The organism is Rhizobium bangladeshense (assembly GCF_001662075.1).
In the GTDB taxonomy this organism is placed as follows: Bacteria; Pseudomonadota; Alphaproteobacteria; order Rhizobiales; family Rhizobiaceae; genus Rhizobium; species Rhizobium bangladeshense_B.
Genome location: NZ_LYPL01000003.1, coordinates 221786 through 279456 on the forward strand (window position 1 = coordinate 221786; position 57671 = coordinate 279456).

Annotated in this window: 50 protein-coding genes and 2 pseudogenes (2 of these 52 running past the window's edge); 25 read left to right on the forward strand and 27 right to left on the reverse strand. The window is 61.9% G+C overall.

The features are described from left to right. From A7X77_RS08665 to A7X77_RS08705, 8 genes are all read left to right on the forward strand, one after another. Window positions 1–1602 carry the 3' portion of a putative bifunctional diguanylate cyclase/phosphodiesterase gene (locus A7X77_RS08665; protein WP_064682544.1) on the forward strand. Its footprint begins 48 nt before the window's first position, so 1602 of the gene's 1650 nt are visible here — the last part of the coding sequence; its start codon lies beyond the left edge, outside the window; it ends in the stop codon at window positions 1600–1602. A 75-nt stretch (window positions 1603–1677) separates the two neighbouring features. Beyond that, entirely contained in the window at window positions 1678–2184 is a 507-nt protein-coding gene (locus A7X77_RS08670; RefSeq protein ID WP_064682545.1) for a hypothetical protein, read from the forward strand. Then, a complete protein-coding gene (locus A7X77_RS08675; RefSeq protein ID WP_064682546.1) occupies window positions 2181–3353 on the forward strand; it encodes a class I SAM-dependent methyltransferase in 1173 nt (390 codons plus the stop codon). Before A7X77_RS08670 ends, A7X77_RS08675 begins: the two co-directional genes overlap by 4 nt. Next, window positions 3350–5710 (forward strand): SpoIIE family protein phosphatase, encoded by a 2361-nt coding sequence (locus tag A7X77_RS08680; RefSeq protein WP_064682547.1) that lies wholly within the window; start codon window positions 3350–3352, stop codon window positions 5708–5710. Before A7X77_RS08675 ends, A7X77_RS08680 begins: the two co-directional genes overlap by 4 nt. 4 nt (window positions 5711–5714) lie before the next feature. Beyond that, on the forward strand, window positions 5715–6275 hold the full coding sequence (locus A7X77_RS08685; protein WP_064682548.1) for a slr1658 superfamily regulator: 561 nt from the start codon (window positions 5715–5717) through the stop codon (window positions 6273–6275). A gap of 7 nt (window positions 6276–6282) precedes the next feature. Further along, on the forward strand, window positions 6283–6621 hold the full coding sequence (locus A7X77_RS08690; protein WP_010030401.1) for a slr1659 superfamily regulator: 339 nt from the start codon (window positions 6283–6285) through the stop codon (window positions 6619–6621). A 723-nt stretch (window positions 6622–7344) separates the two neighbouring features. After that, window positions 7345–8283, forward strand: coding sequence for a sialate O-acetylesterase (locus tag A7X77_RS08700; RefSeq protein ID WP_064682550.1), 939 nt, complete (start codon window positions 7345–7347; stop codon window positions 8281–8283). A gap of 200 nt (window positions 8284–8483) precedes the next feature. Then, window positions 8484–9122 (forward strand): hypothetical protein, encoded by a 639-nt coding sequence (locus A7X77_RS08705; protein WP_064682551.1) that lies wholly within the window; start codon window positions 8484–8486, stop codon window positions 9120–9122. Between the two features lie 191 nt (window positions 9123–9313). Here the strand turns inward: A7X77_RS08705 and A7X77_RS08710 are convergent. After that, a pseudogene (locus A7X77_RS08710) lies at window positions 9314–10270 on the reverse strand (EamA/RhaT family transporter); the annotation flags it as partial. Window positions 10271–10532: 262 nt separating this feature from the next. Here A7X77_RS08710 and A7X77_RS08715 point away from each other — a divergent pair. Continuing rightward, a complete protein-coding gene (locus tag A7X77_RS08715; protein ID WP_064682552.1) occupies window positions 10533–11447 on the forward strand; it encodes a LysR family transcriptional regulator in 915 nt (304 codons plus the stop codon). A 93-nt stretch (window positions 11448–11540) separates the two neighbouring features. Here the strand turns inward: A7X77_RS08715 and A7X77_RS08720 are convergent, their stop codons facing one another. Beyond that, window positions 11541–11762, reverse strand: coding sequence for a DUF2798 domain-containing protein (locus A7X77_RS08720; RefSeq protein ID WP_064682553.1), 222 nt, complete (start codon window positions 11760–11762; stop codon window positions 11541–11543). Between the two features lie 388 nt (window positions 11763–12150). On the opposite strand from A7X77_RS08720, the gene A7X77_RS08725 reads away from it, so the two are divergent. The 5 genes from A7X77_RS08725 (at window position 12151) to A7X77_RS08750 (ending at window position 17171) form a co-directional block, all read left to right on the forward strand. After that, window positions 12151–12561 carry an organic hydroperoxide resistance protein gene (locus tag A7X77_RS08725; protein WP_064682554.1) on the forward strand — a complete coding sequence of 137 codons (411 nt, stop codon included), beginning with the start codon at window positions 12151–12153 and terminating at the stop codon, window positions 12559–12561. A 75-nt stretch (window positions 12562–12636) separates the two neighbouring features. Continuing rightward, entirely contained in the window at window positions 12637–13086 is a 450-nt protein-coding gene (locus A7X77_RS08730; protein ID WP_064682555.1) for a DUF6130 family protein, read from the forward strand. Between the two features lie 72 nt (window positions 13087–13158). Beyond that, window positions 13159–13761 carry a hypothetical protein gene (locus A7X77_RS08735; protein ID WP_064682745.1) on the forward strand — a complete coding sequence of 201 codons (603 nt, stop codon included), beginning with the start codon at window positions 13159–13161 and terminating at the stop codon, window positions 13759–13761. Between the two features lie 642 nt (window positions 13762–14403). Further along, window positions 14404–15342, forward strand: a complete 939-nt coding sequence (locus A7X77_RS08745) for an SIR2 family protein (RefSeq protein ID WP_197486813.1) — start codon at window positions 14404–14406, stop codon at window positions 15340–15342. Beyond that, window positions 15339–17171 (forward strand): ATP-binding protein, encoded by a 1833-nt coding sequence (locus A7X77_RS08750; protein ID WP_064682557.1) that lies wholly within the window; start codon window positions 15339–15341, stop codon window positions 17169–17171. The genes A7X77_RS08745 and A7X77_RS08750 overlap by 4 nt, the downstream gene beginning before the upstream one ends. 83 nt (window positions 17172–17254) lie before the next feature. Here A7X77_RS08750 and A7X77_RS08755 read toward each other — a convergent pair whose 3' ends face one another. From A7X77_RS08755 to A7X77_RS08775, 5 genes are all read right to left on the reverse strand, one after another. After that, the gene (locus A7X77_RS08755; protein WP_064682558.1) at window positions 17255–19387 is read right to left on the reverse strand and encodes a beta-galactosidase; all 2133 of its coding nucleotides are present in this window, start codon (window positions 19385–19387) and stop codon (window positions 17255–17257) included. Between the two features lie 13 nt (window positions 19388–19400). After that, entirely contained in the window at window positions 19401–20546 is a 1146-nt protein-coding gene (locus A7X77_RS08760) for an ABC transporter ATP-binding protein (RefSeq protein WP_064682559.1), read from the reverse strand. 37 nt (window positions 20547–20583) lie between these two features. Next, entirely contained in the window at window positions 20584–21435 is an 852-nt protein-coding gene (locus A7X77_RS08765) for a carbohydrate ABC transporter permease (RefSeq protein WP_064682560.1), read from the reverse strand. Then, window positions 21435–22319 (reverse strand): carbohydrate ABC transporter permease, encoded by an 885-nt coding sequence (locus A7X77_RS08770; RefSeq protein WP_064682561.1) that lies wholly within the window; start codon window positions 22317–22319, stop codon window positions 21435–21437. Before A7X77_RS08770 ends, A7X77_RS08765 begins: the two co-directional genes overlap by 1 nt. Before the next feature lie 662 nt (window positions 22320–22981). Continuing rightward, window positions 22982–24256 (reverse strand): ABC transporter substrate-binding protein, encoded by a 1275-nt coding sequence (locus A7X77_RS08775; protein WP_064682562.1) that lies wholly within the window; start codon window positions 24254–24256, stop codon window positions 22982–22984. Between the two features lie 201 nt (window positions 24257–24457). On the opposite strand from A7X77_RS08775, the gene A7X77_RS08780 reads away from it, so the two are divergent. After that, window positions 24458–25666, forward strand: a complete 1209-nt coding sequence (locus A7X77_RS08780) for an ROK family protein (RefSeq protein WP_064682563.1) — start codon at window positions 24458–24460, stop codon at window positions 25664–25666. A gap of 171 nt (window positions 25667–25837) precedes the next feature. Here A7X77_RS08780 and A7X77_RS08785 read toward each other — a convergent pair whose 3' ends face one another. Then, window positions 25838–26284, reverse strand: coding sequence for a DUF4168 domain-containing protein (locus A7X77_RS08785; protein WP_064682747.1), 447 nt, complete (start codon window positions 26282–26284; stop codon window positions 25838–25840). 160 nt (window positions 26285–26444) lie between these two features. After that, the gene (locus A7X77_RS08790; RefSeq protein WP_064682748.1) at window positions 26445–27308 is read right to left on the reverse strand and encodes a DMT family transporter; all 864 of its coding nucleotides are present in this window, start codon (window positions 27306–27308) and stop codon (window positions 26445–26447) included. Window positions 27309–27489: 181 nt separating this feature from the next. Between A7X77_RS08790 and A7X77_RS08795 the strand changes: the two genes are divergently transcribed. After that, a complete protein-coding gene (locus tag A7X77_RS08795; protein WP_064682564.1) occupies window positions 27490–28911 on the forward strand; it encodes a PLP-dependent aminotransferase family protein in 1422 nt (473 codons plus the stop codon). Between the two features lie 291 nt (window positions 28912–29202). Here the strand turns inward: A7X77_RS08795 and A7X77_RS08800 are convergent, their stop codons facing one another. Together A7X77_RS08800 and A7X77_RS08805 are read right to left on the reverse strand one after the other, a co-directional pair. Next, entirely contained in the window at window positions 29203–29604 is a 402-nt protein-coding gene (locus A7X77_RS08800; protein ID WP_064682565.1) for a response regulator, read from the reverse strand. A gap of 10 nt (window positions 29605–29614) precedes the next feature. Next, complete coding sequence (locus A7X77_RS08805; RefSeq protein ID WP_064682566.1) at window positions 29615–31354, reverse strand: sensor histidine kinase; 1740 nt, start codon at window positions 31352–31354, stop codon at window positions 29615–29617. An 85-nt stretch (window positions 31355–31439) separates the two neighbouring features. On the opposite strand from A7X77_RS08805, the gene A7X77_RS08810 reads away from it, so the two are divergent. Next, on the forward strand, window positions 31440–31976 hold the full coding sequence (locus A7X77_RS08810; RefSeq protein WP_064682567.1) for a GNAT family N-acetyltransferase: 537 nt from the start codon (window positions 31440–31442) through the stop codon (window positions 31974–31976). Between the two features lie 96 nt (window positions 31977–32072). Here the strand turns inward: A7X77_RS08810 and A7X77_RS08815 are convergent, their stop codons facing one another. The 3 genes from A7X77_RS08815 to A7X77_RS08825 all read right to left on the reverse strand — a co-directional run bounded on the left by A7X77_RS08815 (window position 32073) and on the right by A7X77_RS08825 (window position 35030). Continuing rightward, a complete protein-coding gene (locus tag A7X77_RS08815; protein WP_064682568.1) occupies window positions 32073–32987 on the reverse strand; it encodes a phosphotriesterase family protein in 915 nt (304 codons plus the stop codon). A 161-nt stretch (window positions 32988–33148) separates the two neighbouring features. Continuing rightward, on the reverse strand, window positions 33149–33781 hold the full coding sequence (locus tag A7X77_RS08820; RefSeq protein ID WP_064682569.1) for a Vgb family protein: 633 nt from the start codon (window positions 33779–33781) through the stop codon (window positions 33149–33151). Window positions 33782–33809: 28 nt separating this feature from the next. After that, window positions 33810–35030: a hypothetical protein gene (locus A7X77_RS08825; protein WP_064682570.1), complete on the reverse strand. Its 1221-nt coding sequence runs from the start codon at window positions 35028–35030 to the stop codon at window positions 33810–33812. A gap of 117 nt (window positions 35031–35147) precedes the next feature. Here A7X77_RS08825 and A7X77_RS08830 point away from each other — a divergent pair, with 117 nt between their 5' ends. Both A7X77_RS08830 and A7X77_RS08835 read left to right on the forward strand, forming a co-directional pair. Further along, the gene (locus A7X77_RS08830) at window positions 35148–35945 is read left to right on the forward strand and encodes a DUF899 domain-containing protein (protein WP_064682571.1); all 798 of its coding nucleotides are present in this window, start codon (window positions 35148–35150) and stop codon (window positions 35943–35945) included. 5 nt (window positions 35946–35950) lie between these two features. Then, on the forward strand, window positions 35951–36313 hold the full coding sequence (locus A7X77_RS08835; RefSeq protein WP_064682572.1) for a hypothetical protein: 363 nt from the start codon (window positions 35951–35953) through the stop codon (window positions 36311–36313). 69 nt (window positions 36314–36382) lie between these two features. On the opposite strand, the gene A7X77_RS08840 is transcribed toward A7X77_RS08835, so the two are convergent. The 6 genes from A7X77_RS08840 to A7X77_RS08865 form a co-directional block, all read right to left on the reverse strand. Further along, on the reverse strand, window positions 36383–37213 hold the full coding sequence (locus tag A7X77_RS08840; protein WP_064682573.1) for an inositol monophosphatase family protein: 831 nt from the start codon (window positions 37211–37213) through the stop codon (window positions 36383–36385). Then, window positions 37210–38040, reverse strand: coding sequence for a glycerophosphodiester phosphodiesterase family protein (locus A7X77_RS08845; protein ID WP_064682574.1), 831 nt, complete (start codon window positions 38038–38040; stop codon window positions 37210–37212). Before A7X77_RS08845 ends, A7X77_RS08840 begins: the two co-directional genes overlap by 4 nt. 10 nt (window positions 38041–38050) lie before the next feature. Further along, window positions 38051–39157, reverse strand: a complete 1107-nt coding sequence (locus A7X77_RS08850) for an ABC transporter ATP-binding protein (protein ID WP_064682575.1) — start codon at window positions 39155–39157, stop codon at window positions 38051–38053. Between the two features lie 2 nt (window positions 39158–39159). Further along, the gene (locus A7X77_RS08855) at window positions 39160–40077 is read right to left on the reverse strand and encodes an ABC transporter permease subunit (RefSeq protein ID WP_064682576.1); all 918 of its coding nucleotides are present in this window, start codon (window positions 40075–40077) and stop codon (window positions 39160–39162) included. A 3-nt stretch (window positions 40078–40080) separates the two neighbouring features. Further along, window positions 40081–40971 carry a carbohydrate ABC transporter permease gene (locus tag A7X77_RS08860; protein WP_064682577.1) on the reverse strand — a complete coding sequence of 297 codons (891 nt, stop codon included), beginning with the start codon at window positions 40969–40971 and terminating at the stop codon, window positions 40081–40083. 71 nt (window positions 40972–41042) lie between these two features. Continuing rightward, window positions 41043–42350: an extracellular solute-binding protein gene (locus A7X77_RS08865; protein WP_064682578.1), complete on the reverse strand. Its 1308-nt coding sequence runs from the start codon at window positions 42348–42350 to the stop codon at window positions 41043–41045. A gap of 209 nt (window positions 42351–42559) precedes the next feature. Here A7X77_RS08865 and A7X77_RS08870 point away from each other — a divergent pair, with 209 nt between their 5' ends. From A7X77_RS08870 to A7X77_RS08885, 4 genes are all read left to right on the forward strand, one after another. Further along, on the forward strand, window positions 42560–43711 hold the full coding sequence (locus A7X77_RS08870) for an ROK family transcriptional regulator (protein ID WP_064682579.1): 1152 nt from the start codon (window positions 42560–42562) through the stop codon (window positions 43709–43711). 264 nt (window positions 43712–43975) lie between these two features. Further along, window positions 43976–44689, forward strand: coding sequence for a DNA helicase (locus tag A7X77_RS08875; RefSeq protein WP_064682580.1), 714 nt, complete (start codon window positions 43976–43978; stop codon window positions 44687–44689). A 366-nt stretch (window positions 44690–45055) separates the two neighbouring features. After that, window positions 45056–46078: an LLM class flavin-dependent oxidoreductase gene (locus tag A7X77_RS08880; RefSeq protein ID WP_064682581.1), complete on the forward strand. Its 1023-nt coding sequence runs from the start codon at window positions 45056–45058 to the stop codon at window positions 46076–46078. A gap of 221 nt (window positions 46079–46299) precedes the next feature. Further along, window positions 46300–47205 (forward strand): LysR family transcriptional regulator, encoded by a 906-nt coding sequence (locus A7X77_RS08885; RefSeq protein ID WP_064682582.1) that lies wholly within the window; start codon window positions 46300–46302, stop codon window positions 47203–47205. Here the strand turns inward: A7X77_RS08885 and A7X77_RS08890 are convergent. Next, complete coding sequence (locus A7X77_RS08890; RefSeq protein WP_064682583.1) at window positions 47168–48433, reverse strand: MFS transporter; 1266 nt, start codon at window positions 48431–48433, stop codon at window positions 47168–47170. The genes A7X77_RS08885 and A7X77_RS08890 overlap by 38 nt on opposite strands. After that, the gene (locus tag A7X77_RS08895; protein ID WP_064682749.1) at window positions 48430–49071 is read right to left on the reverse strand and encodes a winged helix-turn-helix domain-containing protein; all 642 of its coding nucleotides are present in this window, start codon (window positions 49069–49071) and stop codon (window positions 48430–48432) included. Before A7X77_RS08895 ends, A7X77_RS08890 begins: the two co-directional genes overlap by 4 nt. Window positions 49072–49230: 159 nt before the next feature. Here A7X77_RS08895 and A7X77_RS08900 point away from each other — a divergent pair, with 159 nt between their 5' ends. Together A7X77_RS08900 and A7X77_RS32100 are read left to right on the forward strand one after the other, a co-directional pair. Next, window positions 49231–49914, forward strand: coding sequence for a class I SAM-dependent methyltransferase (locus A7X77_RS08900; protein WP_064682584.1), 684 nt, complete (start codon window positions 49231–49233; stop codon window positions 49912–49914). Window positions 49915–49972: 58 nt separating this feature from the next. Next, a pseudogene (locus A7X77_RS32100) lies at window positions 49973–50264 on the forward strand (transposase); the annotation flags it as partial. Window positions 50265–50428: 164 nt separating this feature from the next. Here A7X77_RS32100 and A7X77_RS08905 read toward each other — a convergent pair. The 5 genes from A7X77_RS08905 to A7X77_RS08925 form a co-directional block, all read right to left on the reverse strand. Beyond that, window positions 50429–51757, reverse strand: a complete 1329-nt coding sequence (locus tag A7X77_RS08905; RefSeq protein ID WP_064682585.1) for a sigma-54-dependent transcriptional regulator — start codon at window positions 51755–51757, stop codon at window positions 50429–50431. Continuing rightward, window positions 51754–53553: a sensor histidine kinase gene (locus A7X77_RS08910; RefSeq protein ID WP_064682586.1), complete on the reverse strand. Its 1800-nt coding sequence runs from the start codon at window positions 53551–53553 to the stop codon at window positions 51754–51756. The genes A7X77_RS08905 and A7X77_RS08910 overlap by 4 nt, the downstream gene beginning before the upstream one ends. 138 nt (window positions 53554–53691) lie before the next feature. Further along, window positions 53692–54972, reverse strand: coding sequence for a dicarboxylate/amino acid:cation symporter (locus A7X77_RS08915; protein ID WP_064682587.1), 1281 nt, complete (start codon window positions 54970–54972; stop codon window positions 53692–53694). A 63-nt stretch (window positions 54973–55035) separates the two neighbouring features. Next, window positions 55036–56454: an aspartate ammonia-lyase gene (aspA, locus tag A7X77_RS08920; RefSeq protein ID WP_064682588.1), complete on the reverse strand. Its 1419-nt coding sequence runs from the start codon at window positions 56452–56454 to the stop codon at window positions 55036–55038. A gap of 463 nt (window positions 56455–56917) precedes the next feature. Next, window positions 56918–57671, reverse strand: partial view of an ABC transporter ATP-binding protein gene (locus tag A7X77_RS08925; protein ID WP_064682589.1) — the 3' portion only. Its footprint extends 50 nt past the window's final position; the window shows 754 of its 804 coding nt (coding positions 51–804); its start codon lies off the right edge, out of view; its stop codon occupies window positions 56918–56920.

The following is a 57671-nucleotide window of genomic DNA, read 5'->3' on the forward strand; positions in this document are numbered from 1 at the left end:
GCTTCGAGCTTGATCGACCGGCTTCTGTTCTTTGACCGCGATCTCAATCCCGTCGAGGATCTGCACGGCAATGCGCTGCCCCCGTCCGTTAAACCGGCCGCCTCCTTCTGGGAGCATTTTCCGGAGCTGGACAAATCAGCAGTTACACTCGCGTTCCGTTCACTGGATGATAGCGGCAAGCCGCTGCGAATATCGGGCCATCTCGGCGCCCCTGACTCACACGGCCTGACGATCTACCGAATCGGCGACCTGTTCGCCGTGGTCCGATCCGAGGGATCGGTTGACGATGAACGCGCAACGCTTTTGCATCTCGCAACCCATGATCCGCTGACTGGACTGCCGAACCGGCGCCAGTTCAGCGAAGATCTGGCCACTCTGTTGCAGGAAAACGCGGGCTCCAACGAGACTCTGTCGTTGATGCAGCTCGACCTTGACGATTTCAAACCCGTCAACGACACGCTCGGGCATGCCGCCGGCGACAAGCTTCTTCAATCGGCGGGAAGGCGTATTCTTGCCTGCCTTTCCAGCGATGACAGAGCCTATCGGCTGGCCGGCGATGAATTCACGGTGATATCAGTGGGCTCGGGACAACCGGCCAAAGCGCACCGTTTGGCGGAGGATCTGGTTGCTGCGTTCAAAAAGCCCTTTACGATAAACGGCATCGCAGTCTTTGTCGGCACCAGCATCGGCATATCCACGGCTCCAACGGACGGGACAACTCCGGAGGAGCTTATGAAAGCGTCCGACCTCGCACTCTACACCGCCAAGAAAGACGGGCGCGGGCGAGCAAGAGCCTTCGACCCGGCAATGCTCGAATTGCTGGAGCAACGGGAACTGCTGCGCCGCAGTCTGCGCATGGCCCTGGTCCAACAGCAATTCTATGTCGAATACCAGCCTATCGCCGAGGGCGGCTGCATCGTCGGCTTCGAAGCATTGCTGAGATGGCATCATCCCCTGCTCGGAAAGATTCCGCCTGCGTCGTTCATTCCGATGGCCGAGGCGGATGGAATGATGCCGGAGATCGGCGCGTGGGTTTTGCAGCAGGCATGCCATGAGGCGATGAAGTGGCCGGAAAACTACCTCGTCGCCGTCAATCTGTCCGCGGCGGAATTCCTGACAAGCGGCCTCACCGACCGGATTTCCCAGACGCTGGACCTGGTCGGACTTCCGCCCGAGCGTCTGGAGCTCGAAATAACCGAGAGCGTGCTGCTCGAGCGCACCGTCAACAACATCGACACCCTGAACACTCTCAACGTGCTGGGCATTCGCATTTCGCTGGATGATTTCGGGACGGAATATTCGTCCCTGAGCTATCTGAAAACATTTCCTTTCGATACGATCAAAATCGACAAATACTTTATCACCGATCTCGAAACCGATCTGAAGAGCCAGGCAATCGTCCGCTGCGTCGTCAACCTTGCACATGACCTCGACATGCAAGTGACAGCCGAGGGGGTCGAGACGCCGGGTCAGGCGGAATGGTTGCACAGCGTCGGCTGCGACAGGCTGCAGGGCTATCTGGTGAGCAGGCCGCTTGGCGTGGAGGCAATTGACGACTTCATTACCCGGGCGGATGCATCGAAGATCCACGCTCGACAATAGTGCTTTACCGATTTTTCGCCGTGCTTTTAAATTGCATGCAAATCTGACGCTCCAGACCGACGAACGGAGGGTGTATTGGAAGAGGAAGCATCCCGCTTCGACGACCACGCATTTGTGCCAATGGTATCGCTGGAAATGAACGTTGCGGTGTTCAAATCTCAATGGCGGTATTGCGACGAGATTACCGAATATCTCTCCGATATTCTCGGCCAGGGTCACAGCGATCCCGCTCGGTACGCCAACTTTCTTTCAGTCGCGGCAAACGAGCTGATCGAACTCGCTTTTCGCGCGACGAACGGACGGGGCATGATAAGTTTCAGCCTCGCCCGCAGCGCGACGTACAATCGGCTGCGAATTACGTTTCCTTGCGATGAGGAGTTTCGCCGCAAACACGTGAAGGCAGGATCAGGCAAAATCCAGCCTGGCCCCAACGGCAGGCCCGATCACCCGGTCACGAAGTCCGATGAGGCTTTGCTCAACAATTTGGCGACAATATTCGGCGCCGCCATCCACATCGAGAAAGACGGCGCGGACAGGATCGGCATCATTGCCGATTTCCCCTCGACCGAGGATTTTCAATGAGCCTGCTTTCCATGCCCTTCACCGTGCGGTTTGATGCGACAAATCAGGAGCTCGTGCTGTCCGGCAAGATGCGGCCCGAAAGTGCCGCAGAGATTGCCGATGCGCTCGAGCTGGTGCGGCAGAGTTTGGAAAAATACAGCGGCATCGTTTACCTCAACGTCAAACGTCTGACGCACATCAACATGACGGCCTTCACCGCACTGTGCGATATCCTCGCCGCCGGCTGCCGAACGAGGCCGGAACGGAAGATCAAGATCGTTACCTCGAGCGTGATGGCATGGTCTGCTTCGCTGTTCGAAATGCTGGCGGCATCGCTGCCGAACCTGTCGGTCGAGGTCTATGACTCGGCGTTTTATCCCGGCCAGAGCTTTGTCGAGGACGAGTCTTTCATTCCCATCCTGCGCACGCAGACGAAAATGACCTGGAGGCACGAACGCGAACTCTTGCCGCGCCACGGTCTGCGCAGCGGTGTCGCCATGGCGGATATCTGCTGCGGCATCGGTGATTTCGCGGGTTTGGTTCAGCGGGAATTCAAACCGGCGCGCCTTGTCGCGCTCGATCATTCCGTGCGCAGTCTCGACTATGCCCGCAAGGTCGCTGCCGACTTCGATCTGCAAGGGATCGAATACACCTATGGCGACGCTTCCCAGATGCTGCTTCGAGACGATCAGTTCGACTTTGTCACCTGCCGGCACTCGCTACAGATTTTCGACCGCCCCGAAATGCTGCTGCGAGAGCTTTATCGCATCTGCAGGCCCGGCGGCCGGGTCTACATCACCAACGAAAAGAATTCGCATTGCCTCGGCGAGCCGCATGCCGACTCAATAAAATGGACTTACGAGGAAGTCGCCAAGCTGTTCAGCCACTTCGACATGGATGTCGAGATGGGACCGAAAAGCCGCCATCTCCTGCTCAATGCCGGCTTCGAGGACATCAAGGTCGACTGCTTCATGGTGACGAATCTTGACGGCGATCCGCAGGACTTCGCCGACATCATCGAAGCCTGGGAAAACGTCTATGCCGGCGAGATGGCGGTGCGCCGCGGCGACTCGGCGGATTTCATTCGCCGGTTCCGGCAGGGATTCAGAGATCACGTCTTTGCCGCTCTTCACCCCAAGGGTTATGCAGGCTGGCCGATCTGGGCAGCCTCTGGTCGAAAGCCGCTGTGATGGACGGACACGTATCGAAGAGACCGATGGGACTGCGCTCGTTTCGAGCAAAGTTCATCCTGGTCGTCGGTGGCGCCGTTCTTTTCGACTTGCTGGTCAGCGGTGGCCTGGCACTTTGGAACGTCCAGAGGCTGTCGCGCGATGCAACGCTCGAAGTCGGCCAGGGTCTTGAAGCCGCAAGCCAGGAATACATCCGCACCTATGCCGACTCGACCGCAGCCCAGGTGAATTTGCTGCTGCGCCAGGTTCACAACGACGTCGACACGCTGGCGGGCGTGCTGCAGGCGCAGATCGACAATCCCGCCCGCAATTCCGACGTCGGCACGGCGATGGCCCGCACGTCGCCCGGCAGCGTCACCGTGTCCTACGACGAGAAGGGGAAATGGTCGCAGAACGCGCCCGGCTCCACCTCGGTCGTCAGCGTCTGGGGTTACCTGCTCGGACAGGACCACCAGCCGACAGCCGATATCAAGCGTGATCTAGAGGCAAGCGCGGTTCTCGATCTGGTTGCCCCGAGCCTGCTGCAGCACGGCGCTTCAAAGCTGCAGATGTATTACATCGGACCGAAGGAACGACCGATCTTCAGGACGGCGCCCTACACCGACCAGGCCCAGACCTTCGATCGCCTCTACCCCGGGCACAATGAGGCCGATTTCTGGGACTTCTTTTTCCCCGGCCTCTATGAGTCCTGGCAAAGCTGGGCCAGGGATGCGAAAACGCGGCCGGTCGCCGACGACATCACCCAGACGGCGCCCTATACCGATGCCATCACCGGCAAGCTGATCGTCAGTTTCTTTCACCCGCTCTGGACCGCCGACCGGAAGGATGTCGCCGGGACGGCCGGCGCCGATATTACGCTCGACCAGCTCGCCCAGACGGTGGAAAATGTGAAAGTCGCCCAGTCCGGCTTCGGATTCCTGGCAATGTCCGACGGCAATGTGGTCGCAATCAACAGTACAGGCGAAAAGACGCTCGGCCTGGTTTCGGCGAGCGGCGCGAGCGGGACCGGCGTCACCGGGCTGGAGCGTTCGCTGAAAGGAAGCTCACAGCCTGCGATCGCGAAACTGGCGCTCGACCGCGAACAGGGCATCCAGCACCTGCTGTTGCAGCGGGACGGCAACGAAGTTCCCTATATCGTCATCGTCAAAAAGCTGCCGGCAACCAATCTCTGGTCCAGCGGCCCGGTTCGGCACGAGGCGATGCTGCTTGGGGTGGTTGTGCCGGAACGGGAAATCGACGCCTCCCTCTATGCCGCCCAGGCCAAGATTTCCGAGGCCACCAACCGGATCGTGATCTACCAAATCCTCGCAATCCTGATGTCGCTGCTGATCGTGGCGATCGCCGTGTTTGCGGCTTCGAAACGCATCACGAGCGGAATCAGCGCCCTTGCCGGTGCCGCCAAACGGATTCAGGCGCAAGACTATTCGGTCAGGGTGGCGATATCGAGCAAGGATGAGGTTGGTGCGGCCGGCGAAGCGTTCAACCGGATGGCCGAACAGATCAGCTATCACACCGAAAATCTCGAGCAGCTGGTCGAGGAACGAACGGCCCAGATCGAAGATGCGAAGGAAGAGATTTCGGCGCTGAACGCCCAGCTCCAGCGAGAAAACCGCCGTCTCGGAACGGAGCTCGCCGTCGCCGAGAGAATCCAGATGATGGTTCTTCCACTGCAACAGGAGCTCGAGGAATTTCAGGACATTGAGATCGCAGCCTATATGCGGCCCGCCGAAGAAGTCGGCGGTGATTATTACGACGTCCTGAAGAACGGCAAGCGGTTGAAAATCGGCATTGGCGACGTCACCGGCCATGGGCTCGAAAGCGGCGTGCTGATGCTGATGGTCCAATCCGTCGCCCGCGCCCTGCAGGAAGCAGGAAATACTGACGCCGTCGAGTTTCTGGCGAACTTGAACAGCGCCCTGTTCAAGAACATCGTCAGGACCAGGATCGACAAGCATCTGACCCTCGCCTTCCTCGACTATGATGGCAAAGAGATGATTCTGTCGGGCCAGCACGAGGAAGTCGTCATCGTGCGGGCGAACGGCGAGATTCAACGCATCGACACGATGGAACTCGGCATACCGATCGGGTTGGAAGCCGATATTTCCGCCTTCATCAAAACCCGTGAAATAGCATTCGAGAAAGGCGACCTGATACTCCTGCATACCGACGGGGTGACGGAAGCCGAAAACGATGCGGGAGAACTGTTCGGCATGGAGCGCCTGTGCAGGGAAGCGCTCCGCTTGAAGGATCAGAGCGCTGAGAAAGTCATTTCGGAAATTGTCGCGACATTAATGCTCTTCATCGGATCCCAGAAGATTTACGACGACATCACGCTTCTCGCAGTGCGGCATAGGTGAGATCATGACGGCCAAAATATACGGTCTCGAATCTCTGGTGGACATCAGGCTGGATTCAGGCGCTCGCCTCACCTTGAGGGACGGGCCGCTTCAGCTTGGATGGAGGCATTCGGGAATGACGTCGGACTTCATCGCCGAGATCATGGCCCTGCCCTATGCCCGTTCGAAGAAGGATTACCTGCAGGCGCATCACGACATCGGATATCTCAGCAACGAGCTGATCGAAAATGCCGTCAAATTTCGACAGCCCGGCGAGATCCTGATCGAAGCCGGAGTGGTCGAGGGAAGCTTTTTGATCAGGGTGCAGAACGCCATCGACAGCGCGACGGCATCTCGCTTTCAGCAGCTCCTGCAACGCCTGCAATCGAGGGAACCCGGCCTTCTGCTTCTTGAGCAAATCGAAACCAATGCCATATCGTCAGCAGGCGGTTCCGGCCTGGGTTTGCTCACCCTCCTGAGCGATTACGATGCAAGAATGGCATGGACATTCGAAGAAAATGACGACGAGCACATCATACTGACGACGACGGCAGCCGTGGCGATGCCCCCCTCCTCCAATTTGTGAGCCAAGAATGGAAATCAGCGACGAAAACTTCCGCGTATGGGCGGAAAAGAATGAAGTCTTTTTCGACGGCGTGTTCCGCCTGGCGGGACCCGATGCCTATGCACCGATTTATTCATTGATAACAACCCTCCTTCACGAGGGGCACAAACAGGTAACCTTCGACCTCACCGGCCTCGAGTTCCTCAATTCCTCGGGGATCAATCTCCTGGCGAAATTGACGATCGAAGCCAGAAAAATGGGCGATCTCCTCCTCATTGTGAAGGGCACCAACCAACATCCCTGGCAAGCGAAATCCCTTCCGAATCTGAAGAAGTTGCACCCGCTTCTGGATTTGCGCCTGGCGTGAGTTGGGGTGAGGAACCTCTCCTTGCTCAATCCTGTGCCTGTCACGGGAACGTGGTGCATTCACGGCGCAGAGGCGCCGTGGCTGGATTCCTGTGATAGGCACAGAACGAGGAGAAGATGTTGGCGCAGCGAACGGCCTGCGGCAATGCCCCAGCACAGCGCCCCCTGACGCTCCGCTATGCCCGCCCCACCCTCCGTCATGCTCGGCCTTGAGCCGAGCACCCACGCGGCACCCACCAGCGCCAGCGGCATAGGTCCTCGGGTCAAGCCCGAGGACGACGGAAATTGGGGTTGGCCTCGCGCCAAACTCCAGCGTTCTATAAGGCACGCGGGGTTGCGCAAGCGTCGTCAGGCCAGCCTATGGGTTTCCCAGGCCGGCACCACCCTCATCTTGTCCTCGTGTCGTGACCCTGGGAATGCCGGGGTGCGCCGCCCCAATCTGCGGCAACGGGTTATCTCCATGGAACTGCATGTTGCATAGCAGGCACGGTCTCTCACCCAACCGGATGATTGCAATCACCGGTCCGGACTATAGTTTAGAACAGGTTTCCGGCGACTCCGCGCAAGTAGTCGTCGATGGGGCTCGATCTTCGCGACGAACTCTTTTTGAAAGAGCATGCCCGAAAAAGCAAATGTGGCTGCTGTCAGGAACCCTCGTGGTCGAAGCAGCGTTGATCGGTCCAATAGGCTCCACGTTATCGGATGATGCTTAGAAGATAACGACATGCGCAGTACAATCGCAGTCGGCCTGGCCGCCTTGATCGCCATGTACTTTCTGGGCGGCATGAGCGCGAGACATGAGATCTTTCCTTGGCCGCAACTTTCCGCGCTGAGGACAATGGTCGGCGGCGAGAAGGCGGCGGCTCCAAGCCGTTATACTTTCGACGGCAAGGAACGACTCATCGGGGATGAATCAAAAACGCCTGTGACCTGCCCGACGCAAACCGAGCGAACTGCTGTCTTACTGCTTCTTGGCCAATCGAACGCGGCCAACGACGGTGGACAGCGGCACCGGTCAAATTATGGCGCTCGCGTTGTAAACGCCTTTGACAACCGGTGCTTCATCGCGGCGTCGCCGCTGCTTGGAGCGACCGATACCAAGGGAGAGTACTGGACGCTCCTCGGGAACCAGCTGATCGCATCGGGACAGAATGACAACGTCATCCTCGCACCTCTCGCATATTCCGGATCCGAGGTCGCACGATGGGCGGCAGGCGGTGACCTCAATCCGGTGCTGGTCGATACGATGAAACAGCTTGAGGATTCCGGCTATCGGATAACGAGCGTCCTCTGGGTGCAAGGAGAGGCAGACCTTGTTTTGGGCACCACTGCGGAGGACTATCAGGCACGTTTCCTGTCGATGGTCGACACATTGCGCCAGCACGGCGTCGAAGCACCCGTTTACATTTCAATCACATCGAAATGCCTCGAACCGAGCAACGGCGGCTTCAAGGAGCATATTCCGGACAATGCGATCGTACGGGCGCAACTGGCCCTCTCAAAAAGCGGCCAGGGTATCCGAGAGGGCGTAAATACCGACGCGTTGCTCGATGGAGACGACCGCTACGACGATTGCCATATCGGGGCCTCAGGCGCGGAGAAAGTGTCGCAAGCCTGGCTGGACCTTCTGCGCACCGATCGCCGCCTGGAAACCTCGCGATAGTCTTCCCTGAATCAGTTTCGCGCCTTCGCGAGCTTCGGCCATGACCGCCGGCTCGGCGCCGCTGTGCCTCATCTAAGACCATAGCCGCTACCCTGAACCGGACCTCAGTCCGATGTGCAACGCGCGATAGCAATCTATCTTTCAAGTCTGTTCACGTCGTGCAGTGCACGGCATCTGATGGTCTCATTCGGAGGAAAACGATGCGGATAGCAACCTTAGCGTCCCTGGCCGTGCTTTCGCTGGCGGTTGCAGCAAGCCCGGCAACGATTGTCGGGCTCGACATGGCTGCACTTGCAAAGGACGGCGGAAACGGCGGCGGCAATGGTGGCGGGGGCGGCAATGGCGGCGGCAATGGTGGCGGCAACGGAAATGGTGGCGGCCAGAACAGCGGTTCAAATCATGGCAGCTCCAAGTCGCAATCCGTGAGAGGCAAATCGTCAGAGGCAGCCGGCAAGAACAAGTCCGGGAAGACAGACACCGCAGCCAAAAGCACGAAAGAGAAGAACCTGTCGGCGCAGCTTAAGGGCCTGAATTCCCTGAAACGGAATTACCGGGCGCTGATGAACACATCGGACCCGCGCATGGCTGCCATTTCGGCCTACGCCGTGGCCTACGCCCAGTATGAGCTCGACAACGGAATCGAGCCCGCAGCCGACGACCCCGTGCTGGGCGATGCGGCGTTGGAGGATGCCTTGGCTTCCGCCACCAAAACCGGCGAGGTCAGCCCGGCGGTTCTGGACGAAGCCAAGACCATTCTCGGCGTTGGCGAAGCCGACGGCAAGATTGATCAGATCCGCACCTCGCTCGAGAACGCCGCGTCGACGACGTCAGATGAATAGCCACGAGTGAGTTGCGAGCGGTGCGAAGCCACCGGAATGGCTTCGCACGAACTATAAGAGCATTTCCGATTTTGTTTGAGTTCGGAAATGCTCCTTTTTTTGCAAATTTTTCGACCTCCTCCCGGAACCGGCCGAGCGCGAGGCTTGGCCATGACAATCAACTGTCTTGCGTTCGGCAGATCACTCCCGCGCAAGTATGATCTTCCCGGCGCAAATCGGAGCTCATAGAAAATCCGCACGGACAGAACGACGCCGGCGATCAGTACAACAATCCCAGCACCCTCGATCGGGGTCGGCCAACGAGCATGCACGACAAGTCCACCGATCACACCGAAGGCCGTTTCCGAGACGATCAATTGCGCGGCCAAGGCAACCGGCAGGCTCCGCGACGCAATGTTCCAGGCCCAGACGCCGCCAACGGTTGCGAGCAGCGCGAAAGAAGCGCCCCAAATATACAAGCTGCCGGCGGCACTCCAACCGAACCCCAATGTCGGAAGCCGGAAGAGGTCCAGCGCGGCACCGGCGGGGTAGAAGGCCAGCATCAGGACGCCACCACCGACCAGTATCAGCGCAGCCCACACGCCGGAGGGCATTTCCGGCCGGGCGGCCAGTGCAGCCTGATTGGCAAGAGCGAACCAGACCCAAAGTCCGACGGCGGCAAGGGCCAGCGGCACGCCAACCCACAATGATCGCACGGAATCCAATCCTTCGGCCGTGAATGCCGTGCCGTTGACGAGAACGAGGCCGGCCAGCACCAGTGCCAGCGGTATCATGAGGGATCGCCACGGCAATGATCCCTGACGCTGGTTACCAACCACCATCAATACGATTGGCACCAGGCCGAGAAAGGCGGGAGCGATGACCGGGCCGGCAAAGACGGCCGCTCCCGTCACGGTCAGGAAGTAGCCGACATATCCGATGAAAGCGAGCCAGATGACATTCAGGCAGTTGCGAAGTGTGAGGTGGCGCAGGACACCCTTTTCGGAAAACAGCATGTAAAGGCCGACGAGCGCCGAAACAACATGACGGATGAGGGCAAAATCAAAGGTGGAATAGTCGCCGATGATGAAGGGCACGATAAAGTTGAGCGAAAAGGCAAAGGCCGCAAACAGAGCGGCCGACACGCCAACATAGAAGAACCTGTCCATGACGATTACCCCTTTTGAGTTGCGTCTCCTTGATCGGATGGGAGAAATGTACCGGCCGGGAGCCCTGGCCGGCAGCCGGTTAAATTGAGAACCACCCTCTCAATGCTCATCCACCGGATCGTGAGCGGTTCAGCATCATCGAGGCCGTTTGAACGACAAGAGGCTAGCCCGGTGATGATGAGGCGACGCCCGCGGCCATTGCTGTTCATCAGAACCGATTTCTCATATCCTCAAGATCGAAGCTTTCAGTCGTCGGGGTGTCATGGATCGGCTTGATGCAATGCGGGTTCTGCTTGCGGTGGTTGACGCCGGCAGCTTGTCGGCGGGCAGCCGGAAGCTGAACGCGCCGCTGCCGAGCGTCAGCCGCAAGGTTGCCGATCTGGAGCGATATCTCGGCGCAAACCTCATCATCCGGACAAGCCGCAACCTGCAGCTCACCGATGCCGGCCGCGACTATGTCGACGCGGCACGCAGGATTATTGCCGATCTCGAGGAGGTCGAACGCAGGGCGTCAGGCGAATATCAGACGCCACGGGGACTGCTGACCATCACGATGCCGATCGAATTTGGCCACCGCTACGTTCTGCCGATCGCGCTCGATTTCATGAACAAGCATCCCGAAGTGACATTGAACCTCCTGTCCCTCGACCGCTCTGTTCATCTGGTCAACGAACAGGTCGACGTCGCCATCCGACTTGGGGAGTTGGCCGACAGTTCGCTGTATGCAGTCAAGGCCGGCGAGTTCCGCCTCTTGACCTGCGCAAGCCCGGCCTATTTGGAGCGGCATGGCACTCCCCAGCATCCGACCGAGCTCGCCGATCACGACGGGATCATGTTCAACGACCGGTCCTTCTTCTGGAGCTTCGAGATCGACGGGAAGCCGGTCGAGGCGATGCCGCGGAGCCGGATCGAGGTGAACACCGCGGCCAACTGCGTCGCCGCCGCGTGCAATGGAGCCGGGATCGCCCGCCTCTTCGACTATCAAGTTCCGGAGGAGCTGTCTTCGGGCATGCTCGTGCAGATCTTGAAGGATTATGACGGCGGGCCCAAGCCCATCCACATCGTTTATTCCCGTCAGGGCCTGCTTGCCCTCAAGCTGCGCGCCTTCATCGATTGGATTCTGCCGCGGCTTCGCGCGGCCTGCAGCAATTATGGCGATGCGCCATCACCGGAATGAAACGCGCGCTTCCCTGACCGTCCGCGCCCAATCCTGGTGATGCCGATAATCGCCAAGCATGGTCATTGTCATCGGCCACCGAGATTCGGTTCGTCAGCGGACGATGCGGTCGACCTGCGCCTGAAGCTGTGGGCCAATCAGCAGGATGGCGGGAATGACGATGAGATAGGCGATGCTCCACGAGCGCAGCCACGTCAGCACGAATCCCTTGGAAAAACCCAGATTGAGCGCGAGCAGCGTGAAAGAGATGAGCCCTGTCGTTACGATGCCCATCGACAGGGCGAAAGCGATCTTGCGTTTGAAATGCGTGTTCATATCCGTCTCCTGACTGGATGAGAGATCAAGACCGCCTCGGCAGGTCGATCCCGGTTAGCGCTTCGAAGATCGCGCAATGCCGGCACCGGCGGTAGCGGGAAAACCTGAGAGGCAGCCTCTTGAGTTCGGCAAGTTCCGAACGGCAGGGAATCCTCGGCGGTTGGGAGCCATATGCCCCGCAACGCGCTACTTTTTTCGACATCCTCCACAGCGCTCCGGCCTCTCGCAACCTGATGCAAGACTGAGCGAAAACGAGAGGCTTGCTCTCACTCCTGCTCGCTACCGGGACGGTCTGGCCGAGCTCATATTCCCGTCATCGCCGCGTGGCGGCGCCTGAAAAACCAGCAGCCCGCTATGTCGCCGGCTGAAATCGAACAAGGAATATCAAATGTCGAAAGTCATCTATACCGGCACCACCCACACCACCGGCGGACGCGACGGCGCGTCTCGCACGTCCGACGGTCGCCTCGACGTGAAACTCTCCCCGCCCGGTTCCTCGGCCCCGGGCACCAATCCCGAACAGCTCTTCGCCGCCGCCTGGTCTGCCTGTTTCCTCGGTGCGATCGGACGAGCGGCTGCCGAACGCCAGCTTCGCGTGCCCGCCGATGCTGCCGTCAATGCCGAGATCGACCTCGTCTCCAACGATGACGGCGGCTATGTCCTGCAGGCGCGGCTGAATGCGAAGCTGCCGGGCATCGAGGCTGACCTCGCCAAGTCCCTGGTCGAGCGCGCTCACCAGCTCTGCCCCTACTCCAAGGCCACGCGCGGCAACATCGCCGTCGAACTCAACGCCGCCTGATCGGCTCCAACTCAACGTCGCGCCGGTGCCCCGGCAATGCCGGTCACGACTGGCGCGACCACAAGGGATTATGTCATGACCAAGACCGCAAGAGCCCTCGCAACGGCAGCTTTCCTGCTCGCCGGCACATCCCTCCACGCGCAGACGCCGCATCAGGCGGCGACGCAGTTCCTTCCGATCAAGAACGAAGCCGCACCCGAGCTCTTCGTGGATCAGCCCCTTCCCGAACCGCTGGCCACCAGAGGCGTGGCGATCATTCCCTATCGAACCGAGAACTTCCGCATCCTGCCCATTTTCGGCGCCAGCGCGACCGATGTCTCGCCTCGGGCCGGGCACCTTCATGTCAGCATCGACGACCTGCCATGGCGGTGGGCCGATGCGGGCGGCACCGGCGCCATCGTGCTGACCGGCCTGCCGCCCGGCGAACACAAGGTGCTCATCGAACTCGCCACACCAGCGCACGAAGTGCTGGGCGGAAAGCTTGTGAAATTCACAGTACCGTCAATCGGCGGTGCGCAACATTAGAGGTCTGTTTTCCGATCTCCCCAATTTGACCCAAGCACCATGGTAGTGAACTTGGATGAAGGAAATCCGGGGATATCGATCTTGCTAAGAAGTCTGTCGCTGCTGGTTGGAATAACATTGGCGGTGCCAGCCTTTGGCAATTGCTTAACCGCCAATGAGACCAAACAGGGCGTGCTGCTGACCAGAGAAGCGCCTTTCTATTCCGTATTCTACAAGCCGGACGGCCCGGGTCTCACCGAACAACGGCTGATGGAGCGCGACGGTTCATTGCAGCCGGTGTCGGCGGTCTATTTGCACCCCTTGCTCGTCGAAAAGAGAGTGAGCGCCAGCGGGACGCATGAGCTGAAATACGCGAATGCGATTGCGTTAGACGATCTACCGCAGAAGAAGAACTGGCAATCCGACACCACGCTTTTCATCAATGGCAAAAAATCCGTGTCGGGCACGACTTTTATCAGGTTCGACGGCTTGGGAGAGGAAACGATTGCATCTTGTTCCTACAATGTCTGGGTCATCAACAGCCGTCTGAAACTGACGGAATTGCCTCCGATCATTTTCGAACAATACTATTCCCCCGAGCTCAATCTCGTTCTTCGTTCGGTAAGGCTGAGCGCCGCCAACCAGCCGTTGAGCGAGGTTCGATTTGATCGGTTCCAAATCGGCTGGGGCAACTAGGGGGACACCCCTCTATCATCCCAGTCGATGCAGAAGGGCTAAGATGGATGGAACTGGCCGGTTTCAGGCCTGCCGCCCTGCGGCCGCCCCGAAATTCCCGTCCGCGCTTTTGATCCGGATGACGAAACCGCGATGGCCTCATTTCTTGCGGAGGATGAGGACGCGATAGCGCTCGCCCGCTTCAAACTGTTGTTGAAGAGGCAGCAAAGGATGCTTGAAGACAATGTAAATGGACCATGTCAGTTCACGCGAGAGCAAATTCCGGAGATCAATCGCCATCTGAAAAGGCGGGTCGATATCCTGCTCCGGAATCAGAGATCGTGATTGCTTCGCTCGGACGGTAAGCCACAGAAAGATCATGCTGCTCGGTGACGCGTGTGAGAATGGTGAACATGGAAGAGGCTCTCTATTTGCGGGTACAGCGGTTGGACAACACTCGGATTTATCATCGCCGGCCCAAACATTTTGGTTCACAGAACCCCACGAGCGTCTGCGCAAGTTGCTCGCAAAAAGGGAATGCGCTTTACTTGCCTAATGGCGCGCACACTGATTCTCTCGGAACAATCTGAAGAAGTAAGAAAGCTTACTGAGTCGTATATTCAGTCTGGAAACCTGAACTTCCTTGTCGGGTCGGGAGCGTCGATGCCCGCGATGAAGGTTGCGGGGAACATCGAAGCAGAAATAAACAACCTCTTGATTGGCGGCAATCCTGCCGACGCCGATCTGATGGCACTTGAGTTCATCGAAGAGCTGGCGGAGACGAACATCGACCTCCTCGCAGATATTGACCAGGAGTCTATAAAAGACACTCTCGCGAATTATACAGACTTCCTTTCGGCGGTCGACGGAATACTCTTCGAAAGAAAGAATATACTGCTACCCCGACAGGCGAACATTTTCACGACTAACTATGATCTCTTCATCGAGAAGGCCGCTTCGAAACTTCCTAATGTGACATTGAACGACGGCTTCGACCGGACTTCTACGGTCGGCAGCAGATATCTGTTCTCACCCGAGAAGTACTTCGACAGGACCTACCGGTCAGGTAGCACCAACGGCCGGATTGCGGAACTGCCGGTCCTCAACTTGATCAAGGTACACGGCTCATTGAGTTGGCACAGGGATGCCGACAAGGAGATTCGTTTCTCGTCAAACGGTGTATCGCTATCAGGCCATGTGCAGAAGAACGATCCAGCCGCGGTCTCCAACGCTTTGGCTAATCGCGCGCTGATTCTTCCCAATCTTCGCAAGTTCGAGTCCACAATGCTAGAAAGGGTTTACTTCGACCTGCTCCGGCTATTCTCTAACTGCATGGACAGGGACAATGCACTCCTCATCGCGTTCGGCTTTTCGTTCGCGGACGAGCATATTCTGGACATCACCAGGCGCGCTTTACGCAACCCGACCGCCCAGTTGCTCATATTCGCTTATTCCAGCGCGAACGTCGCTGCATTCTCAGATAAATTTTCCCAGAACCGAAATGTAGTTATCGTCGACCCGGGGACAGGAGCTCCTACAGACTTCAAGGTCTTCAACTCCATCCTGCGCGAAGTCGTTCCCGACGGCGGTAAACCACTATGAGCGACATCCGTCTCCAAAAAGAGGCAGTCCTCCGGGTTGGGGAAGTTTCCGGCGTCACCGGGCGGCGGGTTCTTGTCACCGTCGACAAAGACAAGAACTTGTCCGAATTGTTTTACGATGGAGACCTCCTAAGGAACATCGCGGTCGGCAGCTACGTCGACATCAGGAAGGGCTTTGTCAGCCTCATCGGCAAAGTTGACGGTGAGAACGCGAATCCGGACTCCTCCAGATCGGAAGACCCCGATCCGATAATGCGTGGTCGGCGCGTGCTCTCGGTGTCCCTAGTCGGCTTCATCGACAGGAAGGGACATTTCTACGGCGGTACAAAGGAGCTTCCACTTGTCGGAAACGAAGCATATCTTCTCACCCGTGAGCGGGTGCTCCAGGTACACAACCTCATCGCGGAGGACGGGATCGCACTCCACATCGCGACCTCCGAATATGAAGGCTACGAGATCGCCCTTCCGGTAGACGGGCTGATGAACAGTCATATTGCTATCTTCGGCAATACCGGGAGCGGCAAGTCAAACACGCTCGCGACGCTATACCAGCACTTCGTCGCAAAGATGAGGTCGATGAACGCAGCGATGTTCAACGAAAATTGTCGCATTTTGCTGTTCGACTTCAACGGCGAATATGCGCACGCCGACTGCATTACCGACGACAAGATAGTCTACAACCTTTCCACGCGAAACGACCAAGGCGATAAGCTGCCGTTGGGCAACGCCGGCCTCCTAGACATTGAAATGCTGTCCATTGTCTCGGACGCGACGGAGAAGACCCAAAAACCCTTCCTGCGCCGAGTCCTTACGCAATACGAACGGGTAACGGAAGGAAATGATCCAACCGAGCATCTCAGGAACATAATCCGGCAGCAGGTTTCGCAGGTGCTTCAGATGTCGGACAAGATACGGATCGACCTACTCTTCGATTACCTGCGGCAAGTCCTTCCTGAGCAGGACGAAAACGGAAATCCCGTAGAGATAGCGTCAGACCTCGAATGGTATAGCAACTCGGCTCAGTTCAAATGCGGCCAAGACTGGCTACGCGGCAATCAAGGAGCGATTTTCAATACCATCGTCTACCAACACGTCGCCCGGTTCACCTTCGCCAATGACATCATCGCCGATTTCATCACATTCTCATACGTCCAGCTCATTTATGATGTCCTTGCGAATCGTGCCCAGAACGAGCATATCGCCCCTGTCATAAACAAATTGCGCAGCAAGCAGAAAGACATCCGGAAGGTATTCGACCCGGCGTTTCAAGGAGAGCTTTTCGGTAGCAATGTCGTCGTGGTCAATCTGAACGACGTCAATCTGGAAATGAAGAAAACGATCCCGCTGCTGCTGTGCCGCCGCATCTACCAGGAGCACAAGACTTCGTCTCAGGGTAAGGCGCTCAACATCGTGATCGATGAGGCTCACAACATTCTTTCGACTGAGTCCTCTAGGGAGACGGAGAGCTGGAAGGACTATCGCCTAGAAACGTTCGAGGAAATAATAAAGGAAGGACGCAAGTTCGGTGTCTTTGTGACCATCGCTAGTCAGCGGCCCAACGACATTTCCCCAACGATAACTTCTCAGGCGCACAATTACTTCATCCATCGACTGATCAATCAGAAGGACCTGCAGTCGATCGCAAGCGCCGTATCTTACATCGACAAGCTGACGGAAGAGTCGATTCCTACCCTTCCGACGGGAACTTGCATTTTTAGCGGGATGGCCGGCCAGATGCCTCTCAAACTAAACATCAAGGCTCTTGAACACAGCCTGCAGCCCAAGAGCAACACCTTGCGATTTGCCTCTTTGCTTGCCGGTAACAATTAACGGCGTCGAAGAAGGTTTCGTTACGCTTCTACGCCTGGATTGACGAGGCTGCGATTTGATTGGATCGAAATCCATTCCTAGCCTCATTCCTCCAACTCCACAATCGAACATCCATACCCCTGAAGCTCCAGCCTCCCCGCCACCCTCTTCTCCCCATCCAGCAAATCCCGCCCGGCCGGCACCCCGCCCACCGTCACGGCTTGATCCATATAATTCTGCACAAACAGCAGCCGCCTCACCTCATTCATCCGCATCGTCACCTCCACACCCTCGGGCAGCCCGCCCACCAGCGGTTTGATGCCGGCCGGCGCAAACAGCCGTTCCGTCAGCGCCTCGGTCAGCTCCGGCGTGAGATAGGTGCCGAGATAGACCACCTGCCCCTTGCCGACCTTGCGGGAGGTCGCCATCGGTTGGCCTTCGGCGTAGCGGTTGGACCAGGCGGCGATGATCTCGACGTCGGGGGCGATGGTGAGGTTTTCGTAGAAATGGCCGGCGGCCAGTTCGCGGTTGCCGATCTTGAAGCGGCGGACGCGGCGGTGGCTTTCGGCGGGTTTGTTCGGCGGGATGACGAGGCCGCCGGAGCGCTCCATCACGTCAAAGAGGCCGTTGGCGCCCGGGGCTGCGAGACGGCCGAAATCTTCGACCCGGACACCGGTCAGCCTGGAAAGCGCAGTACCCGGCGCGGTTTCGCGGATGACGTGGTTGTCCTCATTGCGGGTGCCGGTGCGCGCGCCGATGACGACGGTGCCGCCGGCTGCGGCGAAGGTTTCGAGCCTCGCCGTCCATTCGTCCTTCCACATCACCCAATGGGGGACATAGAAGAGCTTCAGCCTGGAAAGATCGTCCTCCGGATGGATGAAGCCGCAGGCGATGCCGCGGTCGTAGCAATATTGATGCAGCAGGATCGCGTCGTCCTGCGGGCTCGGCAGGCCGATCGGATAGGTCTTGTGGGCTTCCTGATTGTCGAAATCGGAGCCGGCGATGCCGACATCCATGCGGACATAGGTGCCGAGGATCTTGTCTTTCAGCGCCGTCATCTCGGTCGCGAAGCGCGTCGCCTCCTCATAGCGGTGGCGGCCGATATCGTCATGGTCGATGATGCCCATCCAATAGATCTCGGCGCCGAAATGGGCCGGCCGCCAGCGGAAGAACATCAGGCCGTCCGCACCGTGCGCGACCGAGGAGAGCGCCATGCGGCGCAGCTCGCCCGGCTCCGGCGTCAGCGTGCAGAAGCCCGGCTGGCTGCCGAAACCCGATTGCTGCTCGGGCACGATGTAATTGCCGGAAAAGCCGCGGCAGATATCGAGGTGCAGCGCCTGCACCTTGGCGTGGTTGCCGAGCCGCATGAACTCGTCATAGAGCATGGGATAGATGTCGTAGCCGACGAAATCGAGATCCTTGCTGAACTGGCCGCGGAAATCGATATCCCGGAGGCCGCCGAGATTGTGGAAGACGAACCAGGAAGATTTCACCTCCCTGAGGATCTCGACCTGGTCGTGCTGGAAGCGTGCCGTGGAGAAGGCGAGGAAGCGGTGGTAATCCTGCAGATGGCCGGGGCTCGGGAAGGTCGGGCCGAATTCGATCGGCAGCACCACCTGATCGAAGCTGTCATAGGCCGTCGCCCAGAAATCCCCGCCCCAGGCGGCGTTGAGCTTCGATATCTCGCGATATTTATCGGCGAGGAAGGGCTGGAATTCGCTGAGCGTCGCCTGGGAAAAGCTCTCCGGCATGCTGGTGTTCAGTTCGTTATCGGTCTGCCAGCCGATGACATGGGGATTGCCGCGATAATGCTCGGCCATCGCCCGGGTGATGCGCTTGCTGTGCTCGCGGAAGACCGGACTTGCCGTGTCGCAATGCTGGCGCGAGCCGTGGCTCATCGGCCGGCCCTTGCCGTCGACCCTTAAAATTTCAGGGTGGGCAGCCGTCAGCCAGCGCGGCGGTGTCGCCGTCGGCGTGCACATGATCGTATCGATGCCATGGCGCCCGAGGATTGCTATGGCGCGGTCGAAGAGATCGAAATCATAGGTGCCGAGCTTCGGCTCCAGAATGTGCCAGGCGAATTCGGCCATGCGCACGACATTGAAGCCGGCTTTGGCCATGCGCTCGGCATCGCGCTCCCAGTAGCTTTCATCGACATGTTCGGGATAATGCGGGACACCGACGAGGAAGCGGTCGGTCTGGACGGTGTTCCATACGGAGAGGGTCTTGTCGGACACGGGCGGTCTTTCCTTATTTGTCGAGAGTGGTCTTGCGGGCGCTGATCGTGCGGCCGCCATCGGGGGAGAAGAGATAGAGCTCGTTCGCATCGAGCTTCAGCGCCACCTTCTGCCCGGCGGCGAAGGGCGCGACATAGGAGAGCTGCGCGGTGATGTTGCCGGTGCCGCTTTCCGACGCGATGGTGCGGAGATTGCCGGCATCGACATAGAGAATGGTCTCGCGGCCGAGATGCTCGATGAGGCGGACTTCGCCATGCACGGCCCCGCCCTCGCTGCCCTCGGCGACCACAGAAATCGCTTCCGGCCGCACGCCGAGCGTCAGGCCGGTGCCCTTCGCAAGCGACGTCGGCTGCGAGAGCTCCACCGTGAGCGGCGCAAGGCCGGGCGCGGAAACGGTGACGCTGCGGCCGGAGACGGCGTCGAGGGTGACGCCGAGGAAATTCATTCTGGGCGCGCCGAGGAAGCCGGCGACGAAGAGATTGTCGGGGTTGCGGTAAAGCTCCAGCGGCGAGCCGACCTGCTCGATGATGCCCTTGTTCAACACGACGATGCGGCTTGCCATGGTCATCGCCTCCACCTGGTCATGGGTGACGTAGACCATGGTGGCGCCGAGCTCGGCATGCAGGCTGCTGAGTTCGACGCGCATCTGGGTTCTGAGCGCCGCATCGAGGTTCGACAGCGGCTCGTCGAACAGGAAAACCTCCGGCGAGCGGGTGATCGCCCGGCCGATCGCCACGCGCTGGCGCTGGCCGCCGGAAAGCTGCTTCGGCCGCTTGTCCAGCTGGTCGTCGATGCGCAGGATCCTGGCGGCGCGGGCGACCGCCGCATCGATCTCGGCCTTCGGGCGCTTGGCCATCCTGAGACCGAAGCCCATATTCTCCGCCACCGTCATGTGGGGATAGAGCGCATAGGATTGGAAGACCATGGCGATGCCGCGATCGCCCGGTTCCTGCCGGCTGACATCGCGCCCGTTGATCAGGATCTGGCCCGAGGAGATCGCCTCCAGGCCGGCGATGCTCTTCAACAGCGTGGACTTGCCGCAGCCGGACGGGCCGACCATCACGATGAACTCGCCCTGCGCCACGGAAAGATCGATGCCGCGCAGCGCATGATAGGAACCGTAATTCTTGTTGATCGCACGAAGTTCGAGACTGGTCATATCCTGGCCCTCTCTTGTTGAAACGGAAGACGCCGGCTCATCCCTTCACCGCGCCCATGGTGAGGCCGGCGATGAAATGCCGCTGCATCAGGAAGAACATCACGACGGGCGGCACGGCGACGACGATGGTGCCCGCCGAAACCAGGTTCCAGGCCGAGACCCATTCGCCGCGCAGATTGGCAAGGCCTGCCGTCACCGGCTTGACGCTGTCGCTGACGGTCAGCACCACGGCCCAGAAATAATCGTTCCAGACGAAGGTGAAGATCAGGATGGCGAGCGCCGCGAGCGCCGGCCGCACCAGCGGGATCACCACATGGATGAGCGTCTGGAACGGAGAAGCGCCTTCGGCGCGGGCCGCCTGGAACAACTCGTCCGGCAGGGCCGCGATGAAATTGCGCATGAAGAGTGTGGCGAACCCCGTCTGGAAGGCGACGTGGAAGATGATCAGCGCCACCGTCGTATCGATCAGGTCGAGCCGCACCATCAGGTCGCGCACCGGGATCATCATGATCTGGTGCGGCAGGAAATTGCCGCCGACGAAGAGCGCGAAGATCAGCATGTTGCCGCGAAAGCGGTAGCGCGACAGCACGAAGCCGGCGAGCGTCGACATGATAAGCACGCCGATGACGGAGGGAATGGTGATGATCAGGCTGTTGAGGAAATAGCGCGCCATCGGCGTGTCGGTGAAGACGGCCCGGTAATTGTCGATGACGCCGATCTCGGTCGGCCAGCCCCAGAGATTGCCGCCCATCACATCAGCCGTCGAGCGGAAGGAGGTCAGCACGATCGCGAAGAGCGGGCAGAGCCAGAGGATGAGCACGATGATGACGGCGAACACATAGAAGCGGCGCTGCCAGGTCGCGGTTTCGGGTATCGGACGAGGATACATCAGCCTCCCCTCTCTTCGCTGCGGATGATGTGGGTGAGATACCAGGCGATGAAGACGGCCATGATCACGAAGAGCACCGAGGCGATCGCCGCGCCGTAGCCGAAGCGGTAGGAGAAGATCGACTGCTCGTACATCTGGTAGGCGAGCACCGAGGACGAGCCGAACGGCCCGCCCGCGGTCATGACGGAGATCATGTCGAAGGAGCGCAGCGCGCCGACGACCGTGACCGCGATGGCGATGAAGGTGACCTGGGTCAGCTGCGGCAGCACGATGTGGCGCAGCATGTTCCAGCCCCGAGCGCCATCGACGCGGCCGGCGCCGATCAGCTCTTCGCTCAGATTGTTGAGGCCGGCGAGATAGAGCACCATGCAGAAGGTGATCTGCGGCCAGAGCGCGGCGATGACGATCGCGAAGGTGACGAAATGCTCGTCGGAAAGCACGGCCGGCGCCACCGCGCCGAAGGCCTTGAAGATCAGCGCCAGCAGCCCGAATTCCGGCGTATAGACCCAGGTGAAGACGACGCCGACCGTGACCGAGGCGAGCACCAGCGGAATGAAGAACAGCGATTTCAGAAAGCGCATGCCTGCGATTTTCTGGTTGACCAGCAGCGCGATGGCGAGCCCGATCGGCGGCGCTGCCATGAACATGACGAGCCAGATCAGATTGTTCTTCAGCGACACGTAGAATTGCGGATCGTTATAGAGCTCGACGTAATTGCCGAGCCCGATCCAGACCATGTCGCCGAAACCGTCCCACTCGTGAAAGCTGATCCAGACGCTGCGCACCGCCGACAGCAGGATGACGGTGAAGAACAGCGCGATCGCCGGCGCGATGAGCAAAACCGGAGTCAGCCACCACCGCTGGCGGCGCCATAATGTCTGCATGTCAGGAGCCCTCATGTTATTCGTATGAGCTTTTCTGCCCTCAGATCGCTGTTAAAGCCCGCCAACCCCTCCTTTCGTCATGCTCGGGCTTGTCCCGAGCATCTGCCCCCGGATCGATAGGGCAGCAGATCCTCGGCACAAGGCCGAGGATGACGCCGAGTGGAAGGCGGGCGTCGCCGGGAGTAAAGCGACGTCCTCAGCCTGCTGACAAAGCCCGCCACCCCTCCTTCGTCATGCTCGGGCTTGTCCCGAGCATCTAACCCCGAACCGATAGGGCAGCAGATCCTCGGCACAAGGCCGAGGATGACGTCGAGTGGAAGGCGGGCGTCGCCGGGATTAAAGCGACGCCCTCGGCCTGCCGGCAAAGCCCGCCAGCCTCTCTTTCGTCATGCTCGGGCTTGTCCCGAGCATCTGACCACGTCGATGCGCAGCAGATCCGCGGCACAAGGCCGAGGATGACGTCGAGTGGAGGCGGGCGTCGTCGGGAGTAAGGCGACGCCCCGGTATGCTGGCAAAACCCGCCACCCTTCCTTCGTCATGCTCGGGCTTGTGCCCCGAGCATCTAACCCCGAACCGATAGGGCAGCAGATCCTCGGCACAGGGCCGAGGATGACGTCGAGTGGAGGGCGGCTTGCCAACAGACTGGGCTGCGGCACCCAGCCTCAGATCTTGTAAATCCGCTTCCGCGTGCCCTCGAGCCGCGTCAGGATCGCCTTGCGCCGATCGGGTTTGGCCATGAACTCCTGGAAGCCGACGAGGCCGGCCTGGGCCATGTCGGGGTCGCTGTCGCGGTCGTAATATTGCGAGGCGCCCTGCACCGTCTTCATCGTTTCGACGGCGACATTGACGAGCGGGTCCTTGCTCGCCGGCAGGTCGTTGCGCGGCGGCACGTTGCCGCCCGGCTCCAGATAGGCCGCCAGGTTCTCCGGCTTGTAGAAATGGGCGAGAAAATCGCGGGCGCCCTGCTTGTTCTTCGCCTTGGCGGGAATATGGACCGAATTGACCGAGAACTCCTCGAAATGGCCGATCTTCGGATCGAGCACCGGGAAGGTCGCGTAGGCAAGCTGCGGCAGATCCGCTTCGGTGAAGGCCGAGCGCAGGAAGGCGCCGAGGTTCATCATGCCGGCTTTCTTCTGCGCCAGAAGTGCTGCGGCCTCCTGCCAGCCGAAGGAGGTGTGGTTCGGGGTGAAGAAGCCCTTTGAAATCATCGCTTCCCACTGGTCGAAGACCGGCGTCAGCGCCGGATCGAGATAGCTCATCTCGCCGTTCATCAGCGCCATGTGCCTGTCGAGGCCGTTGATGCGGAGGTTCATCTGGTCGAACCAGCCGGCCGCCGGCCACAATTCCTTGGTGCCGATCGCAACCGGGGTGATGCCGGCTGCCTTGCACTTGTCGCCATAGGCCAGGAACTCTTCCGCAGTCTTCGGCACGGTCAGGCCGTATTGATCGAACACGTCCTTGCGATAGAACATGCCCCAGAGCGTGCCGCCGGTGGGCAGGCCGTATTGCTTGCCGTCTTCGGTGACGGCGCTGGCCGTCGCACCCAGCACGTCCTTGTATTTTTCCTTCTCGAAAAGGTCGGAAATATCGTCGAACAACCCGCGCTTGACGAAGGCGCGCATGCGGTTGCCCGAGAACCAGAAGCAGATGTCGGGCGCGCCGGCGACGAGGTAGTTGCGGATCGCCGTCTTGTGGGCCTCGTGGTCCATATTGTTGACGACGACGTTGACGCCGGCTTCCTTGGTAAAGCCCGCCGCGATCGACTTCAGCGCATCGAGGGCGGCGCCGTTATTCTCCGACGAGATGATGGTGACGTCCTGCGCCTGCGCGATCGCAGGCATCGGAAAGCTGCCCGTCACCGCCGCCGCCGAAACCACGCCCGCCCCCTTCAGGAAGCTTCTGCGGGTGGTTGAGGGAAAATGCTTTAAGAATACCATTGAATTCCTCCCGGTTGATCGACAACACCGCCTGGCCGAGCCGCCTCCTCCTTGGAGCGCGCTCACCCAGGCCTTCAACGCGCCGATCCCGCCTCCTGAACTCGACCGTACAATCCGGCTGCCTCAGTTGATCGGCGGCCGAACTTATGCATAGATTGTGCGAGCCCGCAATAATTAATTTACAAAATTAAGGAATGCATCGTGAAGCTGAAAGGCGACCAGACCACGGCGAGAGCCATGAACCGACGCCTCATCCTCAACCTTCTCCGCCGCGAAGGGCCGAGGAGCCGCGCCGATATCGCCACCGTCATCGGCTTGAGCCCCGCTGCCGTCACCTTCGTCGTGGCGGACCTGCTGGAAGAGGGCATTGTCACCGAGGGCAAGGCCGTGCCCGGCCCCGCCGGCCGCCGGCCGATCCCGGTCGAGATCAATTACGAGCACTCGCTCGCGCTCGGCTTCAAGCTGATGGTGGATTCGGTGGAATGCGTGGCGACCGATCTCGCCACCAATCCTCTCGCCGCCACGCGCGTCGATCTGAAGGGCCACGATCCGGATTATGTCGCCGATCTCCTGGCGGCGACCGTCCCCGAACTGGTGAAGCTCGCCGGCCGGCCGAAAGCCAAGCTCGCCGGCATCGGCATCTCCATGCCCGGCGTCATCAACCACGAGCAGACGGCCTGCGTGCGCAGCCACCGCTTCAAATGGGACAATGTTCCCCTCGCCGCGCTGGTCGCAAGCCGCGTCCATGTGCCGGTCTGGCTGGAGGACGATACCAATGCCTATGCCATCGCCCAGCAGCTCTTCGGCCTCGGCCGCCAGCACCGCAACATGGCGGTGCTCGCCGTCGGCGTCGGCATCAGCTGCGCGCTGGTCATCGACGGCAAGCTCTATCGCGGCGCCAATGGTGCCGCCGGCAAATTCGGCCACACGCTGTTCGAGGAAGGCGGCCGGCTCTGCGAATGCGGCAAGCGCGGCTGCCTGATGGCCTATCACTCGGAGCTCTCGATGCTGCGCCGCTGGCGCGAAACGACCGGCCGCGAGGACCTCGGCCTCCCCGAACTCCGCGAAGCCCTCGCTTCGGGCGATGCCACCGCCACCGCCCTCGTCGCCGCTTCCGGCCGCGGCATCGGCACCGCACTCGCCAACCTCGTCAACATCACCGACCCCGAAGTCATCGTCGCCGGCGGCGAAGCCGTCTCCCTCGGCGATGCCTTCCTCACGCCGCTGCGCGAAGCCCTCACCGTCCGCACCTTCCGCACCGCCCCGCCGCTTTTGCCCGATTGGGAAGACAATTCCTGGGCGCGGGGTGCGGCAGCGCTGGTGACGCAAAAGATCTTCGACTTCGAATCGTCAGGCGGGGTGACGGATGTGACGCTGGCGGGCGTCACAGGCTCGACGTCGGCGGCTTGACGTGCGGTAGAAGGCGGATTGCCTTATCGGACGGTGTGTGGCCCCTCTGGCCTGCCCGGCATCTCCCCACAAGGGGAGATCGGCAAGTGGGATTTCGCGCCCACTCGCCGCATGGACTTTCAGCTCGACCTTCCCTTCGTCCGACTTAGGGATGTTACAGGGCCGCGCTGCCTATTGCTGCTGTTGCGACTGCGCCGGCGGCGGTGCTCCGATCTTGTCCAGGACCTTCTTGGCGAGAGCCGGGTCGCTCTGCGCCGCCGTCAGGATCGAGGAATATTCCTCGACCGAGATGTCGTTGGAGGACTGGACGGTTTCGACCATCTCCTTCTTGGCCTCCTCCTGCAGCTTTTGCTTTGCTGCCTGATCCTTCGTTGCGTCGATCTTGGCCGAATATTGCTGCCGGACCTTATCGACCTGCAGGTAGGCGACGGCAAAGGCTTCGAGTTTCTGATCGCTGACGGGCGCGCTCGTACCCCCGCCCTGTCCCTGCATCGGCGCCTGGCCTTGTTCGGGCTGCTGTTGCGCCTGGGCCATCTCCACAGCGGATGCCGGGCTGAGAGCCAGCAGGCTGAAGACCGCAGCGGTCATCGTTGCAAGGGATGTGTAACGAGTGATCATTTTCATTCCTTTTCCGGTGATTTCGGTCGATCGCTCAGCCACGCAAAAGGCTGGCGAGGTCGCGACGATGAAGCCTGAAAAGGGCAGGATGCGGCGGTAACAGGGCTATTTGCTGACGATTGAGCGGCGGCTTTGTGACCGGCAGAGGCCGGCGCAAGCCCTACCGCGCAAACTTCCTCGCCCCCGCCACGCACAGAATAACGGCGACCGTCACCCCAAGCATGCTCCATGTCACCGTCTCACGCAGCAGGGTGGCGGCGAGCGCCAGGCCGAAAAAGGGCTGGAGCAGCTGCAGCTGGCCGACGGCGGCGATGCCGCCCTGGGAAAGACCGCGATACCAGAAGATGAAGCCGATTAGCATGGAGAACAGCGAGACATAGGCAAGGCCGACGAGCGCCGGCATTTCGATGCCGGCAAAACTCACTGGCCGGTATAGAAAGGCGACCGTGACCATCAGCGGCAGCGACAGCACCAGCGCCCAGGAAATCACCTGCCAGCCGCCGAGGGTGCGCGACAGCCTGCCGCCTTCGGCGTAACCGAGACCGCAGACAAGGACCGCCGCCAGCATCAGGACGTCGCCGACCGGCGATGCGGTGCCCCCTTGCGCCAAGGCAAAGCCCGCCACCAGCGCACTGCCGAGAATGGAAAAGAACCAGAAGGCCGGCTTTGGCCGCTCGCCGGCGCGGACGACGCCGAAGGTCGCGGTTGCCAGCGGCAGAAGACCGATGAAGACGATGGAATGGGCCGAGGTGACATGCTGCAGGGCGATCGCCGTCAGCAGCGGAAAGCCCACCACGACGCCGAGCGCGACGACGACGAGCGAGACGATATCACGCCCTGACGGCCGTTTTTCACGAAAGACGATCAGCAGGCAGAGCGCCAATACCCCGGCGATCGCCGCGCGCGCGACGGTCAGGAACACGGGATCGAACTGCGCTACCGCGACGCGCGTCGCCGGCAGCGAGCCGCTGAAGATCACCACGCCGACCAAGCCGTTGATCCATCCTGCCGTCATGCGTTCCATCATGCACTCTTCCTTCCCGATGCATGCCGTCCAAGGCGCCCTCAGGTTGGACAGCATGTATGAAAACAACGACCTAAGGCGCCTCACTTGAATCAAATTCGAAAGCGACGCGCTTCAGCCTTTATCGATCAGGACGGATGGTCAGGACAGTGACAGTCTGATACGATTTCGACAAACTGTTATGGTTCGGAAAGCAGTACAGATGAACGAAGAACTGGCAGGACGCACACGCGTCGAGATGGTGATCGCAACGATCCGGCAGCGCATTGCCGGCCGCAGCCTGACGCCCGGCGCAAGGCTGCCCTCGGTCCGGGGATTGGCGGCGACGTTGAAGCTGTCGACCTCGACCGTGGTCGATGCCTATGAGCGCCTGGTCGCCGAAGGCGCGATCCTGGCGAGACCAGGCTCCGGCTTCTATGTCGCCAACCAGGCAGCACCCTTTGCGCTTGCCGAGGCCGGGCCGAAACTCGATCGCGCCGTCGATCCGTTCTGGATATCACGGCAATCGCTGGAGGCCGGCGAGAGTGACTTGAAGCCCGGCTGCGGCTGGCTGCCGCCCTCCTGGCTGCCCGGCGAAGCCATGCGCCGCGGGCTCAGAACACTGTCCCGCGCCGACGGGCCGGCGCTTGCCGACTACGGTTCGCCGCTCGGCCTGCCGCCGCTGCGCCAGCTGATTTCGCGGCGCATGGGCGAACGCGGCATCGAAGCTTCCCCCGACCAGATCATGCTGGCCGATTCCGGCACCCAGGCAATCGATCTGCTCTGCCGTTTCCTGCTGGAGCCCGGCGACACGGTGCTGGTCGACGACCCCTGCTACTTCAATTTCCACGCGCTGCTGCGCGCCCATCGGGCAAAGATCGTCGGCGTGCCCTATACGCCGTCCGGCCCCGATATCGAGCTGTTTGCCCAGGTCGTCGCCGAACACCGGCCGCGGCTCTACATCACCAACTCCGCCATCCACAACCCGACTGGCGCAACGCTTTCGCCGGTGACGGCCCACCGGCTTCTGAAGCTCGCCGATCAGTTCGATCTCACCATCATCGAGGACGATATTTTCGCCGATTTCGAATATATGCCGGCGCCCCGCCTTGCCGCCTTCGACGGGCTCGAGCGGGTCATCCACATCGGCAGCTTTTCGAAGACGCTCTCAGCCTCGGCCCGCTGCGGCTTCATCGCCGCCAAACCGGAATGGGTCGACGGACTGACCGATCTCAAGATCGCCACCTCCTTCGGCGGCGGCCGGCTGACGGCGGAACTGGTGCTGAACGTCTTGAGCGACGGCAGCTACCGCAAACACATGGAGACGCTGAGACAGCGGCTTTCCCGGGCGATGGGCGAGGTCTCGGCCCGGCTGAAAGGCCTTGATATAACGCCCTGGCTGGAGCCGCCGGCCGGGATGTTCCTCTGGTGCCGGCTGCCCGACGGCATCGATGCGGCCGACGTGGCGCGGGCCGCGCTGGAAAGGAAGATCGTGCTTGCCCCCGGCAATGCTTTCAGCCTGTCCCAGTCGGCGACGAACTTCATGCGGTTCAACGTGTCACAGATGCTGGATCGGCGGGTGTTCGAGGTGCTGGGGGAGGTATTGGGGAGGCTGAGGAAGTGAGGCGGGGATTGGGCCGAGACGCTGCGACAGCATCTTGCGACGGCCGTGGTCACCTCGCGCCAACCCTTCCTCCGTCATTCCTGTGCTTGTCACAGGAATCCAGCGCGCCCAAGTCCTTGGGCGCGGGAGACTCTTTTTCAAAGGTCGGATTAAGTCATTCACGGCGCAGACGCGCCGTGGCTGGATTCCTGTGACAAGCACAGGAATGACGGCGGAGAGGTTAGGCTAATCGATGCCAGGCCCGGGGCCGCACGGCACGGCCTTCATCCTCATCTCGTTCAACGCCACACCTCAAAACGACCGATTGACCGCCTTGTCGTTCTCCAGCCGCGTCACGCAGCCTTCGAGCTTGGCGAGCAGCAGGTCGAAATCGAGCGGCTTCGTCAGGTAGTCGGCCGCCCCGGCGCGCAGGCCGGCGAGCGTATTCTCCCGGTCGGTCAGCGCCGTCAGCAGGATGAAGGGGATGTTGGAGAGCTCGGGGTGGTTGATCTGGATTTCCGCCAGAAGCTGGTGTCCGTCCATGACGGGCATGGAAATATCGCTGATGACGATGTCTGGCCATTTCGACAGGATCATTTCCAGGCCTTCGGCGCCGTTCGAGGCCTCGAGCGTCTTGTAGCCGGCTTCGCTCAACTCTTCGACGAGGAGATTCCGGATCTCGACTTCGTCTTCTATGCACAGGACGGTAACCATGAGCTCTTCCTTAAGCTGCGACTTGTTGACCCGACAATAGAGACTCTATTGGCAGAGAAATGGTAAATGTTGTGCCCTTGCCAAGCTCGCTCGTCACCTCGACGCTGCCGCCATGCAGCTCGATAACCTGCTTGACGACATTCAGGCCGATGCCGGTTCCGGCAATGCCCGTGGCGCTGCGGGCCCGGTAATAGGGTTGAAACAGTTTCGGCAGGTCATCCGCATCCATGCCAATGCCGCTATCGGCGATGGCGATTTCCACCTTCTTTTCATCAACCCGGGCGCGAACATGAATGTCAGGCGCATTGGGCGAATATTTGACGGCATTGGAAATCAGGTTGGTGAAGACCTGTTCCATCGCGCTTCGATCGAAGGGCAATCGGTCAGGCATCAGCTCGAGATCGAGATGGAAGACATGCGAGCGGCTGAGCTTGCGCTGTCTGTCGCAGCAGGCGACGAGCAGGGCTTTCAGATCGCCTTCGCTCCGCTTCAATATGATCTGTCCGGTTTCGAGCCGGCCGCTGGCAAGGATGCTCTCCATCAGATCGACCATGCGCACGACCGCGCTTCGGATCACTCCGGCTTTTTCGTGAACGTACTCGCCGCTGACATTGGTCGTCGAGCGGCAGAGCCGCTGGGCGGCGGCGTCGATGATCGCAAGCGGGGTTCGAAATTCGTGCGAGGCCATGGCGACGAACTGGCGCTGGAGCGCATTCACCTGGCGCTCGTGTACCAGCAGGCGGTCCAGCTCCTCCCTCTGTCTTTCGATTTCTGCGGTTCGATCCGCCACCATCTCTTCCAGGTGGTTGCGATGGTGGGTGAGCTCAGCCTGATTGTCCAGAAGGGTCAGCGAGGTGCGATGCAGCCCTCGTCCGAGCCAGAACACCGCGGCGATCAGCAGGGCCAGGCAGCCGAGCCCCGCCGGCGCGATCTGCTGAAGCAGCATGAAACCCGGCCGGATCGGCTGCCAGACGAGATAGCCGATCGTGCCGCCGTCATGCGACGATACAGGCACCTGCGCCCGTGCGTCACTCTTCGATGCGGTAAAATGCAATCCTTCGAGCCGCGCATAATGGGCGATGCTTTCGACCGCCTTTCCGTCGAGGAACTTGACCGAGACGGCGATGAACTCCTGGCCGGCCTCGATCTGCATCCTTGTCGAGCTCGGCAGAATGGGGCGCGCGCTTATTATCGCCGGCCGGTTGCCGATCATGATCGTGCGGACCCTGGCGAGCTGACCAAGCGGTTCGGCGCCCGGCTTTGTGCTCTCGAGGAGAGCAGCCCGCATCTCGCCCGCCAGCGCCGTCATCTCCTGGCCGTCGTCGCTGCCGAGACGCGGCGGCATGGTGTCCGTTCCATCGCGGAACGCAAACATCAGGTGATTGGTGTCGTCGAAGACGTAGGTTCTGTCGTGCCCGAAATATTGGCTCGTCCAGCGGCCGACATTGTCAAGCAGCCATTCATGGTTCCGCTGCTTGGCCGAAAGGAAGGCGTCGTCCCATTTGGTGACGCTTTCCTGTTCCCGCGGAAGCGCATTGATCTGCTCTTCCAATCCTTGGGTAACGAAGTCGGCCTGCCGGCGCAAATAGAGATCATCGACCTTCACCGCGGCGAGCCACGCAAATCCGCACAGCAACACGGCCGCCGCGCAGGTGAGCGTCACGAGGACAAGCGTGATGCGCGATGTGAGCCCGACCTTCAATACTCGCAACCTTTTGATGGCGCCCGTTAGCTGAAAATTAACACGCAAAAGTTGACGGACGGTGAATTATGCGCTCCCGTGCGGGTCGGCGAGATGGCGATTACGGCATCTCGCGATCTTCGAAGGAGCGCTTATGGACGCCGCAACATCGCCCAATATGTCAGGCATCGGGATCGAACCGATCGCTGCCGCGCACATCGACAGCTTTCATCGCGCCCTCGATCTCGTCGCGCGGGAGAAAAAATACCTGTCCATGCTGGAAGCAACACCCCTGCCGCAGACGCGGGAGTTCGTGATGGGCATGATTGCAAACGGCAATCCGCAATTCGTTGCCGTGAGCGGCGAAGAGGTGGTCGGCTGGTGCGACATCAGCCGGCATTTTTTCCCGTCACACGCCCACCGCGGAAAGCTCGGCATGGGAATCCTGCGCGCCTATCGCGGCCAGGGTCTCGGACGAAGGCTCATCGAGACGACATTGAGAGCGGCGCAGGACGCCGATTTTGCGCGGGTGGAACTCGATGTTTACGAAGACAACGCCCGTGCTATCGCCCTCTACGAAAAGGTGGGATTTGCCCGCGAAGGCATGGTCCGGCGTGCGGCACGCATTGACGGCCGGTTCATCGACGCGATCAGCATGGCGCTTTTGTTCGACGAGCGCGGCTCGGCATAGATCCTGGTATCGCCGTCATTTTTAGAACAAGCTCTCTTTTGAGCAATTCCAACTATCGCGACACGATTGTGCAGACCTCCGCCGGCCAGGCACTCCCTATCGGGCGAAAGCCTCGAACGGATTCACGTGGGTCAGGTGCATCAGGGTCCCATCGTCTATGCCTCGCCGTCTTAGCTCGGGCAGCAAGACCGTGGAAAGATGGGTGTACGGTTTCGGGGTCCCGCCCATCGGCAGCGCCGGATCGAACCAGCCGCGGTCATGGCTCAACAACAGGCGGTCGCCGCAACCGGCCTCCAGCGCCCTGATCACCAGGTCCGCCACCTCGTTATCTTCAGCCCGGCCGACATGGTCATACTCGATCCAGGCGCCGCGCTCGGCGACGGCGACGTTATAGCCGAAGTCCTTTTCTTCCTGCGTATGAATCGAGATAAATCTGTCGGCCCGATAGCCCTCCCCCTCGATGACGTCGAGCTGATCCATGACGACCCGCCCCCTGATCGTATGGCTGCCGATGACCGCGTCTGTCTGCACCGCGGCGCGCGCCGCTGCCCGCAGGATTTTCGTCTCGAGCGGCGTCATGCCGTCATCGCCGGCGCTGAGCTTGATCCAGCCGGCCTGAAACCCGGTCTCGTCGATCTGCTCCGTCAGTTCGCGAAGCATCCACGCCTCCAGTGCCTTTTCGGAAGCATGGCGGACCCATTCGGGTATCCAGGGTTCACGGTAATTGCCGGTGGGAACGACGATCGGAAAATTCGTTGCAAGTGACACGGCAAGATCGATGTCCGCACGCCGTCCGACGCCGCCCGTCGAGCATTCGACGAGTGCCGTCACCCCGAGCTTCTTGATCCGCTCGATTTCAGGCGCCATCAGCCGAACGACGTCTTCGGTCTCCGCTTCGGCATAACCGGGCTGGTCCGGCGTCCTGAGATCGACGAAAACGTGCTCGTGCGGGAGGATCATCCCAAGCTCGGATTTGCTCTTAGGCCCGAGCGTCGTGCGCAGGTATTTCAAAGTCTCTCCTCGCGGTTGGATCGGCTTGCGTGGAGCCCCCTCGACCGGCGCCGAAGCCTCGCCACTGCCGCGAAAGTAGATCGTCAGGTGACGAAATCAATCACCCGCTCGATCGAGATTCGCGTTGCGGGGACCGGGCTCCACCGCGTGGCGCATCGCGGTCACCCCGGCCGGCGCACGGCGCGGATCTTGCCACTGCCGCCGCCACCGCAGAAGAAGCGGTCGGCGCCGTCGGATTCGAGGCCGGAGACGCCGATCCCTTCAGGCATTTCAAGCCGCTCCAGCACCTCTCCCGTTTCCGGATCGATGCGCCTGACGTCGCTGTCGTCGCCCTCCCAGGTGCCATGCCAGAGCTGGCCGTCGATCCAGGTGACGCCCGTGACGACACGGTTCGACTCGATGGTGCGCAGGATCTTGCCGGTCTCGGGATCGATCTGGTGAATCTTGCGACCGCGGTGCTGGCCGACCCAGAGTGTGCCTTCCGACCAGGCGAGGCCGGAGTCGCCGCCATTGCCGGGCGCCGGGATGGTGGACAGGACGCGGCCGGTCTTCGGATCGATCTTGTGAATGACATCCTCGGCGATCTGATAGAGAAACTCGCCGTCGAAAGCCGTGCCGGCATGCGATGCGACTTCGATGGAGCGCACGACCTCTCCACTTTCGGGTTCGAGCGCGTTCAGCCTGTCGCCCGAGGCGAACCAGACATGCCTGCCGTCGAAAGTGACGCCATTGACGCGCTCGGCGCCGGGAAACGGCCCATATTCACGCAGGATATTCGCAGCTGATTTTTTCATCGCTTCCTTCCCTCCAGTTCGGCTCATCCTAATCGCTCGGCAGCGGTCCGGGGAGTAACAAGATCGTCGGGAAACCCGGCAGTGGCGGGCTCATCCACCGCCGTGCACGACCGCGCCCGAGCGACTGCACCTTGCCTTCGCCGGCAAGGGCATCCAGCGCACGCTGCACGGTGCGGGGGCTGGCCGCAAGCGCAATCGCCAGGGCCGAGCTCGACCACGCCTCGCCATCAGCCAGGAATGCGAGCACGGCCCCATGCTGACCTTCGACCAGCGGCGCCAGCACGGCAATATCGCCGGGGGCGCGTGGCGAAATCGCAAAACCGCGCTTCGTCGCCGAGACCTCCGCCAGTCCGGCAAGTGCTGCGCGCAGCCGGCCAATCTCGACGCGCAGCCGGGCGCGATGTGATTCATCAGCGTGTTTGCCACGAAAGGCGCGCGCGATGAGTGTACCCCTTGCCACATCCGCCGGCCAGGCTTCGGCGAGCGTACGGGCGAGTGCAAACAGCACCGGCCGCGTCGCCAGCGAGACGGCATTGCCCGCGCTCCACACCACATGACGGCAGGCATCGACGACGAGCGTGCGGGAGGAAAGCAGGGCTTCCACCTCCGCAAGCCGCAGCGCACGCTCCTGCCCGCGCGACACCAGCCGTGCCGTCGGGGTCGCGAGCACCAGCGCGGCGGCTTCGACCTCCCGCGTCAACACGGGGATATCGGCCGTGTGCGCAGCAAGCCTCGCCCGGTCGAAGGCAGATCGTGCCGCCTCGGTTCGCAGACGCCGGACGGCAATGCCTGATACCACCAGCTCGTGGGCAGCCCGCAAAGCCGGCGGCAGCGGCGTCGGATCGAGCCCTGCGAGCGCGCGTTCGGCCTCGTCGAGGCGGCCGATCAGCACCAGCCTGCGGATGGCGACATTGCCCGCATGGGCGGCGTTGACCCTGTCGCCATGCGCCTCCAGCACCTTGCGCGCCGCGTCCAGCGCCTTGACCGGCCAGGTCAGATCGCGCGAGACAAGCGCGATCTCGGCCTCGGCCACCACGCAGCGCGCCCGCGCCACAGCCTCCCGCGGACCGAAAGCGCGCGCGGCATTCTTCAAGAGCGCTTTGGCGCGGACGAGATCGCCGAGCTGCGCCATGGCGATACCGCGCAATGCCAGCGCCGGCGCGTCGTCGCGCAGCGCCACCCGCTTCAGTGCGCCGAGTGCATCGCCCGATGCCAGCGCCAGCGCCGCGGCCGTGATCAGCGAGTCCATTCAAATCCCGTCACACTTGTCACTCCCGCCATTCCCCTGTCCAGCCGTAATCTGCTCGGCGCCGGCAGACAATCCGCGCCGGATAGTACGACGACAGACAGGCAAAGGAGAAGACCCATGACGGCACAGCTGAATGCAACACGCGAGCAGTGGCTGGCAGCAAGGCTCAATCTACTCGAGGAGGAGAAGGAACTGACCCGCCAAAGCGACGCGCTGGCCCTGAAGCGCCAGCAATTGCCCCGCGTCAGGATCGACAAGGAATATCGCTTCGACACCGAAGGCGGTAATGCCTCGCTGAAGGATCTCTTCGGCGGGCGCTCGCAACTTCTCGTCTACCACTTCATGTTCGGACCGGATTACAGCGCCGGCTGCCCCTCCTGCTCCTCGATCGCCGACGGCTTCAACGGCTTCTTCGTCCATCTCGAAAATCACGACGTCGCCCTCTGGGCCGTTTCGCGCGCGCCGATTGCAAAGCTCATGGCGTTCCGGCAGCGCATGGACTGGCGCTTCCCCTGGGCCTCCTCCGGCGGCAGCGATTTCAACAGCGATTTCGGGGTCTGGTTCAGCGACGAACAGCAGCGGCTGGGCGGCGTGGAATATAATTACCGCCGCGAACCGCCCGCTCCCGACCCGATGCCCAGCCGGAACATTGAGGAATCGCAGCAAGGCGGCAGCGACGAGCCGATCACGCAAATCGCCGCCATGACCGGTACCGATGTGCCCACCTACGTCCGCGACCGGCCGGGCGTCAGCGCCTTCGAGCTCATCGACGGCGCCGTCTACCACAGCTATTCCAGCTATGCGCGCGGATTGGATGGCCTCTGGGGCGTGTACCAATGGCTCGACCGCGCGCCGAAGGGGCGCAACGAAACCGGCATCTGGTGGCGCCACCACGACCGCTACGGCAAGGAGTGACGGTGATGCTGCTCTCTGGCGACAGCTCGAAAAGCGGCAGCGAACACGCTGCACCAGGTGGCGGAGCCGCCTTCAACACAGCCGAATGGCTGACTGTATCGGCCGCCGCCGACGGAGCGGCCGGCAGACCGGGCGATTCCGCCCGGAGCTTGCCCGCCGCCGAATGGCTGTCGCTCGCTGCCGCGCCGACCTTCGCAATCATGGCACTGCTGACGGCCGCGACCGGCAGTACCGACATGATCTGCATGACCGCGCCCGAGACCTTCCCGATCGGCGGAATGGTGCCGATGTATCTGCTGATGAGCGGCTTCCACCTCGCGCCCTGGCTGCGGCTTGTCGCAGGTTGGCAGCGCGTGAGCCGGAGATAATGGATCAGCTTCACTCCATACGATCCTCCGCTAAGCCGGTTTACGTACCGTGTGGCACGGCGCAAACAATCACCCTTCCATGAGGCTCTGCGCGATCGCCTCCCAGCTCCCCGCATCCGGCGCCAGCAGCAGCCTGCCCTTCGTCATCGACGGCCGGTAGGCTTCGCCGCTCAGCAGCGCGCCGTAGCCGCCGGCTTCGCGGTGGATCAGGACGCCGGCGGCGTGGTCCCAGGGTTTAAGTTCGGCGTTGAGGGAAAAGCTCATCGCCCCCGTCGCCACCGCCCGGTACTCATAGGCGGAGCAGCGCCAGGTCGTGGTGCGGGCAAAGCGCAGCAGGTGGCGGGCGTAGGCCGGCTGGTCTTCGGCGGGAAACATGTGCAGCGGCATGAAGCCGTGCATTTCCCCGACGGGCGACGCCGGCGCGACGGCAAGGCGGGTCTGCGCGCCGTCGCGGGCGATGTGCCATGCGCCCAGGCCTTTCCGCGCGGCGAGAAAATCGCCGGTGGCGGGGTAATGGATCAGCCCGGCCACGGTCTCTCCGCCGGAGACGATCGCCACGATCATGCCGAAGAGCGGCACCCCGTGGGCGAAGTTCCAGGTACCGTCGACAGGATCGATGAGGACGGCGAGATCGGCATGGGCAAGCCGCGCCAACAGCGCGGGATCAGCCGAGACCGCCTCCTCGCCGACGAGCAGCGCTTCTCGAAACCGCACCGAAAACGCCTCGCCAAGCCGCCGCTCGGCGCCGAGATCGGCATCGGTCACCAGATCGTCGGGCGCGGTTTTGGTGCGGATGCCCTCGGCGGCGACGCCGAGGAAGCGGGGCAGGATTTCCGCCCCCGCCGCCGCACGCATATCCTCCATCAGCGCGGAGAGCAGCGCATCGGAAATCTCCCTCACTTCTGGCGCGCCTCGATATAGGCCTTCAGCGCCGCCGGCTGGTCGGTCTGGATGACGCTGATGCCGGATGCCATCATCCGGCCCCAGATCGCATCGGGATCGGCAAGGGCGGCGCTGTCGGTCAGGCCGCAGCAGGAGACCGGATCGAGCGAGTTGACCCAGAGCGAAATGCCGGCCTCGCGCAGGCGCGGGTGCTGCCCGGCCAGCGTCTCCAACCGGTCGAACTTGGCCTCGCACATGAACGGCCTGATAGAAAGGATCGCCTCGGCCGTCTGATCGGCGCTTCCCTCGCGGAAGAAGGCTTGGCCCATGAAGGGAATCCCGTCGATGCCGCCTTGTGCGGACAGCCAGGCGAGAGCCTCCGGCGTGCCGGCGGCCGCCTTGAGATCGACCTGGTCTTCCATACCCATTTCCTTAACCTTGGCGGCGACGATGCCGAACATCTCGCGGTCCTTGAGGTCGAGATCGACGAAGATCCGGCCGCGCGCGGTTTCGAGCACCTGTTCCAGCGTCGGAATGGTCTCGGTCGTGAACGGCTGCTCCGGCCCGCCGTCGGCCATGCGCAGCCGGAGGCTGGTGATTTCGGCGATCGTCATTTCCTCGGGAACGCGGGCGATGCCGGCCATGCGCTCCAGTGTATCGTCATGCAGGATGAACAGCATGCCGTCGGCGCTTTGGCGGATATCCACCTCGACGATGTCATAGCCGCCGGCGATGGCGGCCTCGATCGCCGCAAGGCTGTTTTCGGGAGCATGATGCCAGGCGCCGCGATGGGCGACGATGGCGCAGGGACGCGACGGGTCGGCAATGTGGTCGATGTATTTCATGGAAGTTCCTTCAATTTGCGCCGAATGCGCCTGGTATGGCCCTGCCGCTCGCTGCATCGAAGAGGTGCAGGCGGGAGGCCGGGAAATGGAGAGAGAGCTGGGCGTGGTCGGCGACCTCGGCCCCGAAGGGTGTGGCGATCCTGACGGTCGAGCCGGCAAGCTCGGCGGCGAGCACCGCGTGTGAGCCGAGGTCCTCGCGGAAACGCAACGCGGATGTGAGCCAATGGCCGTCCGCCCTGCCGCCGAAAAGGATATCCTCGGGCCGGATGCCGAGCTGATACGCGCCGGTGAGCCTCGATTGCACGACCGCCTGTCCGTCGGCGAGTCTCAGCACCGCGCCGTCGCCGGTGACGGGCAGAATGTTCATCGGCGGTGCGCCGATGAATTTCGCCACGAAGACGGAAGCCGGGTGATGATAGATCGCCTTCGGCGTGTCGAACTGCTCGATGCGGCCCTTGTTGAGGATGAGGATGCGGTCGGCAAGCGTCATCGCCTCCACCTGGTCATGGGTGACGAAGACGGTGGTGGCGCCGATGCGCCGGTGGAGTTCGGAAAGCTCGACGCGCATGTCGTGGCGCAGCTGCGCATCGAGATTGGAGAGCGGCTCGTCGAACAAGAGCACGCCGGGCTCACGCACGATGGCGCGGCCGATCGCGACGCGCTGGCGCTGGCCGCCGGAGAGCTGTCCCGGCTTGCGAGAGAGGTAGTTGGAAAGCCCGAGCATCTTCGCCACCGCGCCAACCCGCTCGATGCGCTCCGCCTTCGCCATGCCGGAAACTCTGAGGCTGTAGGCGATGTTGTCGAAGACGCTCATATGCGGATAGAGCGCATAGTTCTGGAACACCATGGCGCAGCCCCGGTGTTTCGGCTCGAGATCCTGCACCTGCCGCCCGCCGAAGGCGATCGTCCCGCCGCTCACCCGCTCGAGGCCGGCGATCATCTGCAGCAGCGTGGACTTGCCGCAGCCCGAGGGGCCGAGCACGACGGTGAATTCGCCGGCCCTGAGCTCGACGTCCATCGGCAGAATGACGGTGGTCGCCGCGTCATAGGCCTTGGTGACCCCCGCAAGCGTGATATTGGCGGCAGCGGCGCGGATGGCCAAGTCGATCGCATTCATCGCTATTTCTCCGTGAGAGCGAGGCCCTGGACGAGAAAGCGCTGCAGCAGCGCGATCATCGCCAGCGGAATGATGGAGACGATGATGGCGCCGGCCATGATCATCGGGAAATCCGGCATCTCACCGTCGGCATCGGGAACGAGCCGCGCCAGCCCGACGACGGCGGTCTGCATGTCGGGTGTGGAGGCCGCGACCAGCGGCCAGAGATATTGCGTCCAGCCGCTGAGGAAGGTCAGCACGAAGAGTGCGGCAAAGCTGGTGCGCGATAGCGGCAGCAGAATGTCGAAGAGGAAGCGGAACGGCCCCGCCCCATCCATGCGCGCCGCCTTGAAAAGGTCCTTGGGCAAGGTCAGGAAGAACTGGCGGAACAGGAAGGTGCCGGTGCCGTGCGCGACAAGCGGTGCGATGAGGCCGAGATGCGTGTTCAGCACGCTCCATTCCAGCTTCACCGGCGAGCCGAAATAGTCCGAAATCAGACCGTTGAGGCCGGTGACGTCGAGCAGCCCATTGACGGGTGAAAACACGTTCGCCGCCACCTGATAGGTGGTGATGACGCGGATATCGAGCGGCAGCATGATGGTCGCAAGGACGAGCGCGAAAGCGGCACCGGCCCAGCGGATGCGGAAATAGACGATGGCATAGGCCGACAGGAACGACAGGATGCAGGTGAAGACCGCAATGCTGAAGGCCGTCACCATGCTGTTGACCATCTGGATCGGAATATGCGTTTCGGCAAAGACCCGCGCCAGGTTTGAGAACAGCCGGCCTCCCGGATACCAGGCGAGGCCGTTGCGCAGCATGAATTCGTAGGATTGGGAGGCGGTCGACAACGTCAGGTAGAGCGGCCCGAGGATATAAAGGATGCCGGCGATCAGGATGAGGCTGGCCACAATATTGAGGGAGCGGGCGTTTTCGATCATGGTTCACCTGTCGTAGCTGACGCGCCGGCCGACGAAGAGGAACTGCGCGGCGGTAAGGAGGACGACGAAGACCATCAGGATCGTCGTCTGGGTCGAGGCGCCGGAGAGATCGTAGCCGGAGAAACCGTCGGTATAGATCTTGTAGACGAGCAGCGTCGTCGAACCGCCCGGCCCGCCGTCGGTCATCGTATCGATCAGCGAGAAGGCCGAGGTGACGCTTTCGGTGAATTCCAGCACCAGCGTCAGGAAAAGCTGCGGCGCAATCAGCGGCAGCTGCACGTCGAAGATGCGCCGCCACGGCCCTGCCCCATCCATCGCCGCCGCCTGGTGCAGGCTGCGCGGGATCGACTGCAGGCCGGCGAGCAGGATGACGAAATTGAACGGAATGCCGCCCCAGACATGCGCCGCGATCAGCGTGATGAAGGCATCCGTGCCGTCGATGCCCGGCGCCCAGATGCCGGGAAAGGCGGAATTCAGCGGCGCCAATAGGCCGACGAACGGATTGAAGATGAAGGCGAATACGACGCCGATCGACGCGCCGGCAACCCCCTTCGGCCAGACCAGCACGTTGCGCGCCGGCAGCGACATCAGGATCTTCCGGTCGGCCGCAAGCGCCAGGATCAGGGGGATCAGCACCGCAAGCGTCGAACCGCAGACCATGAAGGCGATGGTGCGCCGGCCGGCCTTCCAGAATTCGGGATCGGAAAGCACCCGGGCGAAATTGTCCCAGCCGACGAACATCGAGCCGCCGCCGAAGGGGCGTTCGAGGAAGAACGACCAGTAGAAGGCCTGGAAGATCGGCACATAGAAGAACAGTACGGTCAGCAGCATGAGCGGCGCCACCAGCAGTAGCGGCAGCCAGCGATGGCTGAAGAGCGAAGATTCCGACGTCATGCTGGGAGGTCCTGCTTTGAAAGGCTGCATAGGCGCGGATTCGGCGCGCCTATGCGTGGGAGTTCGGAAAATCAGGGCAGCTTGACGCCGCTGTAGGTCTGCTCGAAGCGGCGCAGCAGTTCGTCGCCGCGCTTCTTGGCGCTGTCGAGTGCCGCCTGCATCGTCTGCTCGCCGGCAAAGGCCTTCTGCGTCTCCTCCATGAAGACCTGGCGGAACTGCACGTAGAAGCCGAGGCGGATGCCGCGCGTGTCAGGCGTGCGCGGCTCGTTCATCGAACCGATGCCGACGGCAGCAGTCGCATATTTCGGCGATTGGCCCTCGCCGCTCTTGGCGATCACCTCCATAACGTCGTTGGTGACGGGCACGTAGCCGGTGGCTGATGTGAAGGCCATCTGTTGCTTGGGATCGCGCACGAAATCGAGGAAGGCCTTCGCGCCTTCGATCTCCGCCTTGCCGTGTCCCTTCATGATGTAGATCGAAGCGCCGCCGACAAACGTGTTGTGGCGCTCATGGCCCTCGTACATCGGCGCCATGCCGACGGTGAGTTCGTATTTGCCGTCGAACGCTTTGGCGGAGGCCGTATAAGAGCCGGAGGAATTCTCCATCATCGCGCATTCGCCGGCATTGAAGGCGGCGGTGAAATTGCCGGCCTTAGTATCGCTTGCCAGCTTGACGAGGCCTTCCTTGCGCCAATCGACAAGGTTCTGCAGGTGCTCGGCGGCGAAGGTGGTGTTGAAGACATATTCGGCGTCGAGGCCGTCATAGCCGTTGTGTTCGGAAGCGATCGGCAGGCCGTGGCGGGCCGAGAACTGTTCGAGCACGCGCCACGTGTCGCCATCGGTGGTGAAGGGACAGGCGTGGCCCGATGCCTTCAGCTTGCGGGCAGCCTCAATGATCTCTTCCCAGGTCTCGGGCGTCTCGGTTACTCCGGCCTTCTGAAGCTCGGTCTTGTTGGTGTAGAAGAGCAGCGTGGAGGCATTATAGGGCTGGGCAAAAAGCTTGCCGCCCGAGGTTTCGTAATAGGCGCGAGCGCCAGTGATATAATTGTCCCACTTGACGTCGGGCAGCTCCTCCTGGACCGGCACGACGGCGTCCGACAGCATCAGGTCGAGCGTGCCGGCGTCGAAGAACTGGATGAGGACGGGATGGTTCCTGGCGCGGAAGGCGGCGATCGCCTTCTGCATCGACACCTCATAGCTGCCCTGGCCGATGCAGGTGATGTGATGCTCGGACTGCGCAGCATTGAAAGCAGCGCACTGATCCTGAATCGCCGTCTCGACGACGCCTGTATTGCCGTACCAGAATTCGATATTGGCGGCCTGCGCAGAACACGCGCCCGCTGTCAGCGCGGCCGCAGCCGCCAGGATGGAAATCTTCATCTTGCCCTCGCCTGTTTGATCGGCCGGTTTCGCGCCCGGCTCGGTGTGACGGCGGCTTTATTACACATATTGTGTAACAATTTGGTGACGAACGTAGGGCGCTTGTGGGCGAGCAAGGCTGCTGCTAAAGGGTGAACGAACGGATGAACCGAGGTGACGGCGATAATTACTACGCGCCGCTGGTAATTATCGGTGAAGGAGATATTGGTATGGCCTATTTCCCGGAGCCGCTGATCGCGCCGCATTTCCTGCGCGAGGGCGGTGGGGTCGTCTCTTCGAACGAACGTGACCTCCTGCGGCTGATCTGGCGTCACCCCGGCCTTTCGCGCTCCGAAGTCACCGCCCACACCGATCTCACCCAGCAATCGGTCTACCGGATCATCGACCAGCTGGAGGAACGCGGCATCGTCTCCTTCGGCTCGCCGAAGCCCGGCGCCGGCCGCGGCCAGCCGAGCCCGACGCTGCGCCTCGAAGGCCGCTATGCCTATAGCTGCGGCATCTCCGTCAATACCGATGTCATCGGCATCTGCCTGATGGATATATCAGGCAGGGTGCTGGCCGAAAGCAGCGTCACGCTGCGCGAGCGTTCGATGGCGCAATCGCTCGATCTCGTGCGCGCGCAGCTGATCGAGCATCAGCGGGAAAACGACCTCTCCGACGAGAGCTTCTTCGGCATCGGATTTGCCATTGCCGGCTTCCACGTCAGCGGCACCCGCTACAACGCACCGCTGCCGCTGCACGAATGGTCGCTGATCGAACTCGGGCCGCTGCTGACGGACCTCTTCAAGAAGCCCGTCTGGGTCCATAATGGCGGCAAGGCGGGCACGGTCGCCGAATCCATGTTCGGCGCCGGGCGCTACATCAAGCATTTCGCCTATCTCAGCTTCAACTACGGCTTCGGCGGCGGCCTCGTCAGCAATGGCGAACTGCTGCATAGCGGCGTCGGCAATGCCGGCGAGTTCTCCGGCATGTACGATGCCGAGGAAAACAAGCGCCGGCCGGCCCTGCAATACCTGATCGAAAATCTGAACCGCAACGGTCTCGACATTCCTTCGATCACCTACATGCGCAAGCATTTCGATGCGAAATGGCCGGGTGTTGCGGAATGGGTGGACGAGGTGACGCCGGCCTACAGTCGCCTCATCAACGCGATCTGGGCGATCTTCGATCCGCAGGGAATCGTCTTCGGCGGCCAGATCCCGCCGGCGCTGGCGCAGATGCTGATCGACCGCACCGAAATCTTCGACCGCCCCCGCTACGGCGTCGCTCGCCCCCGCCCGAAGCTGATCATTTCCGAAATCGCAAGCGACGCCTCAGCCATGGGGGCGGCGATCGCTCCGTTCAAATCGGCGTTTTATTGATTCTCGGCAGCCTATCGACGCGAGCAGAAACCGACTACCGTAATTCCCTCCGCTTCCGCTTGTTACGCATTTTTCGCTCCGAGGCGGCGCAGGCAATTTTCGGCCGAATGGACCTGCGCTATGATCTGATTCCGGCGCAGCCCACGCCTCCCCCCTCCATCGGGAAAGTAGACGTCATGCAGGGCTACCTGACACCGAACCGACTGTTCGAGCACTGGCATAAGGAGGGATTGCGGACGACGCTCGCAAATAGGAGGTTTATCCATGAAGACCACTCGGCCCATCTATCACCTCAAGCGTAAGGCCAAAGCGTTGTCGCGGGCCGAGGACATACCGCTGCATCAGGCGCTCGACCGCATAGCCAAGGACGAAGGCTATGGCCGCTGGAGCCTGCTGGCGGCAAAGGCATCCGACACTACGCCCGCCGGCGAGCTGTTTACACACTTGCAGCCCGGCGACCTCCTGCTCCTCGGCGCCCGGCCCGGCCACGGCAAAACCCTGATGGGCCTCCAGCTCGCGGTCGAGGCGATGAAGACGGGCCATCGCGGCATATTCTTTTCGCTGGAGTATACGCGAGAGAATGTCGAAGACCGCTTTCGTACTATCGGCATCGACCGCACGCAGTTCGATCACCTGTTCGAATTCGACGGCTCCGACGCCATCAGCGCCGACTACATGACCGAAAAACTAGCCTCCATGCGCCGCGGCACCCTCGTCGTCATCGACTATCTCCAGCTGCTCGACCAGAAGCGGGAAAATCCGGAGCTCTCGGCCCAGGTCAGAACGCTGAAGGCTTTCGCTCGGCAGCGCGGCCTGATGATGGTCTTCATCGCGCAAATCGACCGATCCTTTGAGACGACTGAGAAGTCCCTGCCCGATATCACCGACATCAGGCTACCGAACCCGCTTGACCTGAAGCTGTTCGACAAGACGTGTTTCCTGAACAACGGAAAGATGGCCTTCGCTGCGGCGCTTTAGGAAGCTGCGTTGCCCCGGTCGCAGGTCTCACGCCTGACCCGCGACCGGGTGTTTGCCGGCGGAACAGTTCGCACCTCCGGCGTGAACGCAAGATAGTGGAGCTTGCTCCGCTGAGCCCGTTTAATCATAGTGCCGGCATGAGCGGATACGATAGCCCTTTCGAGTATTATGTTCGGTGTCTGCTAACAGTCGAGCTCGCCACCCGGCACAACGACCCGACGATGAACCGGAGAGAGACCGGGGGAAGACTCGGCAACAGGCATATGGCAGTGCCGATGCATGCGCCCCAGTTCCGATTGTCATGCAACCCGAAACTGTGCCATGACCTGTCGACCCAGACACAACGGATCAAGGTGCGGTATCAGTATGAAGAAGATCGGATTCCTTTCGTTCGGGCACTGGACGCCCTCGCCGCAATCGCAGACGCGCTCGGCGGGCGACGCGCTGCTGCAGTCGATCGATCTTGCCGTCGCCGCTGAAGAGCTCGGTGCCGACGGCGCCTATTTTCGCGTGCACCACTTCGCCCGGCAGCTGGCCTCGCCCTTCCCGCTCCTGGCCGCCGTCGGTGCTAAGACCAGCCGGATCGAGATCGGTACTGCCGTCATCGACATGCGCTACGAGAACCCGCTCTATATGGTCGAGGATGCGGGCGCCGCCGACCTGATCGCCGGCGGCCGACTGCAGCTCGGCATAAGCCGCGGCTCGCCCGAGCAGGTGATCGATGGCTGGCGCCATTTCGGCTATGCCCCGCAGGAAGGTCAGGACGAGGCCGAAATGGCCCGGCGCCACGCGGAAGTCTTTCTAGAAGTGCTGCGCGGCGAAGGCTTTGCCAAGCCGAACCCGCGGCCAATGTTTCCCAACCCGCCCGGTCTCTTGCGTCTCGAGCCGCATTCGGAGGGTTTGCGCGAGCGGATCTGGTGGGGCGCCAGCTCCAACGCCACCGCCGTCTGGGCGGCACAGCTCGGCATGAACCTGCAGAGTTCGACGCTGAAGGACGACGAAACGGGAGAGCCGTTCCACGTCCAGCAGGCCGACCAGATCCGCGCTTACCGCGAGGCCTGGAAGGCCGCCGGCCACGCCCGCCAGCCGCGCGTCTCGGTCAGCCGCAGCATCTTCGCGCTGGTCGACGAGCGCGACCGCGCCTATTTCGGCTATGGCAACGACGAAAGCGACAAGATCGGCTTCATCGACGAGAAGACCCGGGCGATCTTCGGCCGCAGCTACGCCGCCGAGCCCGACGTCCTGATCCGACAGCTCGCCGAAGACGAGGCGATTGCCGAGGCCGACACGCTGCTGCTCACCGTCCCCAACCAGCTCGGCGTTGCCTACAACGCCCATGTCATCGAAGCGATCCTGACCCACGTCGCCCCGGCGCTCGGCTGGCGGTGAGGACGTCGGTCGCTGTGATGGACTGATCGACGAGCGGGGTCTTGGACGCGAGCCATACAGGCGATGACTAGGGGGCGTGCAGGAGAGCGCATCTGCCATCCCACCGCCGCGTAAACGATGCCTCGGGACCTTACTGCCGCGCCGGACGTTGATGGTGCGAACCTTGAATCGGTCGCCGCACGACCGAATTAAGGCCTAGCCCGAACCGCTCGAGTTGCCCCATGCCGCGTACGAACCTCAACGATATCCTGATCTTCATGGCCGTCGTCGATGCCGGAAGTTTCATCGCCGGCGGCCAAGCCATGGGCCTGTCCCGATCGGCAGCCGGAAAGGCCGTCATCCGCCTGGAAGACCGCCTCGGCACGCGCCTCCTCAACCGCACCACGAGAAGGCTGAGCCTGACCGACGAAGGCCGGGTATTCTATCACCATGGTCTGGAAGTCCTCGCTTCGGTCGACGAAGCGGAGGCGAGCGTGGCGGGTCAGAGCGCCACGCCGCGGGGTGTTCTCAGGCTCACCGCTCCCGATGCCTTCGGGCGGCTCGTCGTGCTGCCCATCGTCGAAAAATATCTTCTGGCCTGGCCCGACATCCAGGTCGAAGTGAACTTCACCGATCGCAAGGCCGACATTCTCGAAGAAGGTTTCGATCTGGCGATCCGGATCGGCACGATGCCGTCGGAATCCGACACCTGGCTGATTTCGCGGGTGATCGCCGCCGACAGGGCGCGGCTCTGCGCCTCGCCATCCTATCTCGCCGACCGTGGTGAACCGCGCGGCATTGACGATCTCGCCGCCCACGATTGCTTGATCTTTTCCAGCCGCGATCAACGGCAAGGCTGGCGCTTTCGCGGCGAAGGCGGAGCCTGGGTCAAGGCGCAGGGCCGCAGCCGCCTGAGGCTCGACAGCGACGAAGCGATCCGCGACGCTGCCGTCGCAGGCCTCGGCATAGCTCTGCTCCCCGGCTTTCTCGTCGCAGGCGATCTCGCCGCCGGCCGCCTCCGCCACGTCTTGCCGGAGCTCGAAACAGACGATGCCAAGATCGTCACACTCTATCCCGACAAGCGCCTGCTGGAACCGCGGGTGCGCCGCTTCATCGACTTGATGACCAAGGAACTCGGGCATCAGTGAGCGCAGCGATCTCCCCGTCAAACCCGCGAAAACTCTTCAGTGCCAGCGGCGCAAGCGTGGTCGCAAGGTAGCCGCCCCCCATCAGGAACAGCGCCGCGGCAAGGCCGAGTGTGCTGATCAGCGCGCCGCCGGCGAGGCCGCCGAAGGGGACGAGGGCGAAGCAGAGGGCGGTGTTCAATGCGGTGACCCGGCCGGTCATCGGCTTGGGGATGCGCTGGAAGATGACCGCCGACAGGATCGGGTTGAGGAAACCCGACGCGAAGCCTGCGATGACGAGTGTCGCAAAGACAAGGCCGATGGGCGCATCCAGCGCGGGAACGAGAAAGCGCGGAAAGCCGGTCAGGAGGAAGGCCACGGTATAGACCACCAGGCGCGGCATGCGCTCGCCGATCGCCGCGGCAATCGCAGCACCAGCGATCGAGGCGCCGGCGAAGGAAGCGAACATCGTCCCGAGCAGCTCGGGACCATGGCCGGCATCCCGTGTCCAGACCGGCAGCAGCACGGCATGATAGGCCTGGTCGAAGAGATTGGTGACCGCCACCATGGCGACGATGCTGACGAGCACGGCATCGCCCCGCAGAAAGCGCCAGCCCTCACGGAGATCGTCGAGATAGGAAGCCCGTTCGGCCGGTGGAGATTCGAGCGCGGGCGCGCGGCGCGGCCCGGGTATGCCCACAGCAACGATCAATGCCGCGGCGGCGAAGGTGGCGGCATTGACGAGCAGCGCCTGGCCCGGGCCGATCAGCCCGATCAAAGCGCCGGCGCCGGCCGCCCCCGCCGTCGAGGCCAGCCGCTCGATGGCGCTTGCGACGCCGGTCACTCGTTCGAGCGGCACGCCGGCGAGCGTCGCGATATCGGGAACCATCGCCTGCTTGGCCGCATCGGAAGGGCCGCGCAGCACGCCCATGGCAAAGACGAGCGGCAGCAGCACCGGCATGCCGAGCAGGCCGAAGAGATCGAGAAGCGGCACCAAAGCGACGACGAGCACCGAGGCGGCATCTGAGATGATGGCGATGCGCTTGGCGCCGGCGCGGTCGATCAACGGTCCGCCGAGCGCCTTGGCGACGACATAGGGCAGCATCTCCATCATCGCCGTCAGCCCCGTCAGAACGGGGCTGCCCGTCGTGCTCAGCACCAGCCAGGGAATGGCGATGGTCGAAAGCCGCGTGCCCGAGAGCGAGAATGTCTCGGCAGCCGCGAGCGCCAGGAACGGCCGGCCCCTTCTCAAGGCTCGCCCTCGCCTTCGCGATGCGGAAGGCGGCCTGGATAGGGAAAGGCGTGCAGCATGACATAGAACGGGACCATGCCGGGCTCTCGGGACGCGGGCTCCCCCAGCCGCGGGGCCGCCTGCATCGCCTCCAGGATGATATCCCTCAGCCGTTTCGTCAGAGCCTCGGCCTGCGCCGCCGTCATCGGAATGATGATGTCGTCGGCGGCCGTCGCCTTGCGCCATTCGGCCGGCAGCTCGGCATATTCCTCCAGCGCCTGCTGCATCTGGCCGACCTGCAGCGAGAGTGCGGCCTGGTTGAAGGCGATGTCGAGATCGAGCGCCTCGCCTTCGGCTTCGCTCGCCGGCACCGAGGTCAGCTCGTGGCTGGCGCGCCACCAGCGGTCGCGCCGCGAGACATGCGGCGCCTCCTCGATGAAGCCGTAATGGGCAAGCTGGCGCAGATGATAGCTTGTCGCGCCGCTGTTCAGACCGAGCCGCGCGGCAAGCTGCGTCGCCGTGGCAGGCCCATCGATCCGCAGCATGCCGAGCATGCGCAGCCGCACAGGATGCGCCAGCGCTTTCAGCGCGGTCGGCTCGGGCACGACCCGGCTGACGATGCGGGCAACTGCGACAGGTTGGGAGAGCGGATGTTTCACGTCAAAAGTATACAATCGCAAACATATCTTTGCAAAGCTCTCTTTGCAAAATATTCGGCGGCTGTGGAAGGCGCTCTAAAACCGCCTTCCGATCTAGCCAAGCATGAGTACGCATCCTAAGACCGTCACCGTGATCGGCATGATGCGAGGGGCAAGAGGATGACTGAGGAAGCGCAGAAAAACATCGGCACGTGGTATATCGATCCAGACGCCGAAGACAGGATGGCCGATGGACATGCGCCCATCTGGCGCCACCTGATCGACCTCATCCTCGAGCGCGACCTGACCGACAAGAGCGTGCTCGATTTCGGCTGCAATCAGGGCGGCCTGCTGCGCCATCTCTATGCGATCCGCCCCTTCCGCAAGGCGCTCGGCATCGACATCGCTGAAACCTCGATCGCCAAGGCCGAGACGCTGAAGGGCAATCTGCCGATCCAGCATCAGGTCGGCGGCAGGCTCGACGGCTGGAGCGAAGAATTCGATCTCGGCCTCAGCCATGAGGTCATCTATCTCGTTCCCGATATCGACGTCCACGCTGCCGACATCTGGCGGGCGCTGAAATCCGGCGGCGTCTACTATGCCGTGACCGGATGCCATACGGATAACCCGCTCTGGCCGAAATGGCGCGAACTCGTCGCCAACCGCACCAACACCGTCGTCCAGGACCGGTCGATCACCGATTACGGCCGTGCCTTCGAAAAGGCGGGCTTCGACGTCTCCGCCCGCAAGCTCGAATATGACGGCTTCATTCCCTTCGTCGCCGACGGCTGGACGCCTGATTTCGCCGATGCGCTGAATTACTACACCCAGACGAAGATCGTCTTCAGGCTGGTGAAGCGCTAAAGCGCTTCGCGTCAAATATGATTCATGCGACGCGCTTTAGCTCTTGTTTTGATGCATGTCGTTGTCGCCGGGAGACATCGTTGTCCTCGACAATCTCGGCAGCCACAAAGGCTCGGCGGTGCGTGCGTCGGGCTATCAGAAAGACAGGGGCAAAGCTCTTCTTCCTGCCGCCTTACAGCCCTGACCTTAATCCCATCGAACAGCTCTTCTCCAAGATCAAACAGGCCATGCGCACCGCAATGGCCCGTTCCGAAGACACAGTTCACGACGCTTTGGCTCGAACCATAGAGACAATCAAACCAAACGAATGCGCAAACTACATCCGAAACGCAGGATATGGGTCAACCTAAATGCAAAACGGTCTAGGATATCAATCGCCGCGCGAGTTCATCAGCTCGCGATCTCACCCCTGAGCATGTTCGTCGTTTGGGGGCAACTCCACGGCTCTCGTGGGCATCTCTGTTGCAGCGCCGCCCTTATGCGCGTTTCGGCGGCCGTTCGTCGGTGACCAGCGTCACGCCAAGCCGTATTTGCGGAGCTTGTCGTGCAGGGTCGCCTTCGGTACGAGCAATTCCTCGCTGACGCGAGCCAAGCTGTTGCCGTTGCGGCTGAGAGCGTCGACTATAAGGGCGCGTTCAAACTCTTCGACATACCTTGCCAAGGGCCGAGAGGGGGTGTTCGTCGCCTCGCGGAATGGCGGGAAGCCCGCTGCTATGCCCAGCACGCAGCGTTCAGCGACATTGCGCAGCTCCCGGACGTTGCCGGGCCAATGGTAGGCGAGCAGTCGCTGGGTTCGCTCGACGTCGGGCGCGAGCTCGCCTCGCTCATGGCGTGATGCCGCCTCCAGGGCAAACTGCTCGAACAGGAGGCCAATGTCCTCGCGCCGTTCGCGCAACGGCGGCAATGGCAGCATCGCCACGTTCAGACGATAGTATAGGTCCGGCCGGAACCCTCCTTTTTCGGCAAGCACTGCCAAGTCGACCTTGGTCGCAGCGATGACACGGCAGTCGACGGCGATCGGGCTGTTCGATCCAAGACGCTCGAGCGTGCGCTCTTGCAGGACCCGAAGCAGTTTCACCTGCATGGCCATCGGCATGCTTTCGATCTCATCGAGAAATAGCGTCCCGCCGTTGGCGTGCTCGATCTTGCCTATCCGCCGTTTGGCGGCACCGGTGAAGGCACCAGGCTCATGGCCAAATATTTCGCTGTCGAACAGGTTTTCCGGCACACCGCCGCAATTGATGGCGACGAAATTGCCGCTGCGTCTCGGACTGGCCTCATGCAGGCATCGCGCCACAAGCTCCTTGCCTGTTCCAGTTTCGCCGTGGATCAGCACATCCGCCGCGCTGTTGCCAAGCTCGCCGATGAGGTGACGCACCCGCTCTATGACGAGTGAACGACCGATGATGCGAGCCGTGGTCGATTGTTGCCCCAAAAGCTTGGCGCGCAGTTCGCGCACCTCGAGCGTCAACCTGCGTTTCTCAAGTGCCCGGCGCACGACCTCGACGAAATAATCGGGGGAGAAAGGCTTCTCGATGAAGTCGTGCGCTCCGTCCTTCATCGCCTGAACCGCCAGCGAAACATCGCCATGCCCGGTCATCAACACCACCGGCAGGTCGGGATCTTGGTGGAGGAGATCGTGCATGAGCGCCATGCCGTCATCGCCCGGCAGGCGGATATCGGTGACGACGATGCCTGGAAAGTGGGCGGGAACGAGCCGTCGTGCCTTCTCGGCGCTTTCCACCGCTTCGACATCCATGCCTTCGAGCTCGAGTGTCTGCTGGCACCCGAGGCGGACATTCGGCTCGTCCTCGACGATCAGGACCTTGAGGTTGTCGCTCATGGTGTGTCTCCGATACTGGTTGCGGGGAGAGCGACGGTGAAAACCGCGCCGCCCTCGGGATGGTTCGCGCCGGTCAGCGTTCCACCGAAATGGTGCACGATTTCCGACGAAATGGCCAAGCCGAGCCCAAGGCCCCTGTTGCTTTCCTTGGTCGTGAAAAACGGCTCGAAGAGGTGTTCGCGCACATGCTCCGGCAGGCCCGGCCCGTTGTCATGGATGTCGATGACGACCCGGGTGTCCTCGCGCCGGGCGCAAAGGCGGAGCGTCGCTGACGCGGTGCCCTCGATCGCGTCCAGTGCGTTGGCAATGAGGTTGACCATGACCTGCTCCAGGCGGTTGGCATCGCAGAGTGCTATCACCTCATCCGCCTCAATCTCGGTAGACACGTTCACGCCCGCGCGGCGCAGGCGCTGGTCGAGCAGGAACAGCGCGTTGTCGACCGCGCGCCGCACGTCGACCGCACGCACCGTGCCCGGGGATTTGCGGGCGAAGGACTTGAGCTGGTTGGTGAGCGTGCCCAACCCGTCGACGATGCTGCCGATGCGATCGAGATTGCTTTCGGCGGTCGCGACATCGCCGCGCCGAAGAAATTTGACCGCGTTGCAGGAGAGCGTGCGCAGCGCCGCCAGAGGCTGGTTTATCTCATGGGCGAGGCCGGCGGAAATCTGGCCGATCGTGGCCAGCTTGGCGGCATGGACGAGCTCGTCCTGGGCGGCACGCAACGTCCGTGTCCGTTCCTCCACCTTGCGCTCCAGTTCGTCGTGCGCGCGCTGCAGCGCCTCGCGTGCCCGCAACCTGTCGCGCAGATGCCGCCGCCGTTGGTCGAGCAGCACCAGCACGATGCCGACGAAGGCGCTGGCGATTGCGGCAAGCGCTGCACGAGTCCAGGCGATCGCGCCGATTTCGTCGGCGGGGGAGAGCACCGTCAGCGACCAGCCGGTCTCGGCCATCGGGGCGGTCTGCGCCAGAAAATTGCCCGATAGCTTGGAACCGCCGTCCACCTCCGCCGATGGCGCTAACCGCACGAGGGCGGCAGCTTCACCGAAAGCCTCCTCCTGCCTCAGGCCGAGCGAGGGAAGCGGGCGAGCATTGTATTGCAGGCTGCGGTCGAGCCGCCGGCGTTCTGCATCCGGCAGCGGGCGCAGTGTGGTGAATTTCCAGGATGGGACGGATGCAAGGATGACGATGCCGTTCTGATCCGTGACGATAACGGGCACCTCGACGGTCGCCCAGGACTGTTCCAACTGTTCGAGGCTGACCTTGACCACAGCCACGCCGACGACCCCGCCATTCGCGAGCAAGGGCGAGGAAAGGTAGTAGCCAGGCTCGCCAACCGTCGTGCCGATGCCGAAAAGCCGTCCGGGCCGGCCCCGTATGGAATCTTTGAAATAGGAGCGATAGGACAGGTCTTCGCCGATGAAGCTGTCCGGCCGGTTCCAGTTGCTGGCGGCGACCACATGTCCTTGCCGGTCGAGCAGGTAGATCGAGAGCGTACCCGCCCGCTGGTTCAGCTGCTCAAGATAGCGGTTGACGGTGTCGGTGAGCGGTTTCCCGTGCGCGATCAGGTCGATTACGTCTCTCTCCAGCCCGAGTGTGGCGGGGAAATAGGCGTACTTGTCGATCTGCCTGTTCAGGCTGGTGGCGTAGAGCTCGAGCCGCTGCGTTCCCGTTCTTTGCAGTTCGGCAAGCCCCAGGTTCTCGCTGATGCGAAAGCCCGCAATGCCGACGGCAAGCGCCACCGCGACGAGGCCGGGAAGCAGCAAACCGTATTTGCGAATGAGAGAGGCGATCGACATAGGAATGAATGGAAGCGGATGCGCACGCCGCAACAGTGTTGTTGATCCGGCTCTCTACCACATCCGATGAGGCCGAGCGAGCATGCAGTGATCTGCCCGCCTTCTCAACGGGCGGGCAGATCTTTGTCTTGCGCCGGCCTATTCGGCCGCGACCAGTCCTTCGCGCGTGCGCTCTTCCGCTTCGTCAGGAATGTCGAGCGCGTTTTCCCACTTGGCGACGACCGTGGTGGCGATCGCATTGCCGAGCACGTTGGTGGCGGTTCGCCCCATGTCGAGGAAATGATCGATACCCATGATTAAAAGCACTCCCGCCTCCGGCAGGTTGAACATCGGCAGCACGGCGGCAACGACGACCAGCGCGGAGCGCGGCACACCGGCGATGCCCTTGCTCGAAACCATGAGCACGAGCAGCATGACGATCTGCTGCTCCATGGTGAGCGGCAGGCCATAAGCCTGGGAGATGAACAAGGCGGCAAAGGCCGTATAGATCATCGAGCCGTCGAGGTTGAACGAATAGCCGAGCGGCAGGACGAAACCGATGATGCGCTCCTTGATGCCGAAGTCTTCCAGCTTCTCCATCACGCGCGGGTAGGCCGCTTCGCTGGAGGCGGTGGAAAAGCCGACGAGCATCGGCTGGCGCACTTCCCGGACTAGGCGGAATACGCTTGTCCCGAGCACGAGGAAACCGGCGCCGATCAGCACGGCCCAGAGCACGACGAGCGTCGCGTAGAAGCTGCCGACGAACTTGCCGTAAACCATCAGGATCCCGAGGCCTTGGACGGTGACGACATTGGCGACGGCGGCAAAGACGCCGACCGGTGCGAAGCGCATCACATAATCCGTCACCTTCAGCATGACCGGGACTGCGCCTTCGATCACTTCGATGAGGGCGCGCGCCTTCGTGTCCTTCAGACTACCGAGCGCGAGACCAAAGAACACCGAGAAGACGAGGATCTGCAAGATCTCGTTGTTCGCCATCGCTTCGAAGATGTTGCGCGGGAAGACGTGGGTGATGAAGTCCTTGAGATTGAGCGACGACGTCTTCAACTCGGCCGAGGCCGATACATCGGGCAGCGGCACGCCGACATTGGCGCCGGGTTGGAAAAGGTTCGCAAAGACGAGGCCGATCGCCAGCGACGCGAGCGAGGCCATCAGGAACCAGCCGAGCGCCTTGCCGCCGATGCGCCCGACGGTGCGGCCATCGCCCATGCCGGCCATGCCGGCAACGAGGGTCGTGAAAATCAAGGGCGCGATGATCATCTTGATCAGCCGCAGGAAAATGTCGGTCACCATCGCGAAATAGCCAGCGATGTCTTTCGCCGCGGCCGGGCTGCCCGACAGCACGTTGCAGCCATAGCCGACGATGACGCCCAGGATCATTGCGATGACGATCCATGTCGTCTGCTTGTTTATCTTCATAATAGTCTCCTTCCTCCCCCGCCCGGTTCATCCCGGCGGTTTTTGATCAGCAATTTGGATGGTTCAGCTGCGCGCCATGCTCGGGCGCGGCTTGGTCAGCGCCTCGGGGCGCAAGGCCTCGGCTAGCGCTTCGGCCGTCATCAGTCCACGCACCTCCACCAGTTCGGCGACGCCCCTCCCGGTCCTGTGCGCTTCCGCTGCGACTTCGGTGGCATTGGCATAGCCGATGATGGGATTGAGGGCGGTGACGATGCCGATCGAGCCCAGCACGCTCGCCTCCAAGCGCTCGCGGTTCGCAGTGATGCCATCAACGCATTTGTCGGCAAGAATCAGGCACCCCCGGCTGAGGTGGCCGATGCTCTTGAACAGGCTGTGGGCGATGATCGGCTCGAAGGCGTTGAGCTGCAGCTGGCCCGCCTCGGCGGCGAAGGTCACCGTCAGATCGTTGCCGATCACTTCGAAGGCGATCTGGTTGACGAGCTCCGGGATCACCGGATTGACCTTGCCGGGCATGATCGACGAGCCGGCCTGGCGGGGCGGCAGGTTGATTTCGCCGAAACCCGCCCGTGGGCCGCTGGAAAGCAGGCGAAGGTCGTTGCAAACCTTGGACAGCTTGACCGCGACGCGCTTCAAAACGCCCGAAAGCTGGACGAAGCTGCCGCAATCCTGTGTGGCTTCAATGAGATTGGGCGCAGTGATGACAGGTACGCCGCTGATCTCCGAAAGCAGCCGGCAAACCAGCGGCGCGTATTCGGGATGGGCGGTGATGCCGGTGCCGATCGCCGTGGCGCCGAGATTGATCTCGCGGATCAGCAAGGCAGCCTCGCGCAGCCGCTGTTCGTCTTCGGCCAGCATTACCGCATAGGTGGAGAATTCCTGCCCCAGCGTCATCGGCACCGCGTCCTGCAGCTGGGTCCGCCCCATTTTGAGGATGTCGCGGAATTCGTCCGCCTTGTGCTCGAAGGCCCCCCGGAGATGGGCCATGGCATCGATCAAACGGAAAATGCCGGTATAAGTCGCAAGCTTCAGCGCCGTCGGATAGACGTCGTTGGTGGACTGGCCAAGGTTGACATGTTCGTTCGGGTGCAGGTGCCGGTATTCGCCACGGACGTGGCCCAGAAGCTCCAGCGCCCGGTTGGCGATCACCTCGTTGGCGTTCATGTTGGTGGAAGTGCCGGCGCCTCCCTGGATGACGTCCACGACGAATTGATCATTGAGCGCACCGCCTGCGATTTCCCGGCAGGCGGCGACAATCGCCCCGGCCCGTTCGGCGTCGAGCTGCCCCAGTTGCAGATTGGCTCGCGCGGCGGCCATCTTGATTTGCGCGAGGGCGCGGATCAGGTCCTGATAGTGTGAAATCGGAATGCCTGTCACCGGGAAGTTTTCAAGGGCGCGCAGGGTGTGAACACCGTAGTATGCGTCCAGGGGAATCTCTCGGTCCCCGATCAGGTCATGTTCAATACGGCTCAAGGCAACAGTCATTTTTGGGCTTGCTCCTCTCCATCCACCCGCTGTCGAGCGGGCTATTGGCTGAAGAGAGCAACACGTGTGCCAATTGGAACAGGCGCGAGAGCGGCCGCTAAGCCATTGAAGGCGAACTATCTTTGCTTGCCTTGCCTAGGACCTTATTCGGATTTCCGGATAGAAGAGGGGCGAGCGCGTTTGGAAATCCGAATGAGCTCGCCGTCGGCCAAAATTATCAGGGCTCGACATCATGACGTCCCGCCAGCAAAAACACGACTGGCGCTCGCGCTTCGCGATATCGGGCGCGCCCATCTTCCTGCCGCAATGGTGGCAGAACCCCGAAATGCGCCGGAATGTGCCACCGCCGGTCTCAACAAGAGCGAAGCCCAGCACCCACCGGCCCGCGCACAGTTTTTCAATCGCCTTGGAGCTGCGAGACATCCGAAACGCAGGATATGGGTCAACCTAAATGCAAAACGGTCTAGAGGCCATGGTCGTCTCGCTGAAGCCGCATCAGCTCGACATCGAAATGCGGCGGGCTGTCGGGCGCGACCTGGACGAAACGGCCTCTGACGCGGAAGATTTCCTGGATCAGCCCGCGTTCGGCAAGCTCCCCAGGGGCGCCGTCGAATCGGAGCTCGCCTCTTTCGAGCAGCGAGATGCGGTCGCTGACGGCGACGGCCTGGTTGATGTCGTGGATCGCCATGACGACGGTCACGCCCTTTTCCCGGCTCAGCCGATGCACGAGGTCGAGCACCTCGACCTGATAGCCGATATCGAGAAAGGAGGTCGGCTCATCGAGCAGCAGGATCTCCGCCTCCTGGGCGAGAGCGGCCGATATCCAGGCCCTTTGCCGCTCGCCGCCGGACAGTTCCCGAAGGCTGCGGTCGGCGAGCCCGGACAGGCCGGTACTTTCGAGCGCCCATTCGATCGCGTCTTCGTCACGCCTGTCATAGGAGCGGAACAAGCCGACATGCGGATAGCGGCCCTGGCGCACGAGCTGGGCGACGGTCATTTCGTCGGGCGCGGTCGGTTGCTGCGGCAGGAAGGCGAGCCTCTTCGCCAGCATGCGGCGCGACATGGAGGCGACGGCAACGCCGCCGAGCGACGCCCTGCCCCCGGCCGGCCGGATCAGCCCGGCCAGCGCATGCAGCGCCGTGCTCTTGCCCGAGCCGTTCGGGCCGATCAGCGCGCGGATCTCGCCCTTCTCGAGCGAAAGACTGAAACCGTTTAAG

Coding starts and splice junctions, on each gene's coding strand:
- A7X77_RS08705 (WP_064682551.1), top strand. CDS start 8,484: ATGCGGATAGCAACCTTAGCGTCCCTGGCCGTGCTTTCGCTGGCGGTT.
- A7X77_RS08690 (WP_010030401.1), top strand. CDS start 6,283: ATGGAAATCAGCGACGAAAACTTCCGCGTATGGGCGGAAAAGAATGAA.
- A7X77_RS08875 (WP_064682580.1), top strand. CDS start 43,976: ATGAAGACCACTCGGCCCATCTATCACCTCAAGCGTAAGGCCAAAGCG.
- A7X77_RS08905 (WP_064682585.1), bottom strand. CDS start 51,757: ATGAGCGACAACCTCAAGGTCCTGATCGTCGAGGACGAGCCGAATGTC.
- A7X77_RS08855 (WP_064682576.1), bottom strand. CDS start 40,077: ATGATCGAAAACGCCCGCTCCCTCAATATTGTGGCCAGCCTCATCCTG.
- A7X77_RS08700 (WP_064682550.1), top strand. CDS start 7,345: ATGCGCAGTACAATCGCAGTCGGCCTGGCCGCCTTGATCGCCATGTAC.
- A7X77_RS08750 (WP_064682557.1), top strand. CDS start 15,339: ATGAGCGACATCCGTCTCCAAAAAGAGGCAGTCCTCCGGGTTGGGGAA.
- A7X77_RS08675 (WP_064682546.1), top strand. CDS start 2,181: ATGAGCCTGCTTTCCATGCCCTTCACCGTGCGGTTTGATGCGACAAAT.
- A7X77_RS08725 (WP_064682554.1), top strand. CDS start 12,151: ATGTCGAAAGTCATCTATACCGGCACCACCCACACCACCGGCGGACGC.
- A7X77_RS08900 (WP_064682584.1), top strand. CDS start 49,231: ATGACTGAGGAAGCGCAGAAAAACATCGGCACGTGGTATATCGATCCA.
- A7X77_RS08800 (WP_064682565.1), bottom strand. CDS start 29,604: ATGGTTACCGTCCTGTGCATAGAAGACGAAGTCGAGATCCGGAATCTC.
- A7X77_RS08860 (WP_064682577.1), bottom strand. CDS start 40,971: ATGACGTCGGAATCTTCGCTCTTCAGCCATCGCTGGCTGCCGCTACTG.
- A7X77_RS08720 (WP_064682553.1), bottom strand. CDS start 11,762: ATGAACACGCATTTCAAACGCAAGATCGCTTTCGCCCTGTCGATGGGC.
- A7X77_RS08760 (WP_064682559.1), bottom strand. CDS start 20,546: ATGACCAGTCTCGAACTTCGTGCGATCAACAAGAATTACGGTTCCTAT.
- A7X77_RS08820 (WP_064682569.1), bottom strand. CDS start 33,781: ATGAAAAAATCAGCTGCGAATATCCTGCGTGAATATGGGCCGTTTCCC.
- A7X77_RS08865 (WP_064682578.1), bottom strand. CDS start 42,350: ATGAAGATTTCCATCCTGGCGGCTGCGGCCGCGCTGACAGCGGGCGCG.
- A7X77_RS08790 (WP_064682748.1), bottom strand. CDS start 27,308: ATGGAACGCATGACGGCAGGATGGATCAACGGCTTGGTCGGCGTGGTG.
- A7X77_RS08915 (WP_064682587.1), bottom strand. CDS start 54,972: ATGAAGATAAACAAGCAGACGACATGGATCGTCATCGCAATGATCCTG.
- A7X77_RS08745 (WP_197486813.1), top strand. CDS start 14,404: ATGCCCGCGATGAAGGTTGCGGGGAACATCGAAGCAGAAATAAACAAC.
- A7X77_RS08885 (WP_064682582.1), top strand. CDS start 46,300: ATGCCGCGTACGAACCTCAACGATATCCTGATCTTCATGGCCGTCGTC.
- A7X77_RS08765 (WP_064682560.1), bottom strand. CDS start 21,435: ATGTATCCTCGTCCGATACCCGAAACCGCGACCTGGCAGCGCCGCTTC.
- A7X77_RS08730 (WP_064682555.1), top strand. CDS start 12,637: ATGACCAAGACCGCAAGAGCCCTCGCAACGGCAGCTTTCCTGCTCGCC.
- A7X77_RS08810 (WP_064682567.1), top strand. CDS start 31,440: ATGGACGCCGCAACATCGCCCAATATGTCAGGCATCGGGATCGAACCG.
- aspA (WP_064682588.1), bottom strand. CDS start 56,454: ATGACTGTTGCCTTGAGCCGTATTGAACATGACCTGATCGGGGACCGA.
- A7X77_RS08870 (WP_064682579.1), top strand. CDS start 42,560: ATGGCCTATTTCCCGGAGCCGCTGATCGCGCCGCATTTCCTGCGCGAG.
- A7X77_RS08785 (WP_064682747.1), bottom strand. CDS start 26,284: ATGATCACTCGTTACACATCCCTTGCAACGATGACCGCTGCGGTCTTC.
- A7X77_RS08770 (WP_064682561.1), bottom strand. CDS start 22,319: ATGCAGACATTATGGCGCCGCCAGCGGTGGTGGCTGACTCCGGTTTTG.
- A7X77_RS08795 (WP_064682564.1), top strand. CDS start 27,490: ATGGTTCGGAAAGCAGTACAGATGAACGAAGAACTGGCAGGACGCACA.
- A7X77_RS08715 (WP_064682552.1), top strand. CDS start 10,533: ATGGATCGGCTTGATGCAATGCGGGTTCTGCTTGCGGTGGTTGACGCC.
- A7X77_RS08845 (WP_064682574.1), bottom strand. CDS start 38,040: ATGAAATACATCGACCACATTGCCGACCCGTCGCGTCCCTGCGCCATC.
- A7X77_RS08835 (WP_064682572.1), top strand. CDS start 35,951: ATGCTGCTCTCTGGCGACAGCTCGAAAAGCGGCAGCGAACACGCTGCA.
- A7X77_RS08850 (WP_064682575.1), bottom strand. CDS start 39,157: ATGAATGCGATCGACTTGGCCATCCGCGCCGCTGCCGCCAATATCACG.
- A7X77_RS08825 (WP_064682570.1), bottom strand. CDS start 35,030: ATGGACTCGCTGATCACGGCCGCGGCGCTGGCGCTGGCATCGGGCGAT.
- A7X77_RS08910 (WP_064682586.1), bottom strand. CDS start 53,553: ATGTCGATCGCCTCTCTCATTCGCAAATACGGTTTGCTGCTTCCCGGC.
- A7X77_RS08775 (WP_064682562.1), bottom strand. CDS start 24,256: ATGGTATTCTTAAAGCATTTTCCCTCAACCACCCGCAGAAGCTTCCTG.
- A7X77_RS08830 (WP_064682571.1), top strand. CDS start 35,148: ATGACGGCACAGCTGAATGCAACACGCGAGCAGTGGCTGGCAGCAAGG.
- A7X77_RS08880 (WP_064682581.1), top strand. CDS start 45,056: ATGAAGAAGATCGGATTCCTTTCGTTCGGGCACTGGACGCCCTCGCCG.
- A7X77_RS08685 (WP_064682548.1), top strand. CDS start 5,715: ATGACGGCCAAAATATACGGTCTCGAATCTCTGGTGGACATCAGGCTG.